We start from the raw sequence: 54671 nt of genomic DNA, 5'->3' as shown, positions 1-54671 counted from the left end.
ACGCCGTCGACGCCTGCTGAGGAGTACGAGAAAATGTTCGGATACCGCGTACCCGCGCCGGACGAGGCGATGTTGATCTCGGGCGGACGACGGGGACTGGGGGGCGCGCCGTTCCGAGTGGTGACGGGCCACGGCAAGTTCGTGGTGCCGTTCTTCCGCAAGACCCGCTTCCTCTCGCTCGCGATGTGCGAGTCGGAGGTCACCGAGACCTGTGTGACCAAGCAGGGCATCGCCCTGCATGTGCGCGCCGTCATCGCCTTCAAGGTCGGCAATGACGCCGAGAGCATCATCAACGCCGGTCAGCGCTTCCTGTCCGACCAGGACCAGATGTCGGTGCTGACCGGCCGGATCTTCGCCGGTCATCTGCGCGCCATCATCGGCTCGATGACGGTCGAGGAGATCGTCACCGAGCGGCAGAAGCTGGCCGCCGAGGTGCTGGACACCTCCAAGACGGAGATGGCCAAGATCGGCCTGATCGTGGACTCGCTCCAGATCCAGTCGATCGACGACGGGGACACCGGTTACATCGACGCGATGTCCGCCCCGCACAAGGCGGCCATCCAGCGCCAGGCGCAGATCGCCCAGGCGCAGGCCACGCAGGCCGCGGTGGAGGCGGAGCAGGAGGCGGCCCGCCGGCAGGCGGAGTACGCCCGGAAGACCGCCGTCGTCAAGGCCGAGTACTCGGCCGAGGTGGACCGGGCGCAGGCCCAGGCGGCGCAGGCCGGTCCGCTGGCGCAGGCGCACGCCCAGCAGGAAGTGCTGGACGCGCAGACGGAGTTGGCCGAGCGGCAGGCCCTGCTGCGGCAGAAGCAGCTGGTGTCCGAGGTCGTCAAGCCCGCGGAGGCGGAGGCCGAGCGGGTCAGGATCCTCGCGGCGGCCGAGGCCCAGCGGATGAAGATCCAGGCGGAGGCGGCGGCGTCGTACGACCGGGTCGCGCTGGACCGGATGCTGATCGACCAGCTGCCGCAGATCGTGAAGGAGGCGGCCGGCGGTCTGGCGGGCGCCAACGTCAACGTCCTGAACGGCGCGGACGGCCTCGGCGAGATCGCGGCCGGCCTGGTCTCCCAGGGTCTGACCATCCTGGACTCGGTCCGCCAGAACCTCGGCGGCCAGGACTCCGACGGCGACCGCTCCGAGCAGCAGTCCCGGGACAACAGGCTGCTCCAGCTCAGCGCCCGCCGCGAGAAGAAGTCGGACGACGGCCCGGTGGACGTCGACTAGCGACCACCCGGCAACCGCCCACGACCGCCCCGCCCCCGCACCGAGAGATCGGCCGGGGGCGGGGCGGTTCGCGTTTCCCGCGCGCGTCGACGGCTCGTACGGCGGCGTGGGTGGTGGTCCGTGTCGTACGACGGCTCGCGCGGTCCGGTTCGTACGACGGCCCGGCGATCCGTCTCGTACGACGTCTCAGGCGTCGTCTCCCGGTGATCCTGCGTCGCGTCCCGGCGTCCCGGCGTCGTCCCCCGGCGCCCCGGCGTCGTCCCCCGGCGCCCCGGCGCGCGCCCTGCGCCGGGCGAGGACGGCGAGGAGGTTGTCGACCAGGCGTTCCGCGTCGGCGTCGGCGCGCAGCGGGTTGTCCAGCAGGGCGTGGGTGTAGGCGGGGGCGAGGATCAGCTCCAGCACGTCCTGGACGTCCAGTTCGCTCGTCCCGGCGGCGCTGAGCATCGCCTCGATCTGGCGCGCGCGGGGTTCGGCGAACTGGTTCAGGCCGTCCGCGTCGAGCACCCCCGAGCGCGTCGCGGCGGCGAACGCCCTGGCCAGCAGCAGGTTCTTGTCCCCGCGCAGGTCCGCGAGGAGCTGCCGGGTGTAGACCAGCGCGTCGGCCTCCAGATCCCCGGTGACGGGGAGCGGCGAGCGCCGGCTCAGCTCCTCGAAGAGGGTGTCGAGGACGAGCCCCTCGGGGGTGCGCCAGCGCCGGTAGATGGTCGCGGGGTGCACCCCGGAGCGCTCGGCCACCTCCGCCACCGTGACCGTGCCGTCCGGGGAGGCGTCGAGCAGCGCCCGGACCGCCGCGTGCACCGCCTCCCGCGTCTTGGCGGATCTGCCTCCCGGACGGATCGTCCCTGCTGCCTGCGTCATACGCCCATGCTACCGCGATTAGCTCGCGTTAGTGGCCGGTTCTCGACCCCCTAACGCGATCGGCTCGCATTAGTGCGCCTTCTTGCCGTACGCTCAAACGCAAGCCATTCGCGTTAGGAAGGTGGGGGCTCATGCCTCGGGTACTTGTGGTGGGTGCGGGGATCGCGGGGGACACCGCCGCGCTCATGCTGGGACGGGCCGGCTGGGAGGTCACCGTCGCGGAGATCGCCCCGGCGCTGCGCGGCGGCGGCCAGGCCGTCGATCTGCGCGGCGACTGCCGTGCGGTGCTCGACCGGCTCGGGCTGCTCGACGAGGTCCTCACCCAGCTGCTGGACCAGCGCGGCGCGGCCTGGGTGGACGGCGAGGGGCGCCACCTGGCGGCGATGCCCGTCGAGGCGTTCGGCGGCAACGGCTACGTCTCCAAGGAGGAGCTGCTCCGCTCGGACCTCGCCCGCGTCCTGCACGACGCGGCCGGCGCGCAGGTCACGCATCTCTTCGGGGAGACCGTGGAGGCGCTGGAGGACGCCCCGAACGGGGTGTCGGTACGGTTCCGCCACGCGCCGCCCGCCGAGTTCGACCTGGTGATCGGCGCGGACGGGGCGCACTCGCGGGTACGGCGGCTGCGCTTCGGGCCGGAGGAGGTGTTCCGCCGCCGACTGGGGCTCGCGCACGCCTGGTTCACCATGGACGAGACCCCGACGACCCCCTCGATCGACGGCTGGTTCCTCACCCACAACGCGCCGGGCAGCCGGTCCGTCGAGGCGCGTCCGGGGCATCCCGGCCAGCAGGAGATCGGGTTCACCTTCGCGGCGACGACGCTGCCGCCGCGGCGCGACCGGGAGGCCCAGTTCGCCCTGCTCGACCAGGTGTTCGCGGACGTCGGCTGGCGCACCCGGGAGTTCCTCGCCGCCGCGCGGCAGGCGCCCGACTTCGCCCTCGACACCTTCGACCAGATCCAGCTGCCGAAGTGGTCCGACGGCCGGGTGGTGCTGCTCGGGGACAGCGCCTGGTGCGCGAGCCCGCTCAGCGGTCTGGGCACCGCCCTGGCGCTGCGCGGCGCGGCGGCGCTGGCCGACGCCATCGAGGCGGCCGACGCCCTGCGGCTGCCGCACCGCCTCTCGGACGCGCTCACCGCGTACGAGAGGGCGATGCGCCCGCGCGTCCGGGACGCGCAGCGGCTGTTCCCGGGGCGGGTGCGGCAGGCGGCGCCCCGTACCGAGCTGGGCATCCACACCGTGGCGTGGCTGATCCGCCAGATCCAGAAGCCCCCGCTGGCGAAGACCTTCACCCGCCTGGCGGCCGGACACGGACAGGGGCAGCCGGCCTGAGGGCGCACCCGAACGGCGGCCCGGAGCGACGAGCCGGGCCCCGGATCGGACGGCCGGGCCGAGCCCACGGATCGGACCCGATCAGGCGACCGGGCCGGGCCCACGGATCGGACGGATCAGGCGACCGGGCCGGACCCACGACCGGACCGATCGGACCACCGGGCCGGACCCACGACCGGACCGATCGGACCACCGGGCCGGACCCACGACCGGACCCACCGATCGAACGGCCGGGCGAGGTCCAGGTCCCAGACCGGGCCCACCGCCCCACCGACCCACCGACCAGACGGCCGGGAGGGACCCCCGGCCCGGCCTACCGGCCTACCGACCCACCGATCGGCCGGTCCGGGCCGCCGTCGGCCCCGGCCGGGGTGCGCTGGGGGAAGAGACGGGGTGCGCCGGGGGAAGAGAACCTAGACGGCCGCGCCGTCCAGCACCCGCCGCCACTCCTTGACGGCGCCTTCCGAGACCGGTCCGTGCCAGCCCTGGGGGCGGGCCGCGCCGCCGATGTGGAAGGCGTCGAGGCCCGCGGCGAGCAGCGGCGGGACATGGTCGAGGCGCAGGCCGCCGCCGACCAGGACGGTCTGGCCGTAGCCCGGTTCACCGCGGCGGCCGTACTCGGCCAGCAGGGTCGGCAGCCCCTCGTCGACACCGGCGGCGGCGCCCGCGGTGAGGTAGGTGTCGAGGCCGGGCAGGTCGGCGAGCTGCTTGCGCAGGGCGTCGCGGTCGGCGGCGCGGTCGATGGCGCGGTGGAAGGTCCACCGGCAGTCCTCCAGCGCACCGGCCACCCGCTCCACGGCGGCCAGGTCCACTCCCCCGTCCGCGTCGAGGAACCCCAGCACGAACTGGTCGGCGCCGGCCGCCCGCATCTCCTCCACCACCCGCAGCAGCCGCGCCATGTCACCGGCCGCGAACCCGTCCGCCAGGCGGAGCATCACGCGCAGGTCGATGTCGACGGCGGCACGGATGCCGGCGACGGTGGCGGCGGACGGGGTGAGCCCGTCGGCGGCCATCTCGGTGACCAGCTCCAGGCGATCCGCGCCTCCGGCCTGGGCGGCGACCGCGTCCTCGATGTCGAGGGCGATCACCTCCAGGACTGCACGCTTGCTCATGGCACCCCATTCGTCGCGGCCAAAGATCCAGTAGAGGTCTAGTCCAATTTAAGAGTACGCGGCCGGACCCGCGCCAGTACGCCACCCGGCATACACACCCGCACACACCGGTACGCCACCCGGGCGCACGGGCCCGCGGGACGCCGGCGCCTCCCCACCCCCGAGCCACCTCATCCACACCGCTACCCCGCCGAGCACCCCCACGCGAGAATGACCCCATGGCCGACCTCGACGCCCTCCGTCTCCGATTCGCCCGTGCCCTGGATGCCGTCCGCGCTCCCGAGGGCGGGCCGGACGCCGTTCCCTACGCGGACAATCTCCTCGGCCGGTGGCAGGAGCCCCAGCGCCGCTACCACACGCCGGCCCACCTCACCGCGGTCCTCGATCACGTCGACCTGCTGGAGACGCACGCGGCCGATCCGGACGTCGTGCGGCTGGCCGCCTGGTTCCACGACGCCGTCTATCTGCCGGAGCGTTCCGAGAACGAGGAGCGTTCGGCGCGGCTGGCCGAGCGGGCGCTGTCCGAGGCCGGGGTGGAGCGGGCGCGGGTCGCGGAGGTGGCCCGGCTCGTGCGGCTGACCGTCACGCACGACCCGGCCGAGGACGACCGCGACGGCCAGGTGCTGTGCGACGCCGACCTGGCGATCCTGGCCGCGCCCCCCTCGGCGTACGCCGCCTACACCGCCGAGGTCCGCGAGGAGTACCACTTCGTGCCCGACGACGCCTTCCGGCAGGGGCGTTCCGATGTGCTGCGCCAACTCCTCGCGCTGCCACGGCTGTTCCACACCCCCTACGGCCGCGAGCACTGGGAGGCCACCGCCCGCTGCAACCTCGCCGCCGAACTGGAAATGCTGTCGCCGTGACGCGGCCCCACACCTAAGGTGCCGCCCATGCGAGCGATGAGCGGGGAACATGTGACCGAGGCCGTGGCCGGGTGCCTGGCCGTGCTGGGCGGAGCGGTCGGCCGGGACTGGCGGGGCGTGCGCGCCGGGCGGGTCGAGTGGGACTGCCACACCACCGCCGTGCATGTCGCGGACGACCTCGTGGCGTACGCCGCCAACCTCGCCGGGCGCGCGCAAGACGCCTACATCCCCTTCGAGCTGCGGCTGGACGAGGGCACCGGCAACGCGGGGCTGCTCCAGGTCCTGGAGACCACCGGCGCGCTGCTCGCCGCCGCCGTGGTCACCGCGCCGCCGGACGTCCGCGCCTTCCATCCCTACCCGTTCCGCGACGCCGACCGCGAGGGCTTCGCCGCGATGGGCGTCGCCGAAGTCCTGCTGCACACCCATGACATGGCCGAGGGTCTCGGCCTCCGCTACGAGCCGCCCGCCGAACTCGCCGACGCCGTGCTGGCCACGATCTTCCCGCACATCCAGCCCGGCCCGGCGCCCTGGCCGACCCTGCTGTGGGCGACCGGCCGCGGCGAGCTGCCCGGCCGGGCCCCGGTCACCGGGTGGCGCTGGTACAACAACCTCGTCCTGCGCAGCGAGCGCCTCACCCTCACCGGCGTCCGCCCGGCCGCCGCCCGCGATCTCGCCCTCGGCGGCGACGGCGGCTTCGACTGGATCGGCGACGGCCCCGAGGAGGGCACCCGGGACGCCGCGCGGATGCTGCTGAAGGCGTACGAATCCGGCGTCCACCGGCCCGAGTTCACCTCCTTCACCCTCGTCCGCGCCGAGGACGGCCGCGCGGTCGGCGCCCTCGGCTTCCACGGCGCCCCGGACGAGGACGGCCGCGTGGAGATCGGCTACAACCTGGTCCGGGACGCCCGCGGCCAGGGCTACGCCACGGAGGCGCTGCGCACGCTGTCCCGGTGGGCGCTGGCCCGCGACGACGTACGGACGCTGTACGCGCGGGCGCAGACGGTCAACGCCGCCTCCCAGCGGGTCCTCGTCCGCGCCGGGTTCGAACCGGCGGGCGCGATCGACGGCCGGCTCCTGGCCTTCGAGCTGCGCGCGTGACCGCGCCCCTCCAACCATCCGGGCCCTACGAAAGCCCGCGCCGCACCAGCCCCTTGGGCCGCCGCAGCCCCGACGCCCGCAGCAGCCGCACCAGTTCACGGCTGCCGACCTCCACCGCGCCCGCCGCCACCGCGTCCGCGTACCGGTGCGCCGGAAGGTCGTAGTGATCGCGCTCGAAGGCCCGCCGGGGCACCCCCAACCCGTCGGCGAACACCCGGAGTTCGCCGTACGACACATCGCTGACCAGATGCGACCACAGGCGTCCGTGCCCCGGCCAGGTGGGCGGGTCGATGTACACCGTCACGGGCGCCTCACGAGGACGGGCCCCCGCCGATGGCGGAGCCCAGCAGGCCGACCGCCGCGACCTTGACGCCCGCCCGGTGGCACACCCAGTGCGGGTCGGGGCCCAGCTCCGGTTCCACCTCCAGCGCGTGCGGGTCGCCCGTGCCGCAGACCGGGCACAGCGGCCAGCGGCCGTACCGCTCCAGCAGCGCGTCCTGCACGTCCTGGGCGACCAGACCGGCCACGAAGTGCACGCCGTCCGGCCACTGCTCGACCCACCAGCGCCGCTGCGCCACCGAGTCCTCGACCAGCGAGACCACGTCCGCCTCCGCGACCCGGCCGGCGACGAGATCGGCGAGGACCAGGGCACGGGCCGCGTGCAAGGCCTGTTCAAGGGGACTGAGGGGCTCCATGGAACCCATTGTGCGCACTCTTGACCCGGACACCGAACCGAAAATATCTTTCACAGGTGACCCAGGACGTGAAGGAAAGTTTCGGCAGTCCGGTGGGCTCGCTCGCCGCCAAGGTGCGCACCCTCGCGCCGTCGATGACCCGGTCCATGCAGCGCGTCGCCGAGGCCGTCGCGAGCGACCCGGCCGGCTGCGCCGCCCTCACGGTCACCGGCCTCGCCGAGCTGACCGGCACCAGCGAGGCCACCGTCGTACGCACCGCGCGGCTGCTCGGCTACCCCGGCTACCGGGATCTGCGGCTCGCCCTCGCGGGCCTGGCCGCCCAGCAGCAGTCCGGGCGGGCGCCCGCCATCACCACCGACATCGCCGTGGACGACCCGATCGCCGACGTCGTCGCCAAACTGGCGTACGAGGAGCAGCAGACCCTCGCCGACACCGCCGCCGGACTCGACACCGGCCAGCTCGACGCGGCCGTCACCGCGCTGGCCGGCGCCCGCCGCACCGATGTGTACGGCATCGGGGCGTCCGGGCTCGTCGCCCAGGACCTCACCCAGAAGCTGCTGCGCATAGGGCTCATAGCGCACGCGCACAGCGATCCGCATCTCGCCGTGACCAACGCCGTCCAGCTCCGCTCGGGCGACGTGGCGATCGCGATCACCCACTCCGGCTCGACGGGGGACGTCATCGAGCCGCTGCGGGCCGCCTTCGAGCGCGGGGCGACCACCGTGGCCATCACCGGCCGCCCCGACTCACCGGTCACCCAGTACGCCGACCACGTCCTGACCACGTCCACCTCACGGGAGACCGAGCTGCGCCCGGCCGCGATGTCCTCGCGGACGAGCCAACTGCTCGTGGTGGACTGCCTGTTCGTGGGAGTGGCCCAGCGCACCTACGAGACGGCGGCGCCCTCGCTCGCCGCGTCGTACGAGGCGCTGGCGCACCGGCACCGCAGCAACACCAGGTGAGCACCCGCACCGCCGGCGGGTGAGCACCGGCACCGGGGGAACACCGACCGGCACCCGAGACCGAGAGAGCCGCTTGCATGACCGCCCATGACCTGCGCAGCCAGCTGGCCTCGCTGACCACCGAGGCCTTCCGACCCGAACTCGCCGACATCGACCGCCTGCCCACCCTCGACATCGCCCGTCTGATGAACGGCGAGGACGCGGGCGTGCCCGCCGCCGTCGCCGGCCAGCTCCCCCGTATCTCCGCCGCCATCGACGCGGTGGCCGCGCGGATGACCCGGGGCGGGCGCCTGATCTACGCCGGCGCGGGGACCGCGGGGCGCCTCGGCGTCCTGGACGCCTCCGAGTGCCCGCCCACCTTCAACACCGATCCCGCCCAGGTCGTCGGCCTGATCGCGGGCGGCCCGCAGGCGCTGGTCTCCTCCGTGGAGGGCGCGGAGGACTCGGACGAGCTGGCCCGCGCCGACCTCGACGCGCTCAAGCTCACCGCCGAGGACAGCGTGGTCGGCGTCTCCGCCTCGGGCCGCACCCCCTACGCCGTCGGCGCGGTCGAGCACGCCCGCGCGCAGGGCGCCCTGACCATCGGGCTCGCCTGCAACGAGCACAGCGCGCTGGCGGCCGCCGCCGAGCACGGCATCGAGGTCGTCGTGGGACCGGAGCTGATCACCGGCTCCACCCGGCTCAAGGCGGGCACCGCGCAGAAGCTCGTCCTCAACATGCTGTCGACCATCACGATGATCCGGCTCGGCAAGACGTACGGGAACCTGATGGTCGACGTGCGCGCCTCCAACGCCAAGCTGCGGGCGCGCTCGCGCCGGATCGTCGCGCTGGCCACGGGCGCGGCCGACCCGGAGATCGAGCGGGCGCTGACCGAGTCCGGCGGCGAGGTGAAGACCGCGATCCTCGTCCTGCTGGCCGATGTCGACGGCCCCTCGGCCGGCCGCCTTCTGGAGGACTCCGGGGGCCATCTGCGCGCAGCGCTGGCCCGCGCGACCGGCTGACCGCACGCTCGAAGGGTGCACACGGACCCCACCTCCACCGCGACCGCCGTCCTGACCCGCCTCGGCGGCCCCGCCAACGTCACCTCCGTGACCCACTGCATGACCCGGCTGCGGCTCACCCTCGCCGACCCGGACGCGGCGGACGGCACCGGGCTGCGATCGGTGCCGGGGGTGCTGGGAGTGGTGGAGGACGGGGCCGCGTGGCAGATCGTGCTGGGGCCGGGCGTGGTGGACGCGGTGACCGACGAGGTGCGGGCGCGGGTCCAGGGGCGGCCCCCGGCCGGAGCGGCCCTGAAGGAGAACCTGCGCCGCCGTGACGCCACCCCTTTCAAGACGGCCCTGCGCCGCGTGGCCGGCGTCTTCGTCCCCCTCATCCCGGCCCTGATCGGCTGCGGCATCCTCGCCGGCCTCAACGGCGTGCTCCTGAACGCCGGCTGGCTGCCCGGCCTGACCCCCGCGCTCAGCACGGTCGCGTCGGCCTTCATGGCGCTGCTCGCGGTGTTCGTCGGCTACAACACGGCCCAGGAGTTCGGCGGCACCCCCGTGCTGGGCGGGGCGGTGGCGGCGGTGGTCGTGTACCCGGGCGTGGCGAAGGTGACGGTGTTCGGGACGCAGCTCGCCCCCGGCCAGGGCGGGGTCCTCGGCGCACTGGCGGCGGCCTTCCTCGCCACCCGGGTGGAGCGGCTGTGCCGGGGCCGCGTCCCCGAGACCCTGGACGTCCTGCTCACCCCGACGGTGACCGTCCTCGTCCCCGGCCTGATCACGCTCTACGGCCTGATGTACGCGGCCGGCACGGTCGCCACCGCGATCGGCGCCGCCGCGAACTGGCTGCTGGCCACGACGGGCGCGCTGGCCGGACTCCTGCTGGGCGGCCTCTTCCTCCCCCTGGTCATGCTGGGCCTGCACCAGGCCCTGATCCCCATCCACGCCACCCTCATCCAGCAGCAGGGCTACACCGTCCTGCTCCCCCTGCTGTCCATGGCGGGCGCGGGCCAGGTGGGCGCGGCCCTCGCGGTGTACGTCCGGCTGCGCCACGACCGCTCACTGCGTACGACGATCCGCTCGGCCCTGCCCGCCGGGCTGCTCGGTGTCGGCGAGCCGCTGATCTACGGCGTCTCCCTCCCCCTCGGCCGGCCCTTCCTGACCGCCTGCGCGGGCGGCGCGGCGGGCGGCGCCTTCATCGGCGCGTTCGCGATGCTCGGCACGAAGGTCGGCGCGACGGCGATCGGCCCCTCGGGCTGGGCCCTCTTCCCCCTGCTGGCCGGCAACCGGAGCCTCGCGGCCACCGCGGCGATCTACGCGGGCGGCCTCCTCACCGGCTACACGGTCGGCTTCCTGGCCACCTGGCTCACCCTCGCACGGAGCGCGCCACACCAGGGTGTAGCGCCAGAAGAAACCCCGCCGCAGCCGGACCCCGGGCAGCAGCCGACGGGCCTGTCCGGCAATCTCTGAGAAGTCCATGTCCGGCCCCTGGACGGGCGCGGTCATCGCCACGGGCCGTTCCGTGACGGCCCGCCCCCGGTTCTTCACCCAGCCGAACAGCGCGTTGAGCGGCACGGAGAGCACCCCGCGCACGTCCTCGTCCCGGGCGCACCCCACGACGACCAGCGTCCCGCCGGGCGCCAGCTCCGCCCGGAACCGGGCGAGGGTCTCGGCGAAGGGGAGGTGGTGCAGTACGGCGACACAGGTGATGACGTCGTACGGGCCGGGCGGCAGCCCGTCGGGGGCGGCGGCCAGGGTGTACCGGACGTTCGCGGCGGCCCCGCCGTGCTCCCGCGCCCGCTCCAGGATCCCCGGGTCGGAGTCGACCGCCTCCACCCGCTCCGCCCGCCCGGCCAGCAGCCGCGCCAGCTCACCGGCACCGCATCCCACGTCCAGCGCCCGGCCGGACCGCGGGGGCAACTGCCGTAGCAGCCAGGGGTGGTAGTGGGCGTTGTGGTCCCAGGGGTGGGCGTCGTTGAACCGCCGAAGCCCCTCGATCAGCCGCTCCGCAGAAGTCGCCATGGCCCCACCCCAGCACAACCTCCCCGGCCGCCCGGCGGCATCCTGGACACTGGGGGCGAGGACCACGCCAGTAATTCGTCTACCGACCGGAACCCACCACCATGAATCACGCCCAGCTGACCGCCCTCGGCCGAGCGCTCCGGCTGCTCGGGGAGCACGGGGAGGCGTTGGCCGCCGACACTCCGGACGGGCGGCTCCAGGAGATCAGGACGGATCTGCGCAGGGCGCTGGACCTGCTGGAGGAGAGCGTCGGGGCGAACGCGCCGGCCACCCGGTGCGCCGAGCATCCGCACGGACCGGTGGACGAGAGCGCCCCCGACCTGTGCCTGCTGTGCGAGACCCGGCGCCGGGCCGCCCGCCGCTCGGAGTACGGGGGCAGGGCGAACCCGGCCGAGCCGGTGGCCACCGCGCCCTCCCGGTACGGCGTCCGGGCCGACCGCCCGCAGCCCCAGCAGCGCTGGCTGCCGGAGCTGTGGAACGGCCAGGAGTGGCAGCTGTGCGGCACACCCCGGCGGGACCGCCGGGAGGCCGAGGCGTACCTCGCCGCCCAGCGGCGCGGGGCGCGGCCCGCGATGGCGTACCGGCTGGTGCACGAGTTCACCGACTACGAGGTGCTCCGCGTGTGGGGCACCCCCGTACGCGTCGACATCGAGCCGCTGAACGGCAACATCGGCGGGATCTGAGTCCTCAGCTGAGCGTCTTCAGGGCCGCCGCGTCGTACGGCGCCAGCTCCGACACCCGGCCCGCGAGCACCTTCGCCGCCCACTCGGGGTCCTGGAGCAGCGCGCGGCCGACCGCGATCATGTCGAACTCGTCGGCCTCCAGGCGGTCGAGCAGGTCGTCGATGCCCTGCACCGGGGAGCCCTCGCCGACGAACGCGCCGGTGAAGTCGCCGTCGAGGCCGACCGAGCCGACGGTGATGGTCTGCTTGCCGGTGAGCTTCTTCGTCCAGCCCGCGAGGTTGAGGTCGGAGCCGTCGAACTCGGGCTTCCAGTAGCGGCGGGTGGAGGCGTGGAAAACGTCGACGCCGGCCGCGGCGAGCGGGGCCAGGATCGCCTCCAGCTCCTGCGGGGTCTCGGCGAGCCGGGCGTTGTAGTCCTGCTGCTTCCACTGCGAGTAGCGGAAGAGGACGGGGAAGGTGGCCGAGACGCGCTCGCGGACCGCCGCGACGATCTCCGCGGCGAACCTGGTGCGGGCCGCCAGGTCGCCGCCGTAGGCGTCGGTGCGGCGGTTGGTGCCCGCCCACAGGAACTGGTCGAGGAGGTAGCCGTGGGCGCCGTGCAGCTCCACGCCGTCGAAGCCGATGCGCTCGGCGTCCGCGGCCGCCTGGGCGAACGCGGCGATGACGTCGTCGACGTCCTGCTGCGTCATGGCCTTGCCGGTGGGCTCGGCGCCGGCGGTGACCAGGCCGGAGGGGCCCATCGCGGGGGCGGCCGGGAAGGGGGCGTCGCCGTCCTTGCGGACCATGCCGATGTGCCACAGCTGCGGGACGATCGTGCCGCCCGCCGCGTGCACGTCCTCGGCGACCTTCGCCCAGCCCGCGAGCTGCTCCTCGCCGTGGAACCGCGGCACCCGGTCGCTCTGGCCGGCCGAGTCATGGCCGACGTAGGTGCCCTCGGTGACGATCAGGCCGACACCGGCGGCGGCGCGACGGGAGTAGTACGAGCGCACGTCCTCGCCGGGGATGCCGCCCGGGGAGAACATCCGGGTCATCGGCGCCATCACGATCCGGTTGGGGACGGTGAGGCCGTTGAGGGTGATGGGGCGGGAGAGTACCTGGGCCGCGCGGGTGGCGGGCGGCGTGTCGACGGTCACGTGGGGGCTCCTCGGAAAGCTGCTGACCGGGCGGTATGTGAATGCGCATTGTTGTAGCTGCTTAAGTAAGCCGCTGTACAGAGGCAGGCATTCCCGGACCCGGAAGCGGCCGGCTGTGACGCCGGACACGCCCGGACGCGACTGAGGCCCGGGCAAAGCCCGAGGGCGGCACCCCCTGTCCCTGACAGGAAGTGCCGCCCTCGGTAAGGACGTTGATCAACCGGAGGTCGATCAGAAGTCCATGTCACCGCCCGGCATGCCGCCCGGAGCGGCCGCGGCGGCCTTCTCCGGCTTGTCGGCGATGACGGCCTCGGTGGTGAGGAACAGCGCGGCGATGGAGGCGGCGTTCTGCAGCGCGGAACGGGTCACCTTCGCCGGGTCGATGATGCCCTCGGCGACCAGGTCGACGTACTCGCCGGTCGCGGCGTTCAGGCCGTGGCCCGGGGTCAGGTTGCGCACCTTCTCCACCACGACGCCGCCCTCGAGGCCGGCGTTGACGGCGATCTGCTTCAGCGGGGCCTCCAGCGCGATGCGCACGGCGTTGGCGCCGGTCGCCTCGTCACCGTCGAGCTCCAGCTTCTCGAAGACCTGGGAGGCCTGGAGCAGGGCCACGCCGCCACCGGCGACGATGCCCTCCTCGACGGCCGCCTTGGCGTTGCGCACGGCGTCCTCGATGCGGTGCTTGCGCTCCTTGAGCTCCACCTCGGTGGCGGCACCGGCCTTGATGACCGCGACGCCGCCCGCGAGCTTGGCCAGGCGCTCCTGGAGCTTCTCGCGGTCGTAGTCGGAGTCGCTGTTCTCGATCTCGGCGCGAATCTGGTTCACGCGGCCGTTGACCTGCTCGGAGGAGCCGGCACCGTCGACGATGGTGGTCTCGTCCTTGGTGATGACGACCTTGCGGGCGCGGCCCAGGAGGTCCAGGGTCGCGTTCTCCAGCTTGAGGCCGACCTCCTCGGAGATGACCTCGCCGCCCGTGAGGATGGCGATGTCACCGAGCATGGCCTTGCGGCGGTCGCCGAAGCCCGGGGCCTTGACGGCGACGGACTTGAAGGTGCCGCGGATCTTGTTGACGACCAGGGTCGACAGGGCCTCGCCCTCGACGTCCTCGGCGATGATCAGCAGCGGCTTGCCCGACTGCATGACCTTCTCCAGGAGCGGGAGCAGGTCCTTGACGGAGCCGATCTTGGAGTTCGCGATGAGGATGTACGGGTCCTCGAGCGACGCCTCCATGCGCTCCATGTCGGTGGCGAAGTAGGCGGAGATGTAGCCCTTGTCGAAGCGCATGCCCTCGGTGAGCTCAAGCTCCAGACCGAAGGTGTTGCTCTCCTCGACGGTGATGACGCCTTCCTTGCCGACCTTGTCCATCGCCTCGGCGATCAGCTCGCCGATCTGGGTGTCGGCGGCGGAGATGGACGCGGTGGAGGCGATCTGCTCCTTGGTCTCGACGTCCTTCGCCTGCTCCAGCAGGGCGGCGGAGACGGCCTCGACGGCCTTCTCGATACCGCGCTTCAGGGCCATCGGGTTGGCACCGGCGGCGACGTTGCGCAGGCCTTCCTTGACCAGGGCCTGGGCGAGCACGGTCGCGGTGGTCGTACCGTCACCGGCGACGTCGTCCGTCTTCTTGGCGACTTCCTTGACCAGCTCGGCGCCGATCTTCTCGTACGGGTCCTCGAGCTCGATCTCCTTGGCGATGGAGACACCATCGTTGGTGATCGTGGGGGCGCCCCACTTCTTCTCGAGGACGACGTTGCGACCCTTGGGGCCGAGCGTCACCTTGACGGCGTCCGCGAGCTGGTTCATGCCGCGCTCGAGGCCGCGCCGCGCCTCCTCGTCGAACGCGATGATCTTGGCCATGTGAAGTGGTCCCTCCAGGACTGGGGGTGATTCCTTCGGACCGCGCCCGCGCCCGCGACGGACGGTTCGCCGGCCTGTGGTTCCTTGCCCCACGTGGCCTGCGGACCTCACCGACCCGGTCCTTCTTTGTCACTCTCACCTTCAGAGTGCTAACGCCAATGATTAGCACTCGGCATGCCCGAGTGCAAGGTGTGCCCGCGCAGCGGGCTCGTCGAGGGGGTGGCGGTCGGGTGACGGACGGGCGCAAGCGCCTTGGCCTCACCGGGGCCCGCGGGTGGCCGGGGTCAGCCGGAGGCGGACACGCGCGGGCACCCGGCCGCGGGCACGCCGAAGGGCCCGCACCCTGTGCGAGGTGCGGGCCCTTCGGTGGAGAAACGTTCAGACGGCGACGCGAACCATGTCGGCCTGCGGACCCTTCTGGCCCTGCGAGATCTCGAACTCCACTCGCTGGCCCTCCTCCAGGGTGCGGTAGCCGTCCATCTGAATGGCGCTGTAATGGACGAAGACGTCCGCACCACCGTCGACCGCGATGAAGCCGTACCCCTTCTCCGCGTTGAACCACTTGACGGTGCCCTGAGCCATGCCTAACTCCCCTATTACTGGCCCTTGCACAGATCCGCACTTCGCGGACCCGGGTCAGACCTCGCCCCCCAATGCGTCGGGGGCGTGCGCCGGAACGCGTCGACCGCGGCTGAATGTATCTGTCCAACTGCCCTCTGCAACAGGTCAATTGGACGAGAATTCTGGACGGGAACGATCCGGAATGTGGGGAGAATTCGCCCGAATTCAGGGCAAGTCGGGCCCCATAAAAGACGCAAAAGCCGCGGAATACCCGTGTATTTTGGCTGCTTCTTGTCGGGACCGCGGAAGAGAATCGAGGGCTTACCCTCGATCGCCGGAGGGCGCGTTCCCCAACTGTACCGCGCTCAATCACACAGAATTGCCCCCTCCGCTTCTCTCACGGAGAGGGCAATCCGAGGTACCTTCGGTGACCGTCATTACCCGAGGTAATGACCGATCATTCGGTCAGCAGCCGCCGGCCACCGCAGGGATGATGGAGACGCCCGCGCCGTCCGGGGTGGAGGTCTGAAGGCCCTGCTCGAAACGGACGTCGTCGTCGTTGACGTAGACGTTCACGAACCGGCGCAGCTTGCCCTGGTCGTCCAGGACGCGGGCGGCGATGCCGGTGTGGTTCTTCTCCAGGTCCTCGATGACCTCGCCGAGGGTCGTGCCCTCGGCGGCGACCTCGGCCTGTCCGCCGGTGTAGGTGCGCAGGATGGTGGGGATGCGAACGGTCACGCTCATGCGAGGCCAGCCTCTCGGAAGGAGTCCAGGTTCGGGCGGATGGTGGCGGTCAGGCCGGTGCCGGCCACCGCGTCGAGGGTCTTGAGGCCGTCGCCGGTGTTGAGGACGACGGTGGTCTTCGCCGGGTCGAGCGCCCCGCTCTCGATCAGCTTCCTGGTGACGCCGACGGTCACCCCGCCGGCCGTCTCGGCGAAGATGCCCTCGGTGCGGGCCAGCAGCTTGATCGCGGCCACGACCTGCTCGTCCGTCACGTCCTCCACCGCGCCGCCGGTGCGCCGGGCGATGTCCAGGACGTAGGGGCCGTCGGCCGGGTTGCCGATGGCGAGGGACTTGGCGATGGTGTTGGGCTTCTGGGGCCGTACGACGTCGTGGCCCGCCTTGTAGGCCGTCGACACCGGCGAGCAGCCCTCGGCCTGGGCGCCGAAGATCTTGTACGGCCGGTCCTCGACCAGCCCCAGCCCGATCAGCTCCCGGAGCCCCTTGTCGATCTTGGTGAGCTGGGAGCCGGAGGCGATCGGGACCACGATCTGGTCGGGCAGCCGCCAGCCGAGCTGCTCGCAGATCTCGTACGCCAGGGTCTTGGAGCCCTCGGCGTAGTACGGCCGCAGGTTCACGTTGACGAAGCCCCAGCCCTCGCCGGCCGGGTCGCCGATCAGCTCGGAGCAGAAGCGGTTCACATCGTCGTAGTTGCCCTCGATGCCGACCAGCTCACCGCCGTAGACCGCGGCCATGACGACCTTGCCCTGCTCCAGGTCGTGCGGGATGAACACGCAGGAGCGCAGTCCGGCGCGGGCGGCGGCGGCGCCGACGGCGCCGGCCAGGTTGCCGGTGGAGGAGCAGGACAGGGTGGTGAAGCCGAAGGCGCGGGCCGCCTCCAGGGCCTGGGCGACGACCCGGTCCTTGAAGGAGTGGGTCGGGTTGCCGGAGTCGTCCTTGACGTACAGACCGCCGGTGACGCCGAGTTCGCGGGCCAGGTTGTCGGCCTTGACCAGCTTGGTCCAGCCGGGGTTGATGTTCGGCTTGTCCGCGACATCGGCCGGGACCGGCAGCAGCGGGGCGTAGCGCCAGATGTCGGCGGGGCCGTCCTCGATCCGCTTGCGCAGCTCTTCGGTGTCGTAGGCGGAGAAGTCGTAGGCGATCTCCAGCGGGCCGAAGCATTCCTCGCAGGCGAAGACCGGGCCGAGCGGGACGCGGTGGCCGCATTCGCGACAGCTGAGGGCGGCGGCGGGGCCGAGATCGACGGTGGGGGTACCGGAGGTGGCAACTGTCTGCACAGCCATGAGAGGCGAGGCCCTTTCTCCTCATCTTCCTCACGACGCGCTTCGCCGTGAGACGGATTTGGCACCTTCCCTAGCCGGGAGCCTCGCTGTGATGAGAACGAGAACCGACTGGAGGGTTGCCGGGGCTTCATCGGGCCGTGTCCCTCTGCCCCTCTGGATGAGCGGTATTCGATTGTGTCCGCGGTATCGCGGTGTGTCCGCGCGCGACCCCCGACATGCGATGGTCATCGGCGTTGCTCAAGACTGTAACCGAAGGCCTGGAGAGTTGAGATAGTCGTCCGTACCGCGAGACGAGCCGCGAGACGAGCGTGAGGAGCCGGGGACCGTGCTGGAAGAAGTCGAGCGCTGGATGGGCAACCGCTCCTGGTCCGTGCGCGATCGGCCGGCGCACCAGGTCCTGGCGGCGAAGGGGCGCACCGGCCAGACCATCAGCGTGGTGCTGCCCGCGCTCGACGAGGAGGAGACCGTCGGCGAGATCGTCGCGGTGATCCGGCGCGATCTGATGGAGCGGGTGCCGCTCGTCGACGAGGTCCTGGTGATCGACTCCGGCTCCACCGACCGCACCTCCGAGGTCGCCGCCGCGGCGGGCGCGCGGGTGGTGCACCGGGACGCGATCCTGCCCCGGATACCCGCCGTGCCGGGCAAGGGCGAGGTGCTGTGGCGCTCGCTGCTCGTCGCCACCGGGGACATCATCTGCTTCATCGACGCGGACCTGCGGGAGTTCTCCTCCGACTTCGTCCTCGGCATCGTCGGCCCGCTGCTCACCGATCCGGACGTGCAGCTGGTCAAGGCGATGTACGACCGTCCGCTCGCCGGTACGGCGGGGCAGGGCGGCAGGGTCACCGAGCTGATGGCGCGCCCGCTGCTGAACATGCACTGGCCGCAGCTGGCGGGCTTCGTGCAGCCGCTGGGCGGGGAGTACGCGGCCCGGCGCTCGCTGCTCGAACAGCTGCCGTTCCCGGTCGGGTACGGGGTGGAGCTGGGCATGCTGGTGGACGCGCTGCACCTGGTGGGCCTGGACGCGCTGGCCCAGGTGGACGTCGGGGTGCGCAAGCACCGGCACCAGGACGGGCAGGCCCTCGGCCGGATGGCGGCGGCCATCTACCGCACGGCCCAGCTGCGGCTGGCCCGCGGCCATCTCGTGCGCCCCGCGCTCACCCAGTTCGAGCGGGGGGCCTCCGGCTTCGAGCCGCGCACGTACGCGGTGGACACCGAGGAGCGGCCGCCGATGACCGAGATCGCGGAGTACGCCCGGCGCCGGGTGGCGTGAAAGCGCAGGTACGGGCGTGGCCGCCGGGTTCCGGGGCGGTCTGCGGGTTTGAGGGTTTGCGGGTCGGGCTAGGTTGTGGACCATGGCTTCCACGCACGGTGCTGAGGTGCTGGTCGCGTCCAATCGCGGCCCGGTTTCGTACGACATGGCTGAGGACGGCTCACTGCGCGCCAAGCGGGGCGGCGGCGGGCTGGTCTCGGGCCTGTCGGCGATCGGTCCGGAGACGAACGCGGTCTGGGTGTGCGCCGCGCTGGGCGACGGCGACCGGGCGGCCGTGCGCCGCGCCGAGGGCGGTCCGCTGCCCGAGGCGGACACCGGCGGGCAGCGGGTGCGGATGCTGGACATCGACCCGGACGTCTTCGCCGCCGCGTACAACGGGATCGCCAACTCGGTGCTCTGGTTCGTGCACCACATGCTGTACCAGACCCCGCTGGAGCCCGTCTTCGACGCGGAGTTCCGGCGGCAGTGGGCGGCGTACGAGGCGTACAACCAGGCGTTCGCGAAGGCGCTGGCCGAGGAGGCGGGCGACGGGGCGGCGGTGCTGATCCAGGACTACCACCTGGCGCTCGCCCCGCGGATGCTCCGCAAGCTGCGGCCCGATCTGCGCATCGGCCACTTCTCGCACACGCCGTGGGCGCCCGCGGAGTACTTCCGGCTGCTGCCCGACGACATCGCGGCGGAGCTGCTGACCGGGATCCTCGGCGCGGACCGGGCGGCGTTCCTGACCCGGCGCTGGGCGGACGCGTTCACCGCGTGCTGCCACGCGGTGCTGGGGCCCGGGATCCCCGCCGGTACGAGGATCGGGGTGCACGGCCTGGGCGCGGACGCCGACTTCCTGCGCGAGCGCTCCCACCGGCCGGACGTGGACGAGCGGATGGCGGCGCTGCGAGCGGAGATCGGCGAGGGCCGCCGGACGATCGTCCGGGTGGACCGCACCGAGCTGTCCAAGAACATCGTGCGCGGGCTGCTGGCGTACCGGCAGCTGCTGGACGAGCACCCCGAGTGGCGGGAGAAGGTCGTCCACGTCGCCTTCGCGTACCCCTCCCGGCAGGACCTCACCGTGTACCGGGAGTACACGGCGGAGGTGCGGCGGGTCGCCGAGGAGATCAACTCGGCCTACGGGACGCCGGATTGGATCCCGGTGGTGCTGCATGTGAAGGACGACTTCGCCCGTTCCCTCGCCGCGTACCGGCTGGCCGACGTGGCACTGGTCAACCCGATCCGGGACGGCATGAACCTGGTCGCCAAGGAGGTCCCGGTCGTCTCCGACGAGGGCTGTGTGCTGGTGCTCTCGCGGGAGGCGGGGGCGCACGAGGAGATGGGGGAGGACGCGCTCACGGTCAACCCGTACGACATCACGGGCACGGCCGAGACGCTGCACACGGCGCTGACCATGCCGGCCGAGGAGCGGGCCGAGCGCTCGAAGCGGCTGGCCGCGGCGGGCACGGCGCTGCCGCCGGCCCGGTGGTTCCTGGACCAGCTGCACGCCCTGGACGATCAGACCAGCTGAGCCGCCAGCGCGGTGAGGAGTCCGACGACGCCCTCGGGGCCGTCGACCACCAGGTCGGCCCGCTCGGCCAGTTCGGGGACCTCCGTGCTGCCGCTGCACACGAGGAGCCCCGGGGTGCCCTCGGAGCGGAGTTTGTCGACGGCGGCGAAGGCGGGCAGGTCACCGAGGTCGTCACCGGCGTAGAGGACGGACCGGGCGCCGGTCTCGCGGAGGTACTCGCCGAGGGCGACGCCCTTGTCCATGCCGGGCGGGCGCAGTTCGAGGACCATCCGGCCGGGTTCGACGATCAGCCCGTGGCGGGTGGCGAGGTCGGCGAGGGGGGCGCGCAGGGCCTCGTACGCGGCCTGCGGGTCCTGTGCGCGGCGCGTGTGCACGGCGACGGCGCGGCCCTTCTCCTCGATCCAGGTGCCCTGCCAGGCGCCGATCCGGTCCAGCAGGCCCGGCAGTTCGGCGCGGACGGCGGCGACGCCGGGGTGCGGGGCGGGGGCGGTGACGGTGCCGGTGGCGGCGTCCCAGCGTTCGGCGCCGTAGTGGCCGAGGACGGTGAGGTGGTCGAGGCCGGGGACACCGGCGAAGCCGCCGTAGCGGACCGCGACGCCCGCGGGCCGGCCGGTGATCACGGCGACACGGGCGACCTTGGGGGCGAGGACGGTGAGCGCGGCGACGGCGGCGGGGTGGGCGCGGGCCTGCTCGGGGTCGTCCACGATGGGGGCGAGGGTGCCGTCGAAGTCCAGGCCGATCACCGCGGCGGCGGGGTTGTCGAGCAGCGCGGTGAGTCCGTCCCGGCCGGCCGGGGTGGCGGGGGTCGGCAGAGAATCCATGTACCGACACTATCCAGCGGGGGCGGTCGTCACGCCTGTGACTCCTCCGCCTCAGCGCTCCGAGCGCCGCGTCTCCCTGATCCTGCGCAGGCGGTTCACCGTGAGCGGGTCGTGGGAGAGGGCGCGTTCGTCGTCGAGGAGGGCGTTGAGGAGCTGGTAGTAGCGGACCGGGGAGAGGTGGAGGTCCTCACGGATGGCACGTTCCTTCGCGCCGGGCCCGGGGAAGGACCGGCGTTCCAGTGCGAGGATCTCCTGCTCGCGCTCACCCAGTTCCATGGGGAAACCGTAGCGCTCAGTTGGTGCTGGCCGCGCTGTCCGCCGCCGTGGCCGTGGCCTGGAGCCGGGTGAGGACGCTCTCGGGGTTGCCGTCGGGCTCGACGGCCTGGCCGATGTTCTGCTTCACGGCCGCGCTGACCTGCGCCCAGGAGGTCTTGCCCACCGGGTACAGCTCGCTCGTGGGCAGCTGGTCCAGGAAGGGGTGCAGGGCCTTGTCGGGCGCCGCGTCGGACGCGCTCATGGCGTTGGAGGCGGAGGTGGTGACCGGGAGGAGCCCGTAGGTGCGGGAGAAGTCCAGGACGTTCTTCTCGCTGTACACGTAGTTCAGGAAGTCGCCGATCTGGTCGGCGTGGCCGTTCTGCTTGAACGCCATCATCCAGTCGGACACGCCCATCGAGGACCGCGCCCGCCCGGTCCGGCTCGGCGTCGGCACCATGCCGAAGCGCACGCCCTTCGCCTCGGCCTGCTGGATCAGCGTGGGATGCCCGTCGACCATGCCGACCTGCCCGTCGGCGAAGGCCGCGAACGCCTGCGCCCGGTTCAGCTTGCCCGGCGCCACCGGCCCGGTCAGCCCCTTGGCGACCAGGTCGTCCTTGAGCCAGGAGAACGTCTGCACGTTCTGCTCGGAGTCGATGGTGTAGGTGCCGATGTCGTCGGTGTACCCGGTGCCCCCGGAACCGCCGTCGCCGCCGCTGAGCAGCCACTGCATCGTCTCGGCCTGCGCCTCCTCGGGCCCCAGCGGCAGCGCGAAGGGGTACTTCACGCCCTTCGCCTTGAGCGCCTTGGCGTCCGAGGCCAGGTCGTCCCAGCTGGTGGGCGGGGTGGTGATGCCGGCGCTCGCGAAGAGCGTCTTGTTGTAGAAGAGCACCCGCGTGGACGCGGCGAAGGGTATGCCGTACTGCGTATGGCTCCACTGGCCGGCGTCGGACAGCTGGGAGAGGAAGTCCGCCTGGGTGCGGATGGAGAGCAGGTCGGAGGCCGCGTAGAGCTTCCCGGCCGCCGCGTAGTCGGCGTAGGCGCCGATCTGCGCCAGGTCCGGCGCGTGCCCGGCGTCGACCATCTCCTTGACCTTGCGGTCGACGTCGTTCCAGGAGTACACGCTGACCTGCACCTTCACGTGCGGGTGCGTCTTCTCGTACTCCTTGACCAGCGAGTCCCAGTACTTCTGCGAGCTGTTCCCCGCCGAGTCGCCGTAGTCCGCGGCCACGAGTCTGAGGGTCACATCGGAGGAGCCCGTGCTCCCGCAGCCGCCGAGGAACGCGGTCATGCCCATCGCGGACACCGTCGCGATCATTCCTGCCGTACGCCGACGCACCGTCAAAGCCCCAACCCTGCTGTCCGAACGATTAGTGAGATGAATGCCTAAGGTCTACACCACGCGAGTGGACTAGACCTCTCGCGGGTCAGCGGGCCACACTGTCCCCGTGAGACATGTCATCGCCCTGGACGTGGGCGGTACGGGTATGAAGGCCGCCCTCGTCGGGGACGACGGCGCCCTGCTGCACCACGCCCGCCGCGCCACCGGCCGCGAGCGCGGCCCCGACGCGGTGGTCGCGGGCATCCTCGACTTCGCCGCCGAGCTGTACGCGTACGGCGCCGAGCACCACGGCCCGCCGGCCGCCGCCGGCATAGCGGTGCCCGGCATCGTCGACGAGGAGCACGGCACCGCCGTCTACGCCGCCAACCTCGGCTGGAAGGACGTACCGCTGCGCGATCTGCTCGCGAAGCGGCTCGGGGTGCCCGTCGCGCTCGGCCACGACGTGCGCGCCGGCGGGCTCGCCGAGGGCCGGATCGGCGCGGGCCGGGGCGCCGACCGCTTCCTGTTCGTGCCGCTCGGCACCGGCATCGCGGGCGCGATCGGCATCGACGGCCGGGTGGAGTCCGGGGCGCACGGCTTCGCGGGCGAGATCGGCCATGTCGTCGTACGGCCCGGGGGCACGCTCTGCCCCTGCGGGCAGCGCGGCTGTCTGGAGCGGTACGCCTCCGCGTCCGCCGTCAGCGAGGCCTGGGCGGCGGCGGGCGGGGACCCGGACGCGGACGCGGCCGACTGCGCGCGGGCCGTCGCGGCGGGCGACCCCGGTGCCCGGCGGGTCTGGCAGGAGGCGGTGGACGCGCTCGCCGACGGCCTGGTCACCGCGCTCACCCTGCTGGACCCGCGCACGCTGATCATCGGTGGCGGTCTCGCCGAGGCGGGGGAAGTGTTGTTCCAGCCCCTGCGGGACGCCGTCCGGCGCCGGGTCACCTTCCAGAAACTGCCGTCCATCGTCCCCGCCGCCCTCGGCGACACCGCCGGCTGCCTGGGCGCGGGCCTGCTCGCGCGGGATCTGCTGACGACCACTTCTACTCCGGAGGTAGACACCTGATGGCCAGTCCAAGAGGAGCCGCGACGAACCCGCAGGTGCTCACCGGCGCGAACGTCGTCCTCCCCACCGGAACGGTGAAGAACGGCCGGGTCGCCGTGGCCGGCCGGCACATCACCGGCACCGCGCCGGCCGGCGCCCCCGAGCTGGACGTCTCCGGCCACTGGCTGGTCCCCGGCTTCGTCGACCTGCACAACCACGGCGGCGGCGGCGCCTCCTTCTCCGGCACCGCCGAGCAGATCCTCACCGCGATCCGCACCCACCGCGCGCACGGCACCACCACCCTCGTCGCCTCCACCGTCACCGACGAGATGGACCTGCTGGTCCGCCAGGCCGGGCTGCTCAGCGAGCTGGCCGAGCAGGGCGACATCGCGGGCGTCCACTTCGAGGGGCCGTTCATCTCGCCGTGCCGCAAGGGCGCCCATTCCGAGGCGCTGCTGCGCGACCCGGAGCCGGCCGAGGTGCGCAAGCTGATCGACGCGGCGCGCGGGCAGGCGCGGATGCTCACCCTCGCCGCCGAGCTGCCGGGCGGCATCGACTCGGTGCGGCTGCTCGCCGAGCACGGGGTGATCGCGGCGATCGGGCACACGGACGCGACGTACGAGCAGACGGTGGACGCCATCGAGGCGGGTGCCACGGTCGCCACGCACCTCTTCAACGCGATGCCCGCCCTCGGCCACCGCACCCCGGGCCCGGTCGCCGCCCTCCTGGAGGACGAGCGGGTGACGGTCGAGCTGATCAACGACGGCACGCATCTGCACCCGGCCGCCCTGGAGCTGGCGTTCCGTCACGCGGGCGCGGACCGGGTGGCGTTCATCACCGACGCGATGGACGCGGCCGGGACCGGCGACGGCCGCTACATGCTGGGCCCGCTGGAGGTGGAGGTCAGCGAGGGGGTGGCCCGGCTGGTGGAGGGCGGTTCGATCGCGGGCTCCACGCTGACGCTGGACCGCGCGTTCAAGCGGGCGGTGACCGTGGACCGGCTGCCGGTCGAGGACGCGGTGAAGGCCCTGTCCGCCAACCCGGCCCGGCTGCTGGGCCTGTCCGACCGGATCGGCTCCCTGGAGCCCGGCAAGGACGCGGACCTGGTGCTGCTGGACGCGGACTTCGACGTGCGGGGCGTCATGCGGCGCGGCGAGTGGGTGGTCGCTCCCCAACTGGGCTGATACGCCCGGCTTTTCCCTGCGGCGGAGGCCGACCCGCGTCTGGGTCGGCCGCCGTCCCTTTGGCATGATCGGGGCCCCGGAACGTCGGCTTCGAGGGAGGCAGCCCGGGTGATCCTCACGGTCACGCTGAACACCGCTCTCGACATCACCTATCGGGTGGCGTCGCTGCGTCCGCACGCCTCGCACCGGGTCTCGGAGGTCATCGAGCGCCCGGGCGGCAAGGGTGTGAACGTGGCCCGGGTGCTCGCGGCGCTCGGGCACGAGGTGACGGTCACCGGGTTCGCGGGCGGCGGCACGGGCCGGGCGGTGCGGGACGGGCTCGCCGGGACCGGGGGGCTGACGGACGCGCTGGTGCCGGTGGCGGGGGCGACGCGGCGCACGATCGCGGTCGTGGACGAACACTCCGGTGACACGACGCAGTTGAACGAGCCGGGCCCGCAGATCGCGCCCGCGGAGTGGGCCGCGTTCCTGGACCGCTACGCGGGGTTGCTCTCCGGGGCCTCGGCGGTGGCGCTGTGCGGCAGCCTGCCGCCGGGGGTGCCGGTGGGGGCGTACGCGGGCCTGATACGCACGGCGCGTTCCGTCGGCGTACCGGTCCTGCTGGACACCAGCGGCGAGCCGCTGCGCCGCGGGGTGGCGGCCCGCCCCGACATCATCAAACCGAACGCCGACGAACTGGCCGAACTCACCGGCTCCCACGACCCCCTGCGCGCCACCGAGGCCGCCCGCCGCCGCGGCGCCCACACGGTCATCACCTCCCTGGGCCCGAACGGCCTCCTGGCCTCCACCCCGGAGGGCCGCTGGCGCGTGATCCCGCCCGCCCGTGAGCACGGCAACCCCACCGGCGCGGGCGACTCGGCCGTCGCCGGTCTCCTGTCCGGTCTGCTGGACCGGCTCCCCTGGCCGGACCGCCTCACCCGTGCGGTCGCCCTGTCAGCGGCCACCGTGCGGTCCCCCACGGCGGGTGACTTCGACCGCGGGGTCTACGAGAGGCTCCTGGCGCGCTTGTCGGTGACGGCGGCGTGAAAGCTTTGTGGCTCTCATGCGTCTGACCAGCAGTTTGGCCGAGGAGTGCCTTCCCCCGACGTCGGCTGGGTGATTGGATGATCATCCGTTCGCTATATGACCAATAGCGATAGTTGTAGGGGGTAATCCCATATGAGCGTGTTCAAGAAGAGCCTGACGACGGTGGCTGTAACCGGCGCACTGCTGGGCGGTGTCTTCGCCACACCGGCCGCGGCGGCCGATCCCCGTACCTGCCCGCAGGGGAAGGTCTGCGGCTGGTCGGGGACGAACAGGACCGGTACCAGGACCGTCCTCTCCGTGGAGCCCGGCTGCTACCCCTTCACCACGGCCCGGTCCGTCTCGAACCAGACGTCCTACCGCATCGAGTTCTGGCACATCACACCCGGCACCGGCTGCGACCACGGAACCCGGCTCATCACTCTGAAGGCACACACCTACTCGAACAACCCCGGTGGCACCGTCACGGGGATCGGAGTCAACGCGAAGTAGCGGCCCTGAACCTGACGACGGTCCCCGGCACCCCGGGGACCGTTCCGCTGTCCGGGCGCTACTGGACCCACAGCTGGTCGATGAGGGCGTTGCACTGGTTGCCCTGGCCGCAGGCGATCGTCACCGTGTTGGAGCCCCGGTTCAACGTGACGGGGGCCCAGGTGGTCTGCCAGCCCTTCTCGAAGTCGCCCTTCGGCGAGCCGATGAAGTTCTTCATGCCGAGCGGCTGCTGGTTGGACTTGCCGTTGACCGTCACCGTCGCGTTGGCGTCCTCACCGGGAATCGCGTAGCGCACGTACAGGCGGTACGAGCCGGCCTTCTGGACGTCGCCGACGTTCCAGGTGACGGAGGCGCCGACCTGGTTGAGGCCGGCCACGTACCTGCCTCCCGCCCCCTTCGCACCCTTGACGTTCGTGGCCACCGCGGTGCCGCCCGCCAGCTGCACGGAGCTGTCCGCCGCGTCGACCTTCGGCAGCGCACCGCCCGCCGAGCTGCTGCTCGTCGGGGTCGGGTCCGTGGACCGGGAGTGGGTCGGGGTGGTGCCGGCCTGGTTGTCGGACTTGTCGTCGGAGCTGCCGTTGAGCATGGCGACGCCGATGCCGATGACCACCGCGGCGACCACCGCGATCGCGCCGATCAGCAGGCCCTTGGTGTTGGGGCCGCGGCGGCCGGGGCCGGGCGCCGGGGCGTGGGCCGCGGGCGGGGCGCCGCCGGGGAGCGTCTCCGGGGCCTGGTAGTGCGCGTTCGGCTGGCCGTAGGCACCCTGCTGCGGGACGTAGGGCTGCTGCTGGCCGTACTGACGCTCGCCGACCGCGCGCACCCTGCTGACCGAGTTCGGGTAGCCGTAACCACCGGACGGCGGCTGTGCTCCTCTGGCCTGGCCATCCGCGTACAGATAGCCGAACGGGTCGTCTTCCTCGGGCGTGCTCGCGCCGTTGTCGCCGGGCGTCATCCCTTGGTACTCCTCAACAGGTGCGAACGGATACGGTCATGGCTGGAAAGGCGAGCCTACCGGTTCCGCTTAGCCCAAACAGGTGACGCAGACCGCATCAACTCGCTGACCTGGGACTCATCCCGCGCGGCGATGTTGTTTGGGACGAGATCGTTTCTCTACGTACATCCGCTCGTCGGCGGACTTCAGCACCTCGTCGGCCGTCATCCCGCAGTGCGCCCACCCGATGCCGAAGCTCGCCCCCACCCGGACCGCCCGGCCCTCGGCCCGGATCGGCTGGATGATCTCGTTGCGCAGCCGGACCGCCAGGTCCTGGGCGTCCGCGCGGCCGAGCCCGTCGGCGAGGATCACGAACTCGTCGCCGCCGAGCCGGGCCACCGTGTCGCCGTCGCGCACCCCCTGCGACAGCCGCCGGGCGACCTCGATCAGGACGGCGTCGCCCGCGTTGTGCCCGAACCGGTCGTTGATCGACTTGAAGCCGTCCAGGTCGCAGAAGAGCACCGCGAGACCCTTGGTGCCGTCGTCCTGCTCGCCCTCGGGCGCGACGGTGTGCACATGGTGGTCGTAGCCGTCGTACGACTCCACGCCCGGCGCGAAGTCGAAGCCGTGCCCGCTCGGGCCGTCGAAGGCGGGGTGGCCGTAGGCCGCGTCCAGGGACTCCAGGGCGTGCGCCGGGCGGCGGCACAGCCGGGCGGCGAGCCGTGAGCGCAGCTCGGCGGAGTTCGGCAGGCCGGTCAGCGAGTCGTGCGAGGCGCGGTGGGCGAGCTGCAGCTCACGGCGCTTGCGCTCCTCTATGTCCTCGACGTGGGTGAGCAGGAAGCGGGGCCCGTCGGCGGCGTCCGCGACCACGCTGTTGCGCAGCGACACCCACACATAGCTGCCGTCGCGGCGACCGAGGCGCAGCTCGGCGCGCCCGCCCTCCGCCGAGGTGCGCAGCAGGGTGCCGATGTCCTCGGGGTGCACGAGATCGGAGAAGGCGTAGCGGCGCATCGCGGAGGCCGGACGGCCGAGCAGCCGGCACAGGGCGTCGTTGGTGCGCAGGATGCGGCCGTGCTGTTCGCCGCCCATCTCGGCGATGGCCATGCCGGACGGCGCGTACTCGAACGCCTGCCGGAAACTCTCCTCGCTGGCCCGCAGCGCCTGCTGCTCGCGCTCCAGGCGGACCAGGGCGCGCTGCATGTTGGAGCGCAGCCGGGCGTTGCTGATCGCGATGGCGGCCTGGAAGGCGTACATCTGGAGGGCCTCGCGGCCCCAGGCGCCGGGCAGCCGGCCGTTGCGCGGGCGGTCGACGGATATGACGCCGAGCAGCTCACCGCGGGAGCCGCCCGGGGCGCCCGGTGTGTACATGGGGGCGAAGAGGCGGTCGGAGGGGTGCCACTCGTCCTCGAAGCGGGGCGCGGGACCGTCCGTGAACCACTGGGGCACATCGTCGTCGTCCAGCACCCAGCCCTCGGTGTGCGGTATGAAGATGAGGTCGCCCCACCGCTCGCCCATGCCCAGGCGCCGGTCCCAGGCCTCGCGGGAGCCGACCCGGCCGGTGATCAGGGCCTCGGCGGCGGAGTTGCCGGAGAACGCGGCGACGACGAGATCGCCGTCGGGTCGTACGAGGTTCACGCCCGCCATCTCGTACCCGAGGGCGTTGACCACGCCGTCGGCGACGGTCTGCAAGGTGTCCGCGAGGCTGCGCGCCGTGTTCATGTCCGCCATGACCTGGTGCAGCTGCCGCAGGGACGCAAGACGGACATACGGCTCCGACTCGGTCTCCATGCTCGCCCTCCCCCCGAGACCTCGCAGCGAATCAAGGGTCGTCGTCTTCGGCGCCTCGTGGTTGCTCCAGCAGTTTCACCGCCACTGAATCACAGCGCGCTGCTCACCCGGTACACAGGGTCAACAATTCCTGCCCCTTGTGACTCAAGTCACAGCAAAACGTGAACAATTGAGTGGAGTTTCGGCGTTTTCCAAGGGTTCACCGAATACCCGCTTTCGGTTTCGCTCCGCCGCTGGTCCTAGGACCCGGCTCGGGCCGAGGCCCGATGCGACGGGCGTAGAGCGCACACTAGCGTTTCCGGCGTGCTGAAGACGCCTTCCCCCGCCACCCCCGCCGCTTCCGGGCATGCTGAGGGGGTGAGCAACGACGAGTTCCGGGCCGCGATGTCCCGGCTGGCCGCGGGTGTGGTCCTGGTGACCGCGCAGGAGCCGCCGCTCGACCCCGACGACCCGAACGCCCCGGGCGTGGAGGACGTCGGCATGACGGCCACGGCCTTCCTGTCGGTCTCCCTCGATCCGCCGCTGGTGCTGGTCAGCCTGCGGGAGGGCTCGCGCATGGACGACCTGCTCGCCGAGCAGCCGCTGTGGGCGGTGTCGGTGCTCGCCGAGAGCCAGCGGCACATCGCGGGCCGCTTCGCCATGAAGGGCCGCATCAGCGACCGGCTCCTCTTCGAGGACATCGCCTGCACCCGCGGCGAGGTCACGCACGCCCCGCTGGTCGGCGGCGCGCTCGCGACGCTGGAGTGCCGCACGGAGCAGCGGGTGGCGGCGGGCGATCACACCCTGGTCCTCGGACGGGTGCTGACGGCCCGGGTGCCGAGCGTGGAGGGCGGCCCGCTGACGTATTTCCGGGGCCGTTACCGGCAGTTGGGCTGAGCCTCCCTTTTATTTCCGTGGTGGCGCGGTGAATTCGCGGCCCGGGGTGCGCGGATGACACCGCACCCGGAAGAGATCACGCCGCGCAATTTCGAGGCGGCGCTCGGCATTCGCGTCCGGCCCGATGAGGAACACGCGGTCGAGCCGGTGGAACGCTCCCTCGCCGAGGCCTACGCGCACCCTCCGGGTGTGGCCTGGCCCCGGCTGGACATCGCGGCGGGCGAGCAGAGGCGCGGGTACGGGCGCTTCGCGGTGGCCTCGGTGGGCGCGGAGATCCGGCGCCGGGGCGGTTGCGAGCTGTACGTCACCTGGCATCCCGGGGCGGACGGCCCCGAGAGGTTCCATCTCCGGCTGGGCTTCCGCGGGAACGGGGAGACGAGCGGGGGGCAGACGGTGGGCGGGCGGGGAGTGGGTGACGCGTAGCTGAAGAGGGCGCGGCGAGAGGCGCCCCTCCTACCCCCAGTCGCGGCCCGAACGCCCGCGCTTGGTGTCGGCGCGCTGCTTCTTCTCCCGCAGCCGGCGCTCGTTGATGCCCCGGGGTATCCGGGTGGGCCTGCGGGGCTTGGGCGGGGGTGCGGTGGCCTCCGCGAGGAGGGCCGCGAGGCGTACGGCGGCGCTCTCGCGGTTGCGCCACTGTGAGCGGTGCTCGGACGCGCGCACGGTCACCACCCCGTCGACGAGCCGGCCGGCCAGCCGCTCCAGGGCCCGCTCCTTCCACACCGGCGGCAGCGCCTCGGTGGCCGCGAGGTCGAAGCGCAGCTCCACCTGGGAGTCGCTGGTGTTGACATGCTGCCCACCCGGGCCGGACGACCTGGAGAAACGCCACATCAGCTCGGCCTCGGGGAGCGAGACGGAGCCGCGGATGACGTGAGGACCGGACATGCCCTCCATGTTCCCGGCCCGGGCCCGCCCACGTCACCTGGATTTCCGGATCCGTGGAGAAGGGCGGGTAAAAAAGGTAAAGGGGGGGCGGAACCATGGGCACCCCCCTCGACGTTGTCCCGGGTGACGGTAGCTTCGTCGGCACGCACTGGGAAAACTAGGAAGGGACTCCCAACATGGCTGTAAGCCTGTCCAAGGGTGGCAACGTCTCGCTCTCCAAGGAGGCTCCGGGCCTGACGGCCGTCACCGTGGGCCTCGGCTGGGACGTCCGCACCACCACGGGCACGGACTTCGACCTGGACGCGTCCGCCATCGCGGTCAACGCGCAGGGCAAGGTCTACTCGGACGCCCACTTCGTCTTCTTCAACAACAAGCAGACCCCGGACAGCACCATCGTGCACACCGGTGACAACCGCACGGGCGAGGGCGCGGGCGACGACGAGGCGATCAACGTCAACCTGGCCGGTCTCCCGGCCGACATCGACAAGATCGTCACCCCGGTCTCCATCTACGACGCGGAGAACCGCGGCCAGAACTTCGGCCAGGTGCGCAACGCCTACATCCGCATCGTCAACCAGGCCGGCGGCGCGGAGATCGCCCGCTACGACCTGTCCGAGGACGCCGCCACCGAGACCGCCATGGTCTTCGGCGAGCTGTACCGCAACGGCGCGGAGTGGAAGTTCCGCGCGGTGGGCCAGGGTTACGCCTCCGGCCTGGTCGGCATCGCCCAGGACTTCGGCGTGAACGTCTGACGGACCGCCGTCTCCGCCCTTCCCCGCCCGAGGACCCGGGGAAGGGCGGGCATCGGCCGCTCCAGCGCCCCCGAAGGAGCGCGGGGAACTGCGCGAGCGACCACGACGCTCCCGCAGCCGAGAACGGCGCCCCATGTCACGGATGCGCCGGTTTGCCCTCGCCGTACAGCCAGTCCTTCCAGATCTCGCCGAAGTCCTCGTCCGGGAAGCGGTGTTCGACGTACGCCGTGAAGTCCGCGGTGCTCGCGTTGCCGTACCGGTGCGCGGCCGGCCAGGCGCGCAGGAAGGCGAAGAAGGCCTTGTCGCCGACCTTCTGCCGGATCTTGTGGAGGACCATCGCGCCGCGCTCGTAGACCGGCGACGCGGAGATGTGCGCCGCGCCGGAGGGTGTCGCGGGCGGAAAGGCCCACAGGGCGCTGTCGTGCTCGTCGTAGTAGTACCGGAAGGTCTTCTCGGCCGAGTCCCCGCCGTGGTCCTCGTCCCACAGCCACTGCGCGTACGTGGCGAACCCCTCGTTGAGCCACATGTCCCGCCAGGACTTGGGCGTGACGCAGTCGCCGTACCACTGGTGGGCGAGTTCATGGACGAGCGTGGTCAGCTCGGGGGCGCCGGGGAAGACCGGCCGGTTCTGCGTCTCCAGCGCGTACCCGGCGTCGTCCGGCCGGTCGACGATGGCGCCGACGGAGGAGAAGGGGTACGGCCCGAACGTGTCCTCCTCCCACTTGACGACCTCCGGCAGCCTCGCGAGGACCGCCGCGCTCGCCTTGGCCTGCGTGGGGTCGACCGCGGTGAGCACGGGCAGCCCGCCGGGCCCCTTGGACCGGGTGATGTCGAAGTGGCCGATCGCGACGGTGGCGAGATAGCTGGCCATGGGCTGGGCGGTGTGCCAGTGGTAGGTCGTACGCCCCGCCCGGCTTGACTGGTCCGCCAACTCGCCGTTGGACACCGCCTGGAGGCCCTGCGGGACGGTGACGGTGATGTCGTACGTGGCCTTGTCGGAGGGGTGGTCGTTGCCGGGGAACCACGCCATGGACCCGACCGGCTCGCCGAGCCCGAGCGCGCCGTCGGCCGTGGGCAGCCAGCCCTCCGCGGAGCCGTCGGGGTCGGTGAGGGTGCCGGGGACGCCGGAGTAGCGGACGGTCGTACGGAAGGTACGGCCCTCGCGCAGATCGTCGTGCGGGCGGACGGTGAGTTCCTGACCGGCCCGGTGGTAGCGGGCGTCCTTGCCGTCGACGCCGACCGAGTCCACGTGCAGCCCGGCGAGGTCCAGGTCGAACGCGGAGAGATCCTTGGTGGCGCGCGCCGTGATGACCGCCGTACCGGTGAGGCGGCGGGTGGCCGGGGTGTAGTCCAGGGTGAGGGCGTAGTGGCCGACGTCGTACCCGCCGTTGCCCGCCTTCGGGAAGTACGGGTCCCGCACACCCGGGCCCCCCGGTGTGCCGCGCACCCCGCCCCCGCACCCGGTACCGGCGAGAACGAGCGCCCACGCGACCGCGGCGGCCGGTACCAGGCGTACGGATCTGGACATGTCAGCGATCTTAGGCGGAAGCGGATCATCGGGGGAGACGTCTCCGGGGGCGGATCGAGCAGCGCCCCGAAAGCCGCCCGCCTGCGGAAACGGCACCCGGACACAGCCCGCTCACAGGAAGGGCGGAGCCCCGGGCCCGGCACCGCCCCCGGCGTCCCCGCGCCGCCGTGACACCATCGGTCCGTGCTCGATATCGGCTACGCCCTCTCCAACCGGTTCCCGGACCCCCCGCAGACCGACTACCGCCGCGCGGACGTGCGCGCGCTGCGGCACGATCTGTTCTGCGGGGACGTGTACCTCGCGGACACCGTGTCGGACCGGGAGCTGTCCACAGCCTGGGGATGGGTGCCGGTGCTGGACTTCGCGTGGGCGCTGTGCGACATCGTGGAGCGGCTGGACCGGGATCCGATGGGCTCCCGCGCCGCCCGGCCGCAGCGGGCGGAGCTGGACTTCACCGAGTCCAGTGACCGGATGCTGTTCGAGCGCCGCTTCGGCTGGGTCGACATCACGGCCGACTGGCAGCCGCTGGACGAGGCCCCGCTCTCCTTCGCGCACGCCGAACTGCGCCGCGAGGCACGGGACTTCCTCCAGGACCTGGTCGCCGACCTCGTCGACCTGCACGAGGACCTGGGCGAGAACCCGGCGATCTGGACCCTCCAGGCCCGCTTCCCCCGCGTCGGGTGACGGGACCGCTCACTCCACGCGTATCCCGAGCGCGGCCGCCAGCGCCGGTGCCAGGTCGAGCAGCTGGCCGGTGCCGATCACCGCGCCGGACAGCCGGTCGAGGCCCCGGGCGATCTCCAGCGGGGCGGCGCCGCGCAGATCGACGTCCTTCAGCGTGGCCCCGGTGAAGTCGGCCCCCTTCAGCGCGCAGTCCACGAACTCCACCCGCTCCAGGCGCGCGCTGCCGAAGTCCGGTTCGACCAGGACGCAGGACTCGAAGACCACGTCCCGCAGCCGGGCCATGCGCAGATTCAGGTAGTCGATCTTGCCGCCGCGCACCACGACCCGCTCCAGCACCGCGCCGTGCAGCTGGGTGCCGCCGAGGCGCGCCTCGGTCAGCTCCACATCGCGCAGGGTGGCCTCGGACAGATCCGTGCCGACCCCGCGCGGGGCGGTGAGCGCGGTGTCCAGCACGCGGGCGTGCCGCAGCTTCGTGCCGTCGACCGCGCAGCCGCGCAGCGCGCAGTCCATGAACCGGGCGCCCGCCGCGTCCTGGCCCGTGAGGTCCGCGTCCGCGAACTCCAGCCCGTCGTAGTCCCCGTCGGGCTCCAGACCGTCGCCGGCCCACGGCACCAGCGGCGGCAGTCGCAGCTCCGGCCGCCGTGCGCCCCGTCCCATCCGGCTCCCGCCGGTCGTTCCCCTCGCCATGGGTCCCATGCTGCACCCCGCCACTGACAATCACCGAAGGCGTGGCCCGGGCGCCCGGACCGGGACCGCGGCGGCGCGGCGGCGGGCCCTGGAGGAGCGGTCGCCGGAGGACCGCCGCACTGCGGGAAAGGCCGTACCGGAACCCGGGGAGCAGGCCGTACCGGAACCCTGAGAAAACCCTGAGAATCAGGGCGTACTCACCCAGATGCGGCACCTCCCGATCCATGGTGTTCTGGCCAGATGAGCATCGGCCGAACGGGTGAGTCCCGGGCCGCCGCGGAGGGTACGGATCCGCACCGCTGGTGGGGGCTGGTCGTCATCGCCCTGGCCCAGCTGATGGTGGTCCTGGACGCCACGATCGTGAACATCGCGCTCCCCTCCGCGCAGCGCGCCCTGCACATGTCCGACGGCAACCGGCAGTGGGTGATCACCGCGTACACCCTCGCCTTCGGCGGGCTGCTCCTGCTGGGCGGCCGGGTCGCCGATCTCGTGGGGCGAAAACGCACCTTCGTGACCGGTCTGGCCGGCTTCGCGTTCGCCTCCGCGCTCGGCGGGGCCGCGAACGGCTCCGGGATGCTCTTCGGCGCCCGCGCGCTGCAAGGGGTCTTCGCCGCCCTGCTCGCGCCCTCCGCGCTGTCCCTGCTGACCACGATGTTCACCGACCCCCGCGAGCGCGGCAAGGCGTTCGGGGTCTACAGCGCGCTGGCGGGCAGCGGTTCGGCGATCGGGCTGATCGTCGGCGGGGTGCTCACCGAGTACCTGACCTGGCGCTGGTGCCTGTACGTCAACGTGCCCATCGCGGCGCTCGCGGTCTTCGGCGCGTTCGCGCTGCTGCACGACCGGCCGGGCCACCGGGACGTCCGGCTCGACGTGCCCGGAGTGCTGCTGGGCTGCGGGGGCCTGGTCGCGATCGTCTACGGCTTCGGCGAGGCCCAGCCGCGCGGCTGGTCGGACCCGCTGGTGCTCGCGCTGCTGGCGGCCGGGGTGCTGCTGCTCGTGGCGTTCGTGTGGTGGCAGGCGCGGGCGCCGAGTCCCCTGCTGCCGCTGCGGATCCTGCGCGACCGGGACCGGGCGGGCTGCCTGCTGACGATGACGTTCGCGGTGATCGGCATGTTCGGGCTGTTCCTGTTCATGACCTACTACCTCCAGGTCGTCCTCGGCTACTCGCCGTTCCGCACGGGCCTGGCGTTCCTGCCGATGACCGCCGCGATCGTCGCCGGGTCCACCCAGATCTCCGCGCGGCTGCTGCCCCATGTGCCGCCCCGGCGGCTGCTGGTGCCGGGCATGCTGCTGGCGACCGGCGGGCTGCTGCTGCTCACCCGGCTGACCCCGCACTCCTCCTACGCCGGGGAGATCCTGCCCTCCCTGGTGCTGCTGGGGCTCGGCCTGGGGCTGACCTTCATGCCGGTGTTCGCCACGGCGACGGCGGGGGTCGCGCCACGGGACGCCGGGGTCACCTCCGCGACCGTCAACACGGCCCAGCAGGTCGGCGGTTCGATCGGTACGGCGCTGCTCAACACGATCGCCACCACCAGCGCCGCCGCCTATGTCGCCGCCCGCCCGCACCGGCCCGGCGCGGTCCCGGCCGGGGTCGTGCACGGCTACACCGTGGCCATCGCCTGGGCCGCCGTGATCATGCTGGTCTCCGCCCTGACCGCGGGCCTGATGGTGACCGCGCCGGCCCCGAAGCACGGCGCCCCGCCGACGAGCGCCGGGGCGTCGCCTGCGGGGCGTGCCCCGTTCCGGCTCGTCAGTCGAGCGGGACGTCGAAGTTCTTCGCGGTGATGTTCGTGCCGTCGGAGGCCTTGGCCGCCAGGCGCTTGTAGCGCAGGACGAGCTTGTCCGCGTCCTTGGCGGGTGTGAAGACGACCCATCCGGTCGAGGTCTTGCCGGTCTCGGCGTCCTTCAGCGGCGGGTAGCCGGCCGCCTTGATCTCGTCGTCGAGGATGGTGGTGCTCGCCTGGTCGATGCCGTTGGGCATGCCGGTGAGGTAGAAGGACGTGGCGCCGAAGCTGTCGTAGTACTTCGAGCTGGCGGTGACCGTGACGTCGACCAGGACGACCTTCTCGTCCGCGAGCGCCGAGAACTTGGCCTTCGCCGCCGCCGACGGCTGGAAGTCCTTGACGTACTTGATGACGGTGGCCTTCTCGCCCATCACGTCGTCGTCGATCGTCTTGTTCACGGGCACGGCGGTACCGGTGGCGGCGCCCCCGTTCCCGGCGGCCGACCGCGAGGGCGACGCCGCCGGGGCGGAGCTGCCGGCCGGGGCCGACGCGGTCGGCGCGGGCGAGGACGCGGAGCCGGCGCCCGAGCCGGAATCGTCGTTGCACCCGGTGAGCAGCAGCCCGCAGGCGGCTATCGCGGCGACGGTGGGAACACCGGTGGCGACCCGTATACGCATGAAAAGAGAACCTCTCCCCGTAGAAGAAATGCGGGTCCGCCGCACGGTTGCCGTGGCAAAGCGGACCCGGTCATTCATCTGGCTGATGTGCGGCGGTGATCATACTGGCCGCCCGAGGTCGCGTTTCTGTCATGATCCCGTTCCGCTTTCGTCAGGGGACCAACGCACGGCGCCTCAGTGCCGTCCGGCCACCCGGTCCGCCACCTTCGCCAGCCGCGAGGACTCCGTCGCCGGGTGGCGGCGCTCGCGGCGGTCGGCCGTGTGGTAGGTGGCGTACATGCCGTGGACGCCGAGCCAGCGCAGGGGCTCGGGCTCCCACTTGCGGACCTTGTGGCCGACCCAGGGCAGTTCGGTCAGCTCGGTGCGGCCGGCCTGCCCGGAGTCCTGCTGGACGAGGTCGCGCAGGGTGCGGGCGGCGAGGTTGGCGGTGGCGACGCCGGAGCCGACGTAACCGCCAGCCCAGCCGAGGCCGGTGGCGCGGTCGAGGGTGACGGTGGCGCACCAGTCGCGCGGCACCCCGAGCACACCGGACCAGGCGTGGGTGACGGCGACCCCGGCCAGGGACGGGAAGAAGCGCACCAGGATGTCCCGCAGCGCCTCGACGGTCGCCCGCTGGGTGCGCCCGTCGTTGTCCGTGCGCGAGCCGAAGCGGTACGGCACCCCGCGCCCGCCCAGCGCGATCCGGCCGTCGGCGGTGCGCTGCGCGTACATGTAGGCGTGCGCCATGTCGCCCAGCGTCTCGCGGCCCGCCCAGCCGATCGCCGCCCACTGCTCCTCGGTCAGCGGCTCGGTGGCGATCATCGAGGAGTTCATCGGCAGCCAGGTCCGCTTCTGGCCCTTGAGGGAGGCGGTGAAGCCCTCGGTGCAGCGCAGCACGTAGGGGGCGCGGACGGTGCCGTAGGGGGTGACGGCGTGCTTGGGGCGGATCTCGGTCACCGGGGTCATCTCGTGGATCACCACGCCGAGCGCCTCGACCGTCGCCGCCAGGCCCTTCACCAGCTTCGCCGGGTTGAGCCGGGCGCCGTGCGGGGTCCAGGCGGAGCCGACGGCGTCCGCGACCCGGATCCGCTCGGCCGTCTCCCGGGCGCCGTACAGCTCCCGGTCCTTCTCGCCGTACGACAGCTCGTGCTCGTGGAAGGCCCGCAGCCGGGCCAGCTGCGCGGGTGTGGTGGCCACCTCCAGGACGCCGCCCTTGTGCAGGTCGGCGTCGATGCCCTCGGCCCCGGCGACCGCGATCACCTCGTCCACGGTGTCGTTCATCGCCTGCTGGAGGCGGACCGCGGCCTCCCGGCCGTGCAGCCCGGCGTACCGGTCGCGGCCCGCGATGCCGTTGTACAGCCAGCCGCCGTTGCGGCCGGAGGCGCCGTATCCGCAGAACTTCTGCTCCAGGACGGTGATCCGCAGGAAGGGCGCGGCCTTCTTCAGGTAGTACGCGGTCCACAGGCCGGTGTACCCGCCGCCGACGATCACCACGTCCGCGGTGGCGTCGCCGGGCAGCGGTTCCCGTACCGCCGGGAGGCCGTCGTCCGTGTACCAGAAGGAGATGCCACCGTTCACGACACTGCTTGCCGAGCTGCTCATGGCCGGGAACCTAACCCTTGAGCGCGGTCAGTGTCTCCTTCGGATTCCATGCTTTTCCGCGGCCTCTGGTCAGCGGATAGCAGGCCAGGCCGATCAGCAGCGCGAGGAAATGTCCGGTGTCGGTGAAGGTGGGCGTCTCGGTCAGGGGCAGCGCGAAGACGACGGCGGCGACGGCGAGGTAGGCGTAGCGCCAGGGGGCCGTAAGGCGGTAGGTGAGGACGCCGATGACGCCGGCCAGGGCGTAACTGACGCCGATGTCAAGGGTGTACACCGCCGAGTGGGGCGCGATGCCGTCCCGGATCGCCTTCAGCAGCAGGCCCTCGCTGACCAGGGACGCGAGCACATGGGCCGCCGCGCACACCACGAGCCAGCGGGCGGTGCCGAGCCAGCGCTCGGCCGGGGCGTGGAAGACCGTGTACAGGAACGCGTACGGCAGCCAGCGCCCGCCGTCGATCCACATCGCGCTGGTGACCAGCACCCGCAGCGGGGTGCGGGACAGCTCGTGGATGTTGGTGGACCTGCGGCGCAGGAAGTGCTGCTCGAACCCGGGCGACATGTGGTGCACCGCGACGGTGGTGACGAACAGGACCGCCAGCCAGACGTAGGTGCCCGGGGCGCTGCGGACATAGGCCGCGACCGCCCCGAGTCCACGGCGGAGGCGGCCGGCCCGGGTCACGTCGCCAGTATGCGTCCCCTCGCGCGGACACGCCGCCGATTGGCTTATCCACACATCTACGGATTATTCGGTCATAACGTACCCAGTATGAAGAGATGTCACATCGCTTACGCCGCGAGTGCCGTCGCGGCCCTCGTCGGTTCGGGAATCGGTCTGGGCGCCTCCCCCGCGGCCGCCCTCCACCAGACCCTCGTGGTCCACCGGGGTGAATCGATCCAGAAGGCCGTGAACAGCGCGCGGCCCGGCGACACCGTGCTGGTGCTCCCCGGCACCTACAAGGAGAGCGTCACCATCGGCACGCCGCGGGTCACCCTGCGCGGGCTGGGACCGGCCACGGTGATCGAGCCCGCCGCGAAGACGACGGCGGGCACGGCGCCCGGCAAGAACACCAAGGCCACCAAGAGCTGCGCCGAGGGCGGCAACGGCATCTGTGTGATCGGCACCAGGACGACGAACGTCGAGGGCGTCACCGTCGCCGATCTGAAGGTGACCGGCTTCAGCCGCGCCGGGGTGTTCGGCATGGCGACGGACACCATGACCGTACGGGGCGTCCAGGCCGTCAAGAACGCCGTGTGGGGCATCGCCCAGGAGCGTTCCGTGCACGGGCACATCGTCGGCAACTACGCGCAGGGCAACGGCGACGCGGGCGTCTTCCTCGCCAACACCATCACCGAGGAGGCCGGCGCCCTCGACACCCGGCGGACGGTGATCGACCACAACCGGCTGGAGGGCAACCGCATCGGCGTCACCGTGCGGCGGCTGCGCAACCTCTCGGTGGCCGAGAACTACATCGCGGGCAACTGCGCCGGGGTGTTCGTCGTCGGCGACGAGAACAAGCCGAAGGCCGGTGACCTGGAGGTCGCCTTCAACGACGTCACCGCGAACAACAAGTCCTGCCCCAAGACCGACCGGCTGCCCGCCATCCAGGGCTCCGGCATCGTGCTGACCGGCACCGAGAAGACCGTGGTGGACGGCAACCGGGTCACCAACAACTCGGGCAAGTCCCCGCTGTCGGGCGGCATCGTGCTGTTCAAGAGCTTCGTGGGCGTCACCAACGACCACAACCGCGTCAGCGGCAACGCGCTGGCCCGCAACGCCCCCGCGGACCTGGTGAACACCGAGACCAAGGGCATCGGCAACACCTTCGACCACAACGCCTGCCGGGTCTCCAAGCCCGCCGGCCTGTGCTGACCGCCCGCCCCCTGCCCCCGCTGGACCGACGCACGCCGAGAACGAAGGAAGGCGGCAGATGACCACCGCTGAGACGGCACCGCCGAACACGGCCACCGCCCAGGCCCCGACCGCCCCGCCCCCGCCGATGCGGCTGCGCGAACTCGTCTTCGGGGCGGCCCTGTCCGCCGCCGTACGGGCCGCCGCCCGCCTCGGCGTGCCGGACGCCCTCGGGGACACCCCGCAGAGCGCCGAGGCCCTGGCGGCCGAGGTGCACGCCGAACCCAAGCCGCTGCGCCGCATGCTGCGGGCCCTGGCCTGCTACGGCGTCTTCACCGAGCGGCCCGACGGCACCTTCGCGCACACCGACATGTCCCGGCTGCTGCGCGAGGACGACCCGAACAGCCTGCGCGCCATCGCGCTGTGGTGCACCGAACCGTGGACCTGGGCCGCCTGGCCCAAGCTGGACGAGGCGGTGCGCAGCGGCCGCAACGTGGTGGAGGGCCTGTTCGGCAAGGAGTTCTTCACCTACCTGAACGAGGACGCGCCGGAGTCCGCGGACGTCTTCAACCGGGCGATGACCCGGTCCAGCGAGCAGTCGGCGCGGGAGGTCGCGGCCCTGCTCGACCTGTCGGGGTCCGCGTCCGTCGCCGACCTCGGCGGCGGCCAGGGGCATGTGGTGGCCTGCCTGCTGGACAAGTACCCGCAGATGCGGGGCAGTCTGCTGGACCTGCCCCGGGTGGTGGAGAACGCGCTGCCGAGGCTGCGCGAGGGCGGCGACCTGGCCGGCCGCGCGCAGATCGTGCCGGGCGACGTCCGCGAGGCGATCCCGGTCAAGGCGGACGTCTACATCATCAAGAACATCCTGGAGTGGGACGACGAGAGCACGGCCCGGCTGCTGCACAACGTCGTCCAGGCGGGCGGGCCCGGGACCCGGGTGATCGTCATCGAGAACCTCGTCGACGACACCCCGTCGATGCGGTTCAGCACCGCGATGGACCTGCTGCTGCTCCTCAACGTCGGCGGGGCCAAGCACACCACCGACAGCATGGTGAGCCGGCTCACCGCGGCGGGCCTCGCCGTGGACACCGTCCGGCCGGTGAACCCGTACCTGCACGCGTTCGAGTGCCATGTGAGCGCGTGACCGGCGACGCCGCGTGCGAACGCCGGTCGCCGGGCCCGCTGCACCACGGGCCCGGCGACCGGCGTTTACGCGACGCGGACGCGCGTGTCAGGAGCGCTCCCAGAGGTAGAAGCGGCGCGCCATCGCGTCCTTGGGGGAGCGCCAGGTCTCCGGGTCGTACGCGCTGACGTATGCCGTCAGCCGTTCGCTGACGCCCCGGAACTCGGGGTGTTCGGTGACCTTGGCGATGGCCGGGCCGGGCTCGCGCTCGGACTCGATGAGGTGCATGTACACATCGCCGAACTGGAAGAGGCTGCGCCGGGTGACGCCCACGAGGTGGGGCAGCTCCCCCCGGTCGGACTCCTCGAAGATCTTCGCGATGTCGGGGGCCGAGCCCGGGGCCATCCGGGCGACGATCAGGGCCTGGTGCACGGTGGTGCCTCCCTTCCGGTGCGGTGGCGCTCAGTCGGCGAGCGCCGGGGCGGGCCGGTGTCCGGCGGCGGCCTTCTCGATCTTGTCGCGGATCAGGGCCATCTGGACCTTGGAGTTCTTGTTGATGTTGTCGGTCATCCAGTCGTCGTCGACCGGGGCCTCCGGCTTCATCGCGAAGTCCTGCGTCCACACCATGCGGGTGCCGGCCGGGACCTCCTCGTAGGCCCAGTGGATGTCCATGTGGGCGAACGGACCGGTCTCCACCCGGCGCGCCCGGACGGTGCGGGTGGCGCGGTCGGGCTCGCGCTCGGAGACCCAGCTCCAGACGGTCCCGTTCTCGTCCGGGTGCATGGTGAGCCGGAAGGTGGTCTTCTCGCCCTCCCGCTTGAGCACCTCGACGGCCGCGTACTCGCTGAACAGCTGGGGCCAGCGCTCCAGATCGTTGGTCATGTCCCAGACCAGGTCGAGCGGGGCCGCGACGGTGATCTCGTTCTGGGTGTGCCCTGCCATGTCAGGCTCCTGCCATCAGCGTGTTGTTGACGAGGTTGAGGAACTGCTGAGGGGTCTTGCAGCGCTCGGCGTCCACCGGCATCGGGGTGCCGTGCTCGTTCTCCAGCTCGCCGACGATGCCGAGCAGGCCGAGCGAGTCGACGCCGAGGACGTCGAAGCCGGTGTCCGGCTTGTCGTTGAGCTGCTGGGGGCTGACGGTGACCCCGGCCGCCTTCTTCATGAGGGCTGCGAGTTCTTCGACGGTGATCTTGGACATTGCTCTCCTCCTTTGCTGTTCACCGTGCGCTGGGATGCCGCAGCACCAGCGCCGAGTTCGACCCCATGAGGCCGCGGCTGAGGACCAGCGCGGTGCGCGGCTCGGCGACCCGGGCGCGGCCGGTGACGAGGTCGAGGTCGTGGCAGACGTCGTGGACGTTCGGGGTCGGCGGGATCAGTCCGTGCTCCATCGCGAGCACGGCCGCCGCGGAGTCCAGCACCGGGGCCGCGCAGTAGCCGCGTCCCGTGCCGGTCTTGGGGGCGGTGACCGGCACCCGGGTGCCATGGGCACCGAGGGCGTCGGCGATGGCCAGCGCCTCGGCCCGGTCGGCCGCCGGCACCCCGAGGGCGTCGGCGAAGACGACGTCGACCTCCTCGGGCGCGCACTCCGCCTCGGCCAGCGCCTGCCGGATGGCCTGGGCGAGACCCGCGCGGGACTCCGCCCACCGGGAGGCGCCGGTGAAGGTCGCCGCGTGCCCGGCGACGAAGGCCCGGATGTCGGCACCGCGCGCCCGGGCGGCACCGGCGGCCTCCACCACGAGCATCGCGCCGCCCTCGGCGGGCACGAACCCGCACGCGTCCTTCGTGAACGGCCGGTAGGCGCGCCCCGGTTCGCTCTCGCGGCTCAGCTCCTCGTAGCCGAGCTGGCAGACCACCGAGTACGGCGCGAGCGGCGCCTCGGTGGAGCCGGCCACGATCGCGTCGGTGCCGCGCCGCACCGCCCGGGCCGCGTGCGCGAGGGAGTCCAGACCGCCGGCCTCGTCGGAGGCGACGACCGAGCAGGGGCCCTTGAAGCCGCGGCGGATGGAGACCTGGCCGGTGCTCGCGGCGTAGAACCAGGCGATGGACTGGTACGGCCCCACGAACCGGCTGCCCTTGCCCCACAGCCGCTGGAGCTCGCGCTGGCCGAACTCGCCGCCGCCGGAGCCCGCGGCGGTGACCACGCCGATGGAGTACGGCGACTGGTCGGTGTCGGCCTGGCCGAGCCGGGCGTCGGTGAGCGCGAAGTCGGCCGCGGCCATGGCGTAGTGGGTGAAGCGGTCGGTCTGCACGAGGAAGCGCTCCTCGATGGTGTCCGCCGCGTCGAAGGCGCGGACCTCGCCGGCCACCTTCAGCGGCAGGCGCTCACATCCCTCGCGGGTCACCCGGTCCAGGACGCTGAGTCCCTCGTGGGTGGCCTTCCAGAAGGTGTCGGTGCTGACGCCGTTGGGCGCGACGACGCCGATGCCGGTGACGGCCGCGCGCCGGTCCTGGGGTTCGCTCATCTCGTCCTCACTCCCTCGGCCGGGTCAGGATCACCGCGGACTGGAAGCCGCCGAACCCGCTGCCCACGGAGAGCACGCTGGTCAGCTTCCGCTCGCGGGCGGTACGCGGCACGTAGTCGAGGTCGCACTCGGGGTCGGGGGTCTCGTAGTTCGCGGTCGGCGGTACGGCCTGCTCGGCCAGGGCCAGTACGCAGGCGACCAGTTCGATGGCGCCGATCGCCCCGAGGGAGTGGCCCACCATGGACTTGATGGAGCTCATCGGGGTGTCGTAGGCGTGCTGCCCGAGCGCCCGCTTGACGGCCGCCGTCTCATGGCGGTCGTTCTGCCGGGTGCCGGAGCCGTGCGCGTTGACGTAGTCGATCGCCGTGGGGTCGAGCCTGGCCTGGTCGAGGGCGGTCGAGATGGCCCGCGCCATCTCCAGGCCCTCCTTGGTCAGACCGGTCATGTGGTAGGCGTTGCCGAAGGTCGCGTAGCCGCCCAGCTCGCAGTAGACGTGCGCGCCGCGGGCCCGTGCGTGCTCCAGCTCCTCCAGGACGAGCACCGCGCCGCCCTCGCCCATGACGAAGCCGTCACGGTTGTTGTCGAAGGGCTTGGAGGCGTGCGCGGGGTCGTCGTTGTTCGGTGACGTGGCCTTGATCGCGTCGAAGCAGGCCATGGTGATGGGGGATATGGGCGAGTCGGACGCACCGGCTATGCAGATGTCGGCCCGGCCCTCCTGGACGGTGTGGAAGGCGTATCCGACGGCGTCCAGGCCCGAGGTGCAGCCGGTGGAGACGGTCTGCACCGGACCCTGGGCGCCGAATCGTTCCGCCACGGCGGAGGCCGCGGTGCTCGGGGAGAACGCCCGGTGCAGCTGGGGCCGCGCCCGCTCGTGGTCCACGTCCCAGCGCTCGCCGCCGTGACTGACCAGCACGTAGTCGTTCTCCAGGCGGGTGGTGCCGCCGACCGCGGTGCCCACCGACACCGCGATCCGCCAGGGGTCCTCCCGCGCCAGGTCGAGGCCGGAGTCGCGGACCGCCTCGTCGCCCGCGACCAGCGCGAACTGGATGTAGCGGTCCGCCCGTTCCACCTGCTCGGCGTCCAGGCCGTGCGCCGCCGGGTCGAAGTCGCACTCGGCGGCGATCCGCGACCGCAGCTGGGAGGGGTCGAAGAAGGTGATGCCCCGCGTCGCGGTCCGGCCGTGCGCGAGCAGATCCCAGAACGCGGGGGTGCCGATGCCGCCCGGGGCGACGATGCCTATGCCGGTGACCGCCACGCGCCGGTTCATGACCTGACCCCTCCGCCGTCGGCGCCCGCCCCGGCCGCCCCGGCCCCCGCCTCGGTCAGCACCGCGGCCGCGCCGATCACCGAGGTCTCCTCGGTGTCGACGTGCCCGAGCTGCGGGCGGGGCGCCAGCGGGCCGAGGTGGAAGACCATCCGGGCCTCCACCTTGCCGACGTTGCGGAACCGGTGGCGCATGTCGATGGGGATCATCAGCCCCTGCTCCGGACGCAGCACGTGCGGCTCGCCGTCCAGGTCGACCTCCAGCTCGCCGCAGACGACGTAGACGAACTCCTCGGAGTAGGGGTGGTAGTGCTCACCGATGCGGTCGCCGGGCTGCACGATGGCCACACCCATGAAGCCGCTGGTGGAACCGACCGTGGCCGGGGTGAGCATGGCGCGCAGATCGCCGCCGCGCCGGGTGTTGGGCTCGGTCTCGCTGAGGTCCACGATTCTCGGACGGGATTTGATCACGACGTTCCTCCGGTGGATGTGATCGGGCTTCTGGGTGTGGCTCTCGGGGGCGGGCGGGGCCGCTCAGACCGCCGGCGAGCGGCGGTCGGTGACCAGCTCCATGCGGGCGGCCTCGCCGGCCAGCAGCTCGCGCAGCTCGGCGGCGCGCGCGGGGTCCCGGGGCAGCGGGTCCACGTCCGCGCCCTCGGCCGCGAGGTCCACCAGCCGCACCACGACGTCCTCGCGCTCGAAGACCGTGCTGCGCAGCACCTGGCTCGATGGGTCGTCGGCCGCCGCCGAGTCCGCCTCGGCGAGCAGCTCGGCGAGCTTCATCCCGCGGCCCGCCCTGGCCGGGTAGTACAGGGCCCGCCGGGTGCCCTCGGGCCGGTCGTCCGCCATCACGTGGTGCACGGCAGGCAGCGCCGCCCGGGTGAAGAACAGCCGGGCCGACTCCTGGTCGTTCAGGTCCCGGTCCTGCTCCAGATAGGGGTTGATGGCCTCCTCCACGGCCCGCACCTCGGGCGAACGCGACACATGGCGCAGGGCGGCCAGCAGGTCGCCGCGCACCTCGATGGCGCGCACCACCCGGTTGCCGTGCATGAACAGCGAGGTGCGCAGAAGCCGCGTGGAGTCGTCCACCCGCGGCTCGGGCGCCGCGTAGTCCGCGAGCAGCTTGGCCACCTTGTCCTCGGTGCCCGGCTTCACGGTGAAGGTCAGCGCGTGCCGGATCACTCCGTCACCGATGCGCACCTCCGTCTGGAGCCGGCCCCGGGCGGGCGCGTCGGTCTCGTAGGCGCGGCCCGTCTCCCGGACGATGTGGAAGCGCAGCGAGCGGGTGTTGCGCACGCAGGAGTGCAGCGGCTCCACCATCCGCACGTGCTCCTCGCTGTTCACCCAGGTGAGGAACGGCGGAGCGCTCTCCCACTCGCTGGTGATGAGCCATTGGGATGGATTCTCGATGGACTGGCAGAGTTGGTCGCTGACATGGCCGGGCACCGACGCAACCTGGTTGCAGAGCTGCTCGTACGCCTCCAGGAACTGCTGCTGCGCGCCGTCGAAGACGTCGACCAGCAGGACGACCCGGAGCCGCGAGCCGTCGAACACGGACTGGGAGACACGCTTCGACGCGTCGCGCGCCGGGACTTCTGACAGACGTTCAGAGGTGGTGGTCATGGTGCGGACATCTCCTTGGCGGGGGATCTCGGGTGCGCCGGTCACCGCCGTGACGCGACGTCAGCGCTTCTTGATCCTGTGCCGCTGGCCGTAAGCCCGCGACTCGTAGGAACCACGTGGGTGATCCCACGCGCAAATGGCCCCAACCACGGCGATACCGGGCATGAGACTCACAGGCGTCCTGTACGCACCCCTGCATCTGGAGGCTCGATGCATCACACAGCCGACCACCGGGTTCCCGTCCTCATCGTGGGCGGCTCTCTGGTGGGCCTGTCCACATCCCTGTTCCTCGGCCGCCTCGGCGTGCGCCACATGCTGGTGGAGCGGCACTCCGGGACCTCGCACCACCCGCGCGGACGCGGCAACAACGTCCGCACGATGGAACTCTTCCGGGTGGCCGGCATCGAGCCGGACATCAAGGCGGCGGCCTCACTGCTCGCCGACAACCACGGCATCCTGCAGACCCCGGCCCTGGTCGGCGAGGCCGGCGAGTGGCTGTTCAAGGAGATCGACCCCGGCGGCGGCCTCAGGAGGTTCAGCCCCACCTCCTGGTGCCTGTGCAGCCAGAACGACCTCGAACCCGTCCTCGTGGACGGCGCCCGCGAACTCGGCGGCGACCTGCGCTACCACCACGAGATGGAGTCCTTCGAACAGGACGCCGACGGGGTGAGGGCGACCGTCCGCGACCGCTCCACCGACGAGCGCTACACCGTCCGGGCCGACTACCTCGTCGCCGCCGACGGCCCCCGCAGCCCCGTCCGCCGCGCCCTCGGCATCGGCCAGAGCGGCCCCGGCGAGCTGTTCGCCAACGTCAGCGTCACCTTCCGCTCCACCCGCCTGGCCGACGTGGTCGGCGACCGCCGCTTCATCTGCTGCTACCTCACCCACCCCGACGCCGACGGCGCCCTGCTGCCCGTCGACAACAAGGAGCGCTGGGTCTTCCACGCCCCCTGGCACCCCGAACTCGGCGAATCCCTGGATGAGTTCACCGAGGAGCGGCTCCAGCGGCACATCGCCGCCGCGGTCGGCGTGCCCGACCTCGACGTGAAGATCACCGGAATGGCGTCCTGGCGCGCCGCCGAACGGGTCGCCGACACCTACGCGGCGGGCCGGGTCTTCCTCGCCGGCGACTCCGCCCACGAGATGTCCCCCACCGGCGCGTTCGGCTCCAACACCGGCATCCAGGACGCCCACAACCTCGCCTGGAAGCTCGCCGCCGTCCTCGACGGCTGGGCCGGCCCCGCGCTCCTGGACAGCTACGGCGCCGAGCGCCGCCCGGTCGCCGTCGCCACCAGCGCCCGCGCCTCCGCCCGCTCCGTCGAGCACAGCCACCCCGGCTTCGCCCCGGCCCCCGGCGTCGGCGGCGCCAAGCGCGGCGGCATCCTCAACGTCGTCCTCGGCTACCACTACCCCGAGGGCGCCGCCGTCGGCACCGACCCCGAGGCGCCGGTCGTCCCCGACGCCCTCTCCCTCACCGGCCGCCCCGGCACCCGCGCCCCCCACCTGTGGCTGCGCCAGGCCGCCCGCCGGCTGTCCACCCTCGACCTCTACGAGCGCTCCATGGTCCTGCTCACCGACGCCCCCGACGACGCGGGCTGGTACGAGGCCGCCCGGCGCGTCGCCGCCCTGGACGGGGTACGGCTCGACGCCTACCGGATCGGCCCGGGCGGCGACGCCGACCTGATGTACGACACCGAGGGCGACGACTGGGCCGCGCTGCACGGCGTCGGCGCCGACGGCGCGGTCCTCGTCCGCCCCGACGGCTTCGTCGCCTGGCGCGCCCAGGCCGCCTCCCCCGACCCCCAGGCGGCCCTCCGGGACGCCCTGAAGGCCGTACTGCACCGGCCCTGACCCGCACGAACAACACCACAGGGCCGCCCACCGGGCGGCCCTGTGCCATGCGGAGCCCCCTGTCGGATTCGAACCGACGACCTTCGCTTTACAAGAGCGGCGCTCTGACCAGCTGAGCTAAGGAGGCCTGCCGCGCGTGCCGCGCGGGCGTGTCTGTGCAGTGTACCCACGTCACCTGGTGGGACCGTCGAAAATTTCCGCGAAGTTCACCGTCGCCCATGTACTGACAGATCACGTGAACCCCGGGTACCGTCTCGAACCGGTTCACTCGCGTGGACCACACCAACCACCTTCCTACAACGGATCGTCCGGCACGTTCCTGCCGGTAGAAGGGGGCCCATTCACCATGGCCACTGTCACGTTCGACAAGGCGACCCGGATCTACCCGGGTTCCACCAAGCCCGCCGTCGACGCGCTCGACATCGCGATCGAGGACGGCGAGTTCCTCGTCCTGGTCGGCCCGTCGGGCTGCGGCAAGTCCACCTCGCTGCGGATGCTCGCGGGTCTGGAGGACGTCAACGGCGGCGCCATCCGCATCGGCGACCGCGACGTCACCCACCTGCCGCCCAAGGACCGGGACATCGCCATGGTGTTCCAGAACTACGCGCTCTACCCGCACATGACGGTCGCCGACAACATGGGCTTCGCGCTCAAGATCGCCGGCGTCAACAAGGCGGAGATCCGGCAGAAGGTCGAGGAGGCCGCGAAGATCCTCGACCTCACCGAGTACCTCGACCGCAAGCCGAAGGCCCTGTCCGGCGGTCAGCGCCAGCGGGTCGCGATGGGCCGCGCGATCGTGCGCGAGCCCCAGGTCTTCCTCATGGACGAGCCGCTGTCCAACCTGGACGCCAAGCTCCGCGTCTCCACCCGCACCCAGATCGCCTCGCTCCAGCGCCGGCTCGGCATCACCACCGTCTACGTCACCCACGACCAGGTCGAGGCCATGACGATGGGCGACCGCGTGGCGGTCCTCAAGGACGGTCTGCTCCAGCAGATCGACACCCCGCGCAACATGTACGACAAGCCCGCCAACCTCTTCGTCGCCGGCTTCATCGGCTCCCCGGCCATGAACCTGGTCGAGGTCCCGATCACCGACGGCGGCGTGAAGTTCGGCAACAGCGTGGTGCCCGTCAACCGCGAGGCCCTCAAGGCCGCCACCGACAAGGGTGACCGCACGGTGACCGTGGGCGTGCGCCCCGAGCACTTCGACGTCGTGGAGCACGGCGGCGCCGCCGCGTCCGCCCTCACCAAGGACGCCGCCGACGCCCCGGCCGGCCTCGCCGTCTCGGTGAACGTCGTCGAGGAACTGGGCGCCGACGGCTACGTCTACGGCAGCGCCGACATCGACGGGAGCCTGAACGACCTGGTCGTGCGCGTGAACGGCCGCCAGGTGCCGGAGAAGGGCGCCACCCTGCACGTCGTACCGCGCCCCGGCGAGACCCATGTGTTCTCCACGTCCACCGGCGAGCGCCTGTCCGACTGAGCGCCGCCAGGACACCACGACGACAGAGGGCCCCGCGGCACACCGCGGGGCCCTCTTCGCATGATCGTTCCGGGCCGGGCGTCAACCCCCTACCCCGGAAACCGCACTTTCTCATCCCCCGTAAGAGTGACGGAATGTCCTCGCGCCATTACCGCCCGCTACCCTCACACGCGTGAAGCACTCCATCACCACTCAGACGCGACGCAGCCACCGGGGCCCTGCCCGCCGGGTCGGCCGCTCCCTCGCCCTCGTCCTGCCCGTCGTCCTGGTGCTCTCGGGAACCCTCGCGGTCACCCGGGTCAACTGGACCGGAAGCCCCGCCGGCTCGGTGCTCACCGCCTCCGACGTCACGTCGGTGCAGTCCGCGCCCAAGACGGTCGCCCACGCCCCCGAGGACGTGCTGCGCGACCGCCTGCTGAGCGAACTGCACGAGAAGAACCCGGGCGTGGTCCTCACCCACCTCCAGGAGGCCGTCAACGGCCACCCCTCGCTCGCCCGGCACTGCACCTCCATCGCCCGCTCCCTCGGCCGGGCCGCCGTGCGCATCTACGGCGCCTCGCGCGCCCAGTCGTACGCCCGCCCGGTGTGCGACACCTCCTTCGCGACCGGGGTACTGGCCGCACGCAGCTGAACCCGGCCCGGGGCGCCACGTACAGTGCGGTCCATGACCCATCCGAACGCCGCGTCGCGCCCCACTCAAGCCGTGATCCTGGCCGGCGGCCAGGGCTCCCGGCTGCGTCCGTACACCGACGACCGGCCCAAGCCGATGGTCGAGATCCCCGGCACGGGCACCCCGATCATCGGCCACCAGCTCACCTGGCTCGCCGAAGAGGGTGTGACGGACGTGGTGGTCTCCTGCGGCCACCTCGCCGAGGTCCTCCAGGACTGGCTGGACTCGGCCCGGCTGCCGGTCTCCGTGCGCACCGTCGTGGAGACCGAGCCCCTCGGCCGCGGCGGCGGCCTCAAGTTCGCCGCCGCCCATCTCCCCCACCCGGACCGGCCCTGGTACGCCACCAACGGCGACATCTGGACCCGCTTCTCGCTGCGGGACATGGCCGACTTCCACACCGAGCGGGACGCCGTGGCGACGCTCGCGCTGGCCCGGCCGCGGATCCCCTGGGGCGCGGTGCGGACCGACGGCTTCGGGCACATCACCGACTTCATCGAGGCCCCGCCGTCCACGTTCGAGATCAACGCCGGTGTGTACGTCTTCTCGCCGGAGTTCACCACCCTGCTGCCCGAGCGCGGCGACCATGAGCGCACGACGTTCCCCGGCCTCGCCCGGGAACGGAAGCTCGCGGGCTACTCGCTGCCGCAGGGCGCGTACTGGCGGGCCATCGACACGGCGAAGGACCTGACCGAAGCGGCCAAGGAGCTGGCCGGCGCGGGCCGGTAGCCGGACGCGGGCCCGGGTACAGGCGCGGGCCCGGGTACGGGCGCGGGCCCGGGTACGGGCGCGGGCGCGGGCGCGTCGGGCTGTTCGTGCAGATCATCCCCCGCGCCCCCGGGGCGGCAAGCCTCCTCCCTCCCTCCCCCCCCCGGGCAGCAAAAGGGGCCCGGTACCTTTCGCGGTACCGGGCCCCTCTCCTGTGCGCTGCCGTCAGCCCAACAGGCCGCCCAGCACGCCCGGTTGGCCCGTGGAGGCGCCGCCGCTCGACGTGGAGGTGCCGCCCGGGGCGGAGCCGCCGGAGGTGGTGGAGGTGCCACCGGTGCCGGTCGGGCCCGCCGTGGTGCTGGGGGCGCCGCCGGTGGGGGCGGACTGGCGGGACGGGAGCCGGCCCGTGGTGCCCTGGGTCGCGCTCGGCGTGCTGGTCGTACCGCCCGCCGTGTGGCTCGCGCCCGGGGTGGCCGAGCCGGAGGGGCTCGCACCGGCCGTGGCACCGCCCGAGGGGGAGGTGGGCGCGGACGGGGTGGTCTTGTGCCGGGTGCCGGGCTCGCCGGGGAGCGGGGAGCCGGGGACGTTGTTGCGGGGGGCCTCGCCGGGGCCGGGGACGACCACGCGGCTGGAGTCGCGGACCGCGCCACCGAGCAGCGAGCCCACCAGCAGGGTGAGGCCGACGGTCAGCGCGGTGATCAGGGCGCCGCGGCGCAGCACATAGCGGCGCAGCTCCCAGATGTCGGAGCGGGGGCCGAGCCGCCGCCAGGCGCTGCCCGCGAGACGGCCGTCCACCGAGTAGACGGGCGCTCCGGCGATGATCAGCGGGGACCAGGCGGCCAGGTAGATGATGTCCGGGGCGTCGTACGCCGGGACCGTCTTCCAGCTGACCGTGACGATCAGCGCGGCCGACAGCAGCACGCCGACCACCGCGGCCACCCGCTGCCAGCAGCCGAGGATCGTCAGCACGCCCACCACGACCTGGAGGAAGGCGATCACCAGGCCGGAGCCGACCGGGTGGTGCAGCGCGAACTGGCGCAGCGGCTCGGCGACCTCCCAGGGGTGCAGGGTGTTCAGCCAGGTGACCATGGAGCCGCGCTTGCCGCCGTCGAAGTAGACGGGGTCGCACAGCTTGCCCATGCCGGCGTAGATCGAGATGAAGCCCAGGAAGATGCGCAGCGGGAGCAGCACCACGCCGAGGTTCATCCGGCGGCCGGGGTAGTAGGCGTGCCGGCCCGGGTCGTCGGTGCCGCGCCGGGCGGGGCGCGGGGCGTCGAGGTCGTGGAGGTCGTCCTCGTCGTCCGCGTCGTCCTCGGAGTACGGCCGGAACGACTCCGTGGGCTCGTCGTCGTACTCGTCGTACCCGTCGTGGCGCCCGAAGCCCGGCTGCGGGTACGGCGGTTGGTCGTACGAGCCGCTGCGCATGTGCGGCAGGAGGCGGGTGCCCCCGTCGTCGTCGGCGGAGGTGCGCTGGTGTCCGACGACGGGGGTCTCGACGGTCTGGTCCAGCGCGTCGTACGCCTCGTCGTAGCCGGTGGTGCCGACGCGCGGGATGACGCGGGTGGCGCCGGTGTCGGGCTCCTCGGCGTGGCGGACGATGCTGCCCCGCACGGCCTGGAGAAGCCGGTGGGCGCCGGTGTCGTCGGGCGCGGAGCGGCCGCTCCACACGACGGGCCGGCGGCGGCCGGCGCCGGCCCGGGCCGCCGGGGCCGCGACGGGCATCCGGGCGGTGTCCTGGGCGGCGCTGAGATGGCGGGCGATCCGGGCGGACCGGGTGCGCCCGGCCGTCCCGCCCAGCTGCACGCGGAAGCTGGCGTGGTTGACGATGATCTGCGCCGGGTCGCTCGGCACCTTCACCATGCTCAGCGCGGGAGCGTCGTCGAATCCCGACGAGCGGTCCCCCGTGGGTGTGCGGGGTGTTCTGGTGTCCACACTCATCTAACCGAGTGACGTGGGGTTAGGACACTGCTTTGACCGGGCGGATGTGTCCGGGCCCCGTCAAAGCAGCGTCGAACGCCATATGGACGCCGGAATTCCCGCGTAAGGGTGAAGTTCCGGACGGGTGTTCAGCCCCGTCGGCGCGTCGCCGCGACGGCTCAGCTCCGCCTGCGGGCGGCCTCGTAGAGCACGATGCCCGCGGCCACACCGGCGTTGAGGGACTCGGTGCCGCCCGGCATCGGGATGCGGACCCGGAAGTCGCAGGTCTCGCCGACGAGCCGGGACAGGCCCTTGCCCTCACTGCCGACCACGATCACGACCGGGCCCGACAGGGCCTCCAGCTCGCCGATCTCGGCCTCGCCGTCCGCGGCCAGGCCGACGACCGCGACACCCGCCTTCTTGTACTGCTCCAGGACGCGGGTGAGGTTGGTGGCGCGGGCCACCGGGGTACGGGCGGCCGCACCGGCGGAGGTCTTCCAGGCACCGGCGGTCATACCGGCCGAGCGGCGCTCGGGCACGACCACGCCGTGGCCGCCGAACGCGGAGACCGAGCGGACGACCGCGCCGAGGTTGCGCGGGTCGGTGACCCCGTCGAGCGCGACGACCAGCGGGTCCGCGCCCTCGTCGGCGGCGGCGTCGAGCAGGTCCTCGGGGTGCGCGTACTCGTACGGCGGGACCTGGAGGACCAGACCCTGGTGGTTCAGGCCGTTGGTCATGCGGTCCAGCTCGGGGCGCGGGGCCTCCATGAGGTTGATGCCGCCGCGCTCGGCGGCGAGCTGGAGGGCCTCGCGGACGCGCTCGTCGTTGTCGATGAACTGCTGCACGTAGAGGGTCGACGCGGGGACGCCCTCGCGCAGCGCCTCGACCACGGGGTTACGGCCGACGACCAGCTCGGACGCCGACTTGCCGCCGCCCCGGCGCGGCTGCGGGCGGCCGCCCTGCGCGCGGCGGACCTTCGCGGCGGCGGCGCGCTGCTTGACGTGCCCCTTGCGCATCTCGGCGGGCGGGGTCGGGCCCTTGCCCTCCAGGCCCCGGCGCCGCTGGCCGCCACTGCCGACCTGCGCGCCCTTCTTGCCGGACATGCGGCGGTTGTTCGCGGCCATGAGTCACCTGTTCCGTGAGCTTTGTTCGTACGTACGTCTTATGCAGTGTGCCGCCCGGGGGGCCGGGCGGCACAATCGATCAAGGGGCGCCCGCGGCGGGCTAGCGCGCGCCGAGGGTCCAGCGCGGGCCCTGCGGGCTGTCCTCGATGGCCAGGCCCGCCTGGGCGAGCTGGTCGCGGA

At 72.4% G+C, this 54671-nt stretch carries 56 protein-coding genes, 1 tRNA gene, 1 pseudogene and 1 riboswitch (2 of these 59 only partly in view); of the genes and pseudogenes, 26 read left to right on the top strand and 32 right to left on the bottom strand.

Annotation, left to right across the window (positions count from 1 at the left end; all coding sequences use genetic code 11):
• Both QHG49_RS19540 and QHG49_RS19535 read left to right on the top strand, forming a co-directional pair.
• A protein-coding gene (locus QHG49_RS19540) for a hypothetical protein (protein ID WP_085565325.1) crosses the window boundary here: on the top strand, positions 1-20 show its final stretch. The gene continues 232 nt to the left of window position 1, outside the view; the window shows 20 of its 252 coding nt (coding positions 233-252); the start codon falls outside the window, past its left edge; it ends in the stop codon at positions 18-20.
• 13 nt (positions 21-33) lie between these two features.
• Positions 34-1221 carry a flotillin family protein gene (locus tag QHG49_RS19535; RefSeq protein WP_159702534.1) on the top strand — a complete coding sequence of 396 codons (1188 nt, stop codon included), beginning with the start codon at positions 34-36 and terminating at the stop codon, positions 1219-1221.
• A gap of 186 nt (positions 1222-1407) precedes the next feature.
• Here the strand turns inward: QHG49_RS19535 and QHG49_RS19530 are convergent, their stop codons facing one another.
• On the bottom strand, positions 1408-2079 hold the full coding sequence (locus tag QHG49_RS19530; protein ID WP_301490527.1) for a TetR/AcrR family transcriptional regulator: 672 nt from the start codon (positions 2077-2079) through the stop codon (positions 1408-1410).
• Between the two features lie 131 nt (positions 2080-2210).
• On the opposite strand from QHG49_RS19530, the gene QHG49_RS19525 reads away from it, so the two are divergent.
• Positions 2211-3407 carry an FAD-dependent monooxygenase gene (locus tag QHG49_RS19525; protein ID WP_301490526.1) on the top strand — a complete coding sequence of 399 codons (1197 nt, stop codon included), beginning with the start codon at positions 2211-2213 and terminating at the stop codon, positions 3405-3407.
• 413 nt (positions 3408-3820) lie between these two features.
• On the opposite strand, the gene QHG49_RS19520 is transcribed toward QHG49_RS19525, so the two are convergent.
• The gene (locus QHG49_RS19520; protein WP_159702543.1) at positions 3821-4519 is read right to left on the bottom strand and encodes a copper homeostasis protein CutC; all 699 of its coding nucleotides are present in this window, start codon (positions 4517-4519) and stop codon (positions 3821-3823) included.
• A 218-nt stretch (positions 4520-4737) separates the two neighbouring features.
• Between QHG49_RS19520 and QHG49_RS19515 the strand changes: the two genes are divergently transcribed.
• Positions 4738-5382 carry a hypothetical protein gene (locus tag QHG49_RS19515; protein WP_301490525.1) on the top strand — a complete coding sequence of 215 codons (645 nt, stop codon included), beginning with the start codon at positions 4738-4740 and terminating at the stop codon, positions 5380-5382.
• 27 nt (positions 5383-5409) lie between these two features.
• The gene (locus QHG49_RS19510) at positions 5410-6480 is read left to right on the top strand and encodes a GNAT family N-acetyltransferase (RefSeq protein WP_301490524.1); all 1071 of its coding nucleotides are present in this window, start codon (positions 5410-5412) and stop codon (positions 6478-6480) included.
• Between the two features lie 25 nt (positions 6481-6505).
• Here QHG49_RS19510 and QHG49_RS19505 read toward each other — a convergent pair whose 3' ends face one another.
• Together QHG49_RS19505 and QHG49_RS19500 are read right to left on the bottom strand one after the other, a co-directional pair.
• Positions 6506-6784 (bottom strand): DUF4031 domain-containing protein, encoded by a 279-nt coding sequence (locus tag QHG49_RS19505; protein WP_159702546.1) that lies wholly within the window; start codon positions 6782-6784, stop codon positions 6506-6508.
• 7 nt (positions 6785-6791) lie between these two features.
• Entirely contained in the window at positions 6792-7175 is a 384-nt protein-coding gene (locus tag QHG49_RS19500; protein WP_159702549.1) for a hypothetical protein, read from the bottom strand.
• 56 nt (positions 7176-7231) lie between these two features.
• Between QHG49_RS19500 and QHG49_RS19495 the strand changes: the two genes are divergently transcribed.
• From QHG49_RS19495 to QHG49_RS19485, 3 genes are all read left to right on the top strand, one after another.
• Positions 7232-8137, top strand: coding sequence for a MurR/RpiR family transcriptional regulator (locus QHG49_RS19495; protein ID WP_145485875.1), 906 nt, complete (start codon positions 7232-7234; stop codon positions 8135-8137).
• A 77-nt stretch (positions 8138-8214) separates the two neighbouring features.
• On the top strand, positions 8215-9138 hold the full coding sequence (murQ, locus tag QHG49_RS19490) for an N-acetylmuramic acid 6-phosphate etherase (RefSeq protein WP_145485874.1): 924 nt from the start codon (positions 8215-8217) through the stop codon (positions 9136-9138).
• Positions 9139-9153: 15 nt separating this feature from the next.
• On the top strand, positions 9154-10590 hold the full coding sequence (locus tag QHG49_RS19485) for a PTS transporter subunit EIIC (protein ID WP_301490523.1): 1437 nt from the start codon (positions 9154-9156) through the stop codon (positions 10588-10590).
• A gap of 147 nt (positions 10591-10737) precedes the next feature.
• Here the strand turns inward: QHG49_RS19485 and QHG49_RS34135 are convergent.
• Positions 10738-11142, bottom strand: a pseudogene (locus QHG49_RS34135) (class I SAM-dependent methyltransferase); the annotation flags it as partial.
• A gap of 101 nt (positions 11143-11243) precedes the next feature.
• Between QHG49_RS34135 and QHG49_RS19475 the strand changes: the two are divergent.
• Complete coding sequence (locus tag QHG49_RS19475) at positions 11244-11825, top strand: hypothetical protein (protein WP_159702558.1); 582 nt, start codon at positions 11244-11246, stop codon at positions 11823-11825.
• 4 nt (positions 11826-11829) lie between these two features.
• On the opposite strand, the gene QHG49_RS19470 is transcribed toward QHG49_RS19475, so the two are convergent.
• The 5 genes from QHG49_RS19470 to thrC all read right to left on the bottom strand — a co-directional run bounded on the left by QHG49_RS19470 (position 11830) and on the right by thrC (position 17396).
• Positions 11830-12957: an NADH:flavin oxidoreductase gene (locus QHG49_RS19470; protein WP_301490522.1), complete on the bottom strand. Its 1128-nt coding sequence runs from the start codon at positions 12955-12957 to the stop codon at positions 11830-11832.
• Between the two features lie 231 nt (positions 12958-13188).
• Positions 13189-14811, bottom strand: a complete 1623-nt coding sequence (gene groL / locus QHG49_RS19465) for a chaperonin GroEL (protein ID WP_111583891.1) — start codon at positions 14809-14811, stop codon at positions 13189-13191.
• Positions 14812-15189: 378 nt separating this feature from the next.
• Positions 15190-15393 (bottom strand): cold-shock protein, encoded by a 204-nt coding sequence (locus tag QHG49_RS19460; protein WP_037653356.1) that lies wholly within the window; start codon positions 15391-15393, stop codon positions 15190-15192.
• Between the two features lie 444 nt (positions 15394-15837).
• Positions 15838-16116 carry a MoaD/ThiS family protein gene (locus tag QHG49_RS19455; protein ID WP_037653358.1) on the bottom strand — a complete coding sequence of 93 codons (279 nt, stop codon included), beginning with the start codon at positions 16114-16116 and terminating at the stop codon, positions 15838-15840.
• Positions 16113-17396, bottom strand: a complete 1284-nt coding sequence (gene thrC / locus QHG49_RS19450; RefSeq protein ID WP_167532260.1) for a threonine synthase — start codon at positions 17394-17396, stop codon at positions 16113-16115. Before thrC ends, QHG49_RS19455 begins: the two co-directional genes overlap by 4 nt.
• 18 nt (positions 17397-17414) lie before the next feature.
• A riboswitch (SAM riboswitch) is annotated at positions 17415-17560 on the bottom strand.
• 161 nt (positions 17561-17721) lie between these two features.
• On the opposite strand from thrC, the gene QHG49_RS19445 reads away from it, so the two are divergent.
• Both QHG49_RS19445 and QHG49_RS19440 read left to right on the top strand, forming a co-directional pair.
• Positions 17722-18666, top strand: coding sequence for a glucosyl-3-phosphoglycerate synthase (locus QHG49_RS19445; RefSeq protein ID WP_145485869.1), 945 nt, complete (start codon positions 17722-17724; stop codon positions 18664-18666).
• A gap of 82 nt (positions 18667-18748) precedes the next feature.
• Positions 18749-20176, top strand: a complete 1428-nt coding sequence (locus QHG49_RS19440; RefSeq protein WP_301490517.1) for a trehalose-6-phosphate synthase — start codon at positions 18749-18751, stop codon at positions 20174-20176.
• On the opposite strand, the gene otsB is transcribed toward QHG49_RS19440, so the two are convergent.
• From otsB to QHG49_RS19425, 3 genes are read right to left on the bottom strand one after another with little or no spacing between them, the layout of a single operon-like run.
• A complete protein-coding gene (gene otsB, locus QHG49_RS19435) occupies positions 20164-20997 on the bottom strand; it encodes a trehalose-phosphatase (RefSeq protein WP_301490516.1) in 834 nt (277 codons plus the stop codon). The genes QHG49_RS19440 and otsB overlap by 13 nt on opposite strands.
• A gap of 51 nt (positions 20998-21048) precedes the next feature.
• Positions 21049-21273, bottom strand: a complete 225-nt coding sequence (locus tag QHG49_RS19430; protein ID WP_111583897.1) for a DUF3263 domain-containing protein — start codon at positions 21271-21273, stop codon at positions 21049-21051.
• 16 nt (positions 21274-21289) lie between these two features.
• Positions 21290-22546, bottom strand: coding sequence for an extracellular solute-binding protein (locus tag QHG49_RS19425; RefSeq protein WP_301490513.1), 1257 nt, complete (start codon positions 22544-22546; stop codon positions 21290-21292).
• A gap of 151 nt (positions 22547-22697) precedes the next feature.
• Between QHG49_RS19425 and QHG49_RS19420 the strand changes: the two genes are divergently transcribed.
• The 4 genes from QHG49_RS19420 to QHG49_RS19405 all read left to right on the top strand — a co-directional run bounded on the left by QHG49_RS19420 (position 22698) and on the right by QHG49_RS19405 (position 26314).
• A complete protein-coding gene (locus QHG49_RS19420; RefSeq protein ID WP_145485866.1) occupies positions 22698-23636 on the top strand; it encodes an ROK family protein in 939 nt (312 codons plus the stop codon).
• On the top strand, positions 23636-24799 hold the full coding sequence (gene nagA / locus QHG49_RS19415) for an N-acetylglucosamine-6-phosphate deacetylase (RefSeq protein ID WP_301490511.1): 1164 nt from the start codon (positions 23636-23638) through the stop codon (positions 24797-24799). The genes QHG49_RS19420 and nagA overlap by 1 nt, the downstream gene beginning before the upstream one ends.
• 108 nt (positions 24800-24907) lie before the next feature.
• Entirely contained in the window at positions 24908-25825 is a 918-nt protein-coding gene (locus tag QHG49_RS19410) for a 1-phosphofructokinase family hexose kinase (protein WP_145485865.1), read from the top strand.
• A gap of 132 nt (positions 25826-25957) precedes the next feature.
• On the top strand, positions 25958-26314 hold the full coding sequence (locus QHG49_RS19405) for a peptidase inhibitor family I36 protein (RefSeq protein ID WP_301490509.1): 357 nt from the start codon (positions 25958-25960) through the stop codon (positions 26312-26314).
• 58 nt (positions 26315-26372) lie between these two features.
• Here QHG49_RS19405 and QHG49_RS19400 read toward each other — a convergent pair whose 3' ends face one another.
• Positions 26373-27266, bottom strand: coding sequence for a CBM35 domain-containing protein (locus QHG49_RS19400; RefSeq protein ID WP_301490507.1), 894 nt, complete (start codon positions 27264-27266; stop codon positions 26373-26375).
• 117 nt (positions 27267-27383) lie between these two features.
• Positions 27384-29033 carry a diguanylate cyclase CdgB gene (gene cdgB, locus QHG49_RS19395; RefSeq protein ID WP_301490506.1) on the bottom strand — a complete coding sequence of 550 codons (1650 nt, stop codon included), beginning with the start codon at positions 29031-29033 and terminating at the stop codon, positions 27384-27386.
• A 384-nt stretch (positions 29034-29417) separates the two neighbouring features.
• Here cdgB and QHG49_RS19390 point away from each other — a divergent pair, with 384 nt between their 5' ends.
• A complete protein-coding gene (locus QHG49_RS19390) occupies positions 29418-29909 on the top strand; it encodes a flavin reductase family protein (RefSeq protein ID WP_370530582.1) in 492 nt (163 codons plus the stop codon).
• A gap of 54 nt (positions 29910-29963) precedes the next feature.
• Positions 29964-30332 carry a GNAT family N-acetyltransferase gene (locus tag QHG49_RS19385; protein WP_301490504.1) on the top strand — a complete coding sequence of 123 codons (369 nt, stop codon included), beginning with the start codon at positions 29964-29966 and terminating at the stop codon, positions 30330-30332.
• A 30-nt stretch (positions 30333-30362) separates the two neighbouring features.
• On the opposite strand, the gene arfB is transcribed toward QHG49_RS19385, so the two are convergent.
• Positions 30363-30791, bottom strand: a complete 429-nt coding sequence (arfB, locus tag QHG49_RS19380) for an alternative ribosome rescue aminoacyl-tRNA hydrolase ArfB (protein ID WP_159702576.1) — start codon at positions 30789-30791, stop codon at positions 30363-30365.
• A gap of 176 nt (positions 30792-30967) precedes the next feature.
• Between arfB and QHG49_RS19375 the strand changes: the two genes are divergently transcribed.
• Entirely contained in the window at positions 30968-31543 is a 576-nt protein-coding gene (locus QHG49_RS19375; RefSeq protein ID WP_301490500.1) for a TerD family protein, read from the top strand.
• A 136-nt stretch (positions 31544-31679) separates the two neighbouring features.
• Here QHG49_RS19375 and QHG49_RS19370 read toward each other — a convergent pair whose 3' ends face one another.
• The gene (locus QHG49_RS19370) at positions 31680-33071 is read right to left on the bottom strand and encodes a M1 family metallopeptidase (protein ID WP_201300592.1); all 1392 of its coding nucleotides are present in this window, start codon (positions 33069-33071) and stop codon (positions 31680-31682) included.
• A gap of 183 nt (positions 33072-33254) precedes the next feature.
• On the opposite strand from QHG49_RS19370, the gene QHG49_RS19365 reads away from it, so the two are divergent.
• On the top strand, positions 33255-33755 hold the full coding sequence (locus QHG49_RS19365; RefSeq protein ID WP_301490498.1) for a hypothetical protein: 501 nt from the start codon (positions 33255-33257) through the stop codon (positions 33753-33755).
• Between the two features lie 9 nt (positions 33756-33764).
• Here the strand turns inward: QHG49_RS19365 and QHG49_RS19360 are convergent, their stop codons facing one another.
• A complete protein-coding gene (locus QHG49_RS19360) occupies positions 33765-34442 on the bottom strand; it encodes a pentapeptide repeat-containing protein (RefSeq protein WP_301490496.1) in 678 nt (225 codons plus the stop codon).
• A gap of 240 nt (positions 34443-34682) precedes the next feature.
• On the opposite strand from QHG49_RS19360, the gene QHG49_RS19355 reads away from it, so the two are divergent.
• Positions 34683-36227, top strand: coding sequence for an MFS transporter (locus QHG49_RS19355; protein WP_159702582.1), 1545 nt, complete (start codon positions 34683-34685; stop codon positions 36225-36227).
• On the opposite strand, the gene QHG49_RS19350 is transcribed toward QHG49_RS19355, so the two are convergent.
• The 3 genes from QHG49_RS19350 to QHG49_RS19340 form a co-directional block, all read right to left on the bottom strand.
• Positions 36193-36843, bottom strand: a complete 651-nt coding sequence (locus QHG49_RS19350; RefSeq protein ID WP_301490495.1) for a hypothetical protein — start codon at positions 36841-36843, stop codon at positions 36193-36195. The two genes, QHG49_RS19355 and QHG49_RS19350, sit on opposite strands and share 35 nt — an antisense overlap.
• Positions 36844-37017: 174 nt before the next feature.
• Positions 37018-38424 carry an FAD-binding oxidoreductase gene (locus tag QHG49_RS19345; protein ID WP_301490494.1) on the bottom strand — a complete coding sequence of 469 codons (1407 nt, stop codon included), beginning with the start codon at positions 38422-38424 and terminating at the stop codon, positions 37018-37020.
• 10 nt (positions 38425-38434) lie between these two features.
• Positions 38435-39100, bottom strand: a complete 666-nt coding sequence (locus tag QHG49_RS19340) for a rhomboid-like protein (protein WP_186337735.1) — start codon at positions 39098-39100, stop codon at positions 38435-38437.
• Positions 39101-39187: 87 nt separating this feature from the next.
• Here QHG49_RS19340 and QHG49_RS19335 point away from each other — a divergent pair, with 87 nt between their 5' ends.
• The gene (locus tag QHG49_RS19335; protein ID WP_145485855.1) at positions 39188-40291 is read left to right on the top strand and encodes a nitrous oxide reductase family maturation protein NosD; all 1104 of its coding nucleotides are present in this window, start codon (positions 39188-39190) and stop codon (positions 40289-40291) included.
• A gap of 58 nt (positions 40292-40349) precedes the next feature.
• Positions 40350-41414 (top strand): methyltransferase, encoded by a 1065-nt coding sequence (locus tag QHG49_RS19330; RefSeq protein WP_301490493.1) that lies wholly within the window; start codon positions 40350-40352, stop codon positions 41412-41414.
• Positions 41415-41501: 87 nt separating this feature from the next.
• Here QHG49_RS19330 and QHG49_RS19325 read toward each other — a convergent pair whose 3' ends face one another.
• The 7 genes from QHG49_RS19325 to QHG49_RS19295 form a co-directional block, all read right to left on the bottom strand.
• Entirely contained in the window at positions 41502-41825 is a 324-nt protein-coding gene (locus QHG49_RS19325) for a TcmI family type II polyketide cyclase (RefSeq protein WP_086805941.1), read from the bottom strand.
• Between the two features lie 30 nt (positions 41826-41855).
• Positions 41856-42335 (bottom strand): SRPBCC family protein, encoded by a 480-nt coding sequence (locus tag QHG49_RS19320; RefSeq protein ID WP_086805942.1) that lies wholly within the window; start codon positions 42333-42335, stop codon positions 41856-41858.
• Position 42336: 1 nt separating this feature from the next.
• A complete protein-coding gene (locus QHG49_RS19315) occupies positions 42337-42591 on the bottom strand; it encodes an acyl carrier protein (RefSeq protein WP_046422178.1) in 255 nt (84 codons plus the stop codon).
• Between the two features lie 19 nt (positions 42592-42610).
• Positions 42611-43855: a ketosynthase chain-length factor gene (locus QHG49_RS19310; RefSeq protein WP_301490490.1), complete on the bottom strand. Its 1245-nt coding sequence runs from the start codon at positions 43853-43855 to the stop codon at positions 42611-42613.
• A gap of 7 nt (positions 43856-43862) precedes the next feature.
• The gene (locus tag QHG49_RS19305; protein ID WP_145485853.1) at positions 43863-45122 is read right to left on the bottom strand and encodes a beta-ketoacyl synthase; all 1260 of its coding nucleotides are present in this window, start codon (positions 45120-45122) and stop codon (positions 43863-43865) included.
• Positions 45119-45589 carry a cupin domain-containing protein gene (locus tag QHG49_RS19300; protein WP_145485852.1) on the bottom strand — a complete coding sequence of 157 codons (471 nt, stop codon included), beginning with the start codon at positions 45587-45589 and terminating at the stop codon, positions 45119-45121. Before QHG49_RS19300 ends, QHG49_RS19305 begins: the two co-directional genes overlap by 4 nt.
• 63 nt (positions 45590-45652) lie before the next feature.
• Entirely contained in the window at positions 45653-46741 is a 1089-nt protein-coding gene (locus QHG49_RS19295) for a SchA/CurD-like domain-containing protein (RefSeq protein WP_145485851.1), read from the bottom strand.
• A 210-nt stretch (positions 46742-46951) separates the two neighbouring features.
• Between QHG49_RS19295 and QHG49_RS19290 the strand changes: the two genes are divergently transcribed.
• On the top strand, positions 46952-48592 hold the full coding sequence (locus QHG49_RS19290) for an FAD-dependent monooxygenase (protein WP_145485850.1): 1641 nt from the start codon (positions 46952-46954) through the stop codon (positions 48590-48592).
• Between the two features lie 53 nt (positions 48593-48645).
• On the opposite strand, the gene QHG49_RS19285 is transcribed toward QHG49_RS19290, so the two are convergent.
• Positions 48646-48719: transfer RNA gene (locus QHG49_RS19285), tRNA-Thr, on the bottom strand.
• A gap of 219 nt (positions 48720-48938) precedes the next feature.
• Between QHG49_RS19285 and QHG49_RS19280 the strand changes: the two genes are divergently transcribed.
• From QHG49_RS19280 to QHG49_RS19270, 3 genes are all read left to right on the top strand, one after another.
• Positions 48939-50075, top strand: a complete 1137-nt coding sequence (locus tag QHG49_RS19280; RefSeq protein WP_145485849.1) for an ABC transporter ATP-binding protein — start codon at positions 48939-48941, stop codon at positions 50073-50075.
• Positions 50076-50247: 172 nt separating this feature from the next.
• Positions 50248-50706: a hypothetical protein gene (locus tag QHG49_RS19275; protein ID WP_145485848.1), complete on the top strand. Its 459-nt coding sequence runs from the start codon at positions 50248-50250 to the stop codon at positions 50704-50706.
• 33 nt (positions 50707-50739) lie between these two features.
• The gene (locus QHG49_RS19270) at positions 50740-51471 is read left to right on the top strand and encodes a nucleotidyltransferase family protein (protein WP_159702588.1); all 732 of its coding nucleotides are present in this window, start codon (positions 50740-50742) and stop codon (positions 51469-51471) included.
• Between the two features lie 204 nt (positions 51472-51675).
• Here QHG49_RS19270 and QHG49_RS19265 read toward each other — a convergent pair whose 3' ends face one another.
• The 3 genes from QHG49_RS19265 to cysS form a co-directional block, all read right to left on the bottom strand.
• Positions 51676-53388, bottom strand: coding sequence for a DoxX family protein (locus tag QHG49_RS19265; protein ID WP_201300595.1), 1713 nt, complete (start codon positions 53386-53388; stop codon positions 51676-51678).
• Between the two features lie 158 nt (positions 53389-53546).
• A complete protein-coding gene (gene rlmB / locus QHG49_RS19260; RefSeq protein WP_111583924.1) occupies positions 53547-54491 on the bottom strand; it encodes a 23S rRNA (guanosine(2251)-2'-O)-methyltransferase RlmB in 945 nt (314 codons plus the stop codon).
• A gap of 100 nt (positions 54492-54591) precedes the next feature.
• Positions 54592-54671, bottom strand: the 3' end of a protein-coding gene (gene cysS, locus QHG49_RS19255) for a cysteine--tRNA ligase (protein WP_301490488.1). Its footprint extends 1321 nt past the window's final position; 80 of the gene's 1401 nt are visible here — the last part of the coding sequence; the start codon falls outside the window, past its right edge; the stop codon is at positions 54592-54594.

Origin of the sequence: Streptomyces sp. WP-1 (assembly GCF_030450125.1) — a bacterium.
GTDB classification, from domain to species: domain Bacteria; phylum Actinomycetota; class Actinomycetes; order Streptomycetales; family Streptomycetaceae; genus Streptomyces; species Streptomyces incarnatus.
The sequence above is the reverse complement of the archived record's forward strand: the minus strand, read 5'-3'. Positions and strand labels throughout refer to the sequence as shown.

Excerpts from the sequence above, each read along its gene's own strand:
- cdgB (WP_301490506.1), bottom strand. The coding sequence starts at position 29,033 with ATGGAGACCGAGTCGGAGCCGTATGTCCGTCTTGCGTCCCTGCGGCAG.
- QHG49_RS19430 (WP_111583897.1), bottom strand. The coding sequence starts at position 21,273 with ATGGAACTGGGTGAGCGCGAGCAGGAGATCCTCGCACTGGAACGCCGG.
- QHG49_RS19385 (WP_301490504.1), top strand. The coding sequence starts at position 29,964 with ATGACACCGCACCCGGAAGAGATCACGCCGCGCAATTTCGAGGCGGCG.
- QHG49_RS19360 (WP_301490496.1), bottom strand. The coding sequence starts at position 34,442 with ATGGCGAGGGGAACGACCGGCGGGAGCCGGATGGGACGGGGCGCACGG.
- QHG49_RS19335 (WP_145485855.1), top strand. The coding sequence starts at position 39,188 with ATGAAGAGATGTCACATCGCTTACGCCGCGAGTGCCGTCGCGGCCCTC.
- QHG49_RS19515 (WP_301490525.1), top strand. The coding sequence starts at position 4,738 with ATGGCCGACCTCGACGCCCTCCGTCTCCGATTCGCCCGTGCCCTGGAT.
- QHG49_RS19405 (WP_301490509.1), top strand. The coding sequence starts at position 25,958 with ATGAGCGTGTTCAAGAAGAGCCTGACGACGGTGGCTGTAACCGGCGCA.
- QHG49_RS19370 (WP_201300592.1), bottom strand. The coding sequence starts at position 33,071 with ATGTCCAGATCCGTACGCCTGGTACCGGCCGCCGCGGTCGCGTGGGCG.
- QHG49_RS19355 (WP_159702582.1), top strand. The coding sequence starts at position 34,683 with ATGAGCATCGGCCGAACGGGTGAGTCCCGGGCCGCCGCGGAGGGTACG.
- QHG49_RS19315 (WP_046422178.1), bottom strand. The coding sequence starts at position 42,591 with ATGTCCAAGATCACCGTCGAAGAACTCGCAGCCCTCATGAAGAAGGCG.
- QHG49_RS19530 (WP_301490527.1), bottom strand. The coding sequence starts at position 2,079 with ATGACGCAGGCAGCAGGGACGATCCGTCCGGGAGGCAGATCCGCCAAG.
- QHG49_RS19375 (WP_301490500.1), top strand. The coding sequence starts at position 30,968 with ATGGCTGTAAGCCTGTCCAAGGGTGGCAACGTCTCGCTCTCCAAGGAG.
- groL (WP_111583891.1), bottom strand. The coding sequence starts at position 14,811 with ATGGCCAAGATCATCGCGTTCGACGAGGAGGCGCGGCGCGGCCTCGAG.
- QHG49_RS19295 (WP_145485851.1), bottom strand. The coding sequence starts at position 46,741 with ATGACCACCACCTCTGAACGTCTGTCAGAAGTCCCGGCGCGCGACGCG.
- QHG49_RS19535 (WP_159702534.1), top strand. The coding sequence starts at position 34 with ATGTTCGGATACCGCGTACCCGCGCCGGACGAGGCGATGTTGATCTCG.
- QHG49_RS19400 (WP_301490507.1), bottom strand. The coding sequence starts at position 27,266 with ATGACGCCCGGCGACAACGGCGCGAGCACGCCCGAGGAAGACGACCCG.
- QHG49_RS19390 (WP_370530582.1), top strand. The coding sequence starts at position 29,418 with ATGTCCCGGCTGGCCGCGGGTGTGGTCCTGGTGACCGCGCAGGAGCCG.
- QHG49_RS19460 (WP_037653356.1), bottom strand. The coding sequence starts at position 15,393 with ATGGCTCAGGGCACCGTCAAGTGGTTCAACGCGGAGAAGGGGTACGGC.
- QHG49_RS19320 (WP_086805942.1), bottom strand. The coding sequence starts at position 42,335 with ATGGCAGGGCACACCCAGAACGAGATCACCGTCGCGGCCCCGCTCGAC.
- arfB (WP_159702576.1), bottom strand. The coding sequence starts at position 30,791 with ATGTCCGGTCCTCACGTCATCCGCGGCTCCGTCTCGCTCCCCGAGGCC.
- QHG49_RS19425 (WP_301490513.1), bottom strand. The coding sequence starts at position 22,546 with ATGGGCATGACCGCGTTCCTCGGCGGCTGCGGGAGCACGGGCTCCTCC.
- QHG49_RS19330 (WP_301490493.1), top strand. The coding sequence starts at position 40,350 with ATGACCACCGCTGAGACGGCACCGCCGAACACGGCCACCGCCCAGGCC.
- QHG49_RS19440 (WP_301490517.1), top strand. The coding sequence starts at position 18,749 with ATGGCTTCCACGCACGGTGCTGAGGTGCTGGTCGCGTCCAATCGCGGC.
- QHG49_RS19280 (WP_145485849.1), top strand. The coding sequence starts at position 48,939 with ATGGCCACTGTCACGTTCGACAAGGCGACCCGGATCTACCCGGGTTCC.
- otsB (WP_301490516.1), bottom strand. The coding sequence starts at position 20,997 with ATGGATTCTCTGCCGACCCCCGCCACCCCGGCCGGCCGGGACGGACTC.
- QHG49_RS19455 (WP_037653358.1), bottom strand. The coding sequence starts at position 16,116 with ATGAGCGTGACCGTTCGCATCCCCACCATCCTGCGCACCTACACCGGC.
- QHG49_RS19310 (WP_301490490.1), bottom strand. The coding sequence starts at position 43,855 with ATGAGCGAACCCCAGGACCGGCGCGCGGCCGTCACCGGCATCGGCGTC.
- QHG49_RS19265 (WP_201300595.1), bottom strand. The coding sequence starts at position 53,388 with ATGAGTGTGGACACCAGAACACCCCGCACACCCACGGGGGACCGCTCG.
- nagA (WP_301490511.1), top strand. The coding sequence starts at position 23,636 with ATGGCCAGTCCAAGAGGAGCCGCGACGAACCCGCAGGTGCTCACCGGC.
- QHG49_RS19290 (WP_145485850.1), top strand. The coding sequence starts at position 46,952 with ATGCATCACACAGCCGACCACCGGGTTCCCGTCCTCATCGTGGGCGGC.
- QHG49_RS19525 (WP_301490526.1), top strand. The coding sequence starts at position 2,211 with ATGCCTCGGGTACTTGTGGTGGGTGCGGGGATCGCGGGGGACACCGCC.
- murQ (WP_145485874.1), top strand. The coding sequence starts at position 8,215 with ATGACCGCCCATGACCTGCGCAGCCAGCTGGCCTCGCTGACCACCGAG.
- QHG49_RS19305 (WP_145485853.1), bottom strand. The coding sequence starts at position 45,122 with ATGAACCGGCGCGTGGCGGTCACCGGCATAGGCATCGTCGCCCCGGGC.
- QHG49_RS19500 (WP_159702549.1), bottom strand. The coding sequence starts at position 7,175 with ATGGAGCCCCTCAGTCCCCTTGAACAGGCCTTGCACGCGGCCCGTGCC.
- rlmB (WP_111583924.1), bottom strand. The coding sequence starts at position 54,491 with ATGGCCGCGAACAACCGCCGCATGTCCGGCAAGAAGGGCGCGCAGGTC.
- QHG49_RS19510 (WP_301490524.1), top strand. The coding sequence starts at position 5,410 with ATGCGAGCGATGAGCGGGGAACATGTGACCGAGGCCGTGGCCGGGTGC.
- QHG49_RS19270 (WP_159702588.1), top strand. The coding sequence starts at position 50,740 with ATGACCCATCCGAACGCCGCGTCGCGCCCCACTCAAGCCGTGATCCTG.
- QHG49_RS19475 (WP_159702558.1), top strand. The coding sequence starts at position 11,244 with ATGAATCACGCCCAGCTGACCGCCCTCGGCCGAGCGCTCCGGCTGCTC.
- QHG49_RS19350 (WP_301490495.1), bottom strand. The coding sequence starts at position 36,843 with ATGCGTATACGGGTCGCCACCGGTGTTCCCACCGTCGCCGCGATAGCC.
- QHG49_RS19520 (WP_159702543.1), bottom strand. The coding sequence starts at position 4,519 with ATGAGCAAGCGTGCAGTCCTGGAGGTGATCGCCCTCGACATCGAGGAC.
- thrC (WP_167532260.1), bottom strand. The coding sequence starts at position 17,396 with ATGGCTGTGCAGACAGTTGCCACCTCCGGTACCCCCACCGTCGATCTC.
- QHG49_RS19345 (WP_301490494.1), bottom strand. The coding sequence starts at position 38,424 with ATGAGCAGCTCGGCAAGCAGTGTCGTGAACGGTGGCATCTCCTTCTGG.